The organism is Leisingera sp. SA32 (assembly GCF_056033425.1).
The window spans coordinates 113,609-169,891 of record NZ_JBVYHB010000004.1 but is presented as its reverse complement, the minus strand read 5'-3'; the positions used below and the strand labels follow the sequence as shown (position 1 = coordinate 169,891).

General features: G+C 62.4%; 51 protein-coding genes and 2 tRNA genes (2 of these 53 only partly in view). 24 read left to right on the top strand and 29 right to left on the bottom strand.

Going from position 1 to position 56,283, the window contains the following annotated elements:
- The 6 genes from ccmE to AC0IPL_RS08120 form a co-directional block, all read left to right on the top strand.
- Window positions 1-433: the 3' portion of a cytochrome c maturation protein CcmE gene (gene ccmE, locus AC0IPL_RS08145; RefSeq protein ID WP_474273454.1), read on the top strand. It extends 11 nt beyond the left edge of the window; the window shows 433 of its 444 coding nt (coding positions 12-444); its start codon lies beyond the left edge, outside the window; it ends in the stop codon at window positions 431-433.
- Between the two features lie 107 nt (window positions 434-540).
- Complete coding sequence (locus AC0IPL_RS08140) at window positions 541-1,152, top strand: holin-associated N-acetylmuramidase (protein WP_474273453.1); 612 nt, start codon at window positions 541-543, stop codon at window positions 1,150-1,152.
- On the top strand, window positions 1,143-1,727 hold the full coding sequence (locus AC0IPL_RS08135; protein WP_474273451.1) for a holin family protein: 585 nt from the start codon (window positions 1,143-1,145) through the stop codon (window positions 1,725-1,727). The genes AC0IPL_RS08140 and AC0IPL_RS08135 overlap by 10 nt, the downstream gene beginning before the upstream one ends.
- Window positions 1,728-1,820: 93 nt before the next feature.
- A complete protein-coding gene (locus AC0IPL_RS08130) occupies window positions 1,821-3,785 on the top strand; it encodes a heme lyase CcmF/NrfE family subunit (protein WP_474273449.1) in 1,965 nt (654 codons plus the stop codon).
- Window positions 3,782-4,261 (top strand): cytochrome c-type biogenesis protein, encoded by a 480-nt coding sequence (locus AC0IPL_RS08125; protein ID WP_474273448.1) that lies wholly within the window; start codon window positions 3,782-3,784, stop codon window positions 4,259-4,261. The genes AC0IPL_RS08130 and AC0IPL_RS08125 overlap by 4 nt, the downstream gene beginning before the upstream one ends.
- Window positions 4,262-4,365: 104 nt before the next feature.
- Window positions 4,366-5,142 (top strand): enoyl-CoA hydratase-related protein, encoded by a 777-nt coding sequence (locus AC0IPL_RS08120; protein WP_474273447.1) that lies wholly within the window; start codon window positions 4,366-4,368, stop codon window positions 5,140-5,142.
- Window positions 5,143-5,182: 40 nt separating this feature from the next.
- Here AC0IPL_RS08120 and AC0IPL_RS08115 read toward each other — a convergent pair whose 3' ends face one another.
- The 3 genes from AC0IPL_RS08115 to gltX form a co-directional block, all read right to left on the bottom strand.
- Window positions 5,183-6,049 carry a calcium-binding protein gene (locus AC0IPL_RS08115; RefSeq protein WP_474273445.1) on the bottom strand — a complete coding sequence of 289 codons (867 nt, stop codon included), beginning with the start codon at window positions 6,047-6,049 and terminating at the stop codon, window positions 5,183-5,185.
- Window positions 6,050-6,305: 256 nt separating this feature from the next.
- Window positions 6,306-7,601 carry a citrate synthase gene (gltA, locus tag AC0IPL_RS08110; protein ID WP_474273444.1) on the bottom strand — a complete coding sequence of 432 codons (1,296 nt, stop codon included), beginning with the start codon at window positions 7,599-7,601 and terminating at the stop codon, window positions 6,306-6,308.
- Window positions 7,602-7,729: 128 nt separating this feature from the next.
- Entirely contained in the window at window positions 7,730-9,130 is a 1,401-nt protein-coding gene (gltX, locus tag AC0IPL_RS08105) for a glutamate--tRNA ligase (protein WP_474273443.1), read from the bottom strand.
- 79 nt (window positions 9,131-9,209) lie between these two features.
- Between gltX and AC0IPL_RS08100 the strand changes: the two genes are divergently transcribed.
- The gene (locus AC0IPL_RS08100; RefSeq protein ID WP_474273441.1) at window positions 9,210-11,279 is read left to right on the top strand and encodes a ComEC/Rec2 family competence protein; all 2,070 of its coding nucleotides are present in this window, start codon (window positions 9,210-9,212) and stop codon (window positions 11,277-11,279) included.
- A 77-nt stretch (window positions 11,280-11,356) separates the two neighbouring features.
- Here AC0IPL_RS08100 and lexA read toward each other — a convergent pair whose 3' ends face one another.
- From lexA to AC0IPL_RS08065, 7 genes are read right to left on the bottom strand one after another with little or no spacing between them, the layout of a single operon-like run.
- Entirely contained in the window at window positions 11,357-12,073 is a 717-nt protein-coding gene (gene lexA, locus AC0IPL_RS08095; RefSeq protein ID WP_474273440.1) for a transcriptional repressor LexA, read from the bottom strand.
- 40 nt (window positions 12,074-12,113) lie between these two features.
- Complete coding sequence (locus tag AC0IPL_RS08090; RefSeq protein WP_474273438.1) at window positions 12,114-13,394, bottom strand: molybdopterin molybdotransferase MoeA; 1,281 nt, start codon at window positions 13,392-13,394, stop codon at window positions 12,114-12,116.
- Window positions 13,395-13,865: a cyclic pyranopterin monophosphate synthase MoaC gene (moaC, locus tag AC0IPL_RS08085; protein WP_474273436.1), complete on the bottom strand. Its 471-nt coding sequence runs from the start codon at window positions 13,863-13,865 to the stop codon at window positions 13,395-13,397.
- A gap of 16 nt (window positions 13,866-13,881) precedes the next feature.
- Entirely contained in the window at window positions 13,882-14,694 is an 813-nt protein-coding gene (gene trpC / locus AC0IPL_RS08080; RefSeq protein ID WP_474273434.1) for an indole-3-glycerol phosphate synthase TrpC, read from the bottom strand.
- Window positions 14,691-15,362: a uracil-DNA glycosylase gene (locus AC0IPL_RS08075; protein WP_474273432.1), complete on the bottom strand. Its 672-nt coding sequence runs from the start codon at window positions 15,360-15,362 to the stop codon at window positions 14,691-14,693. The genes trpC and AC0IPL_RS08075 overlap by 4 nt, the downstream gene beginning before the upstream one ends.
- Window positions 15,359-16,378 carry an anthranilate phosphoribosyltransferase gene (gene trpD, locus AC0IPL_RS08070; RefSeq protein ID WP_474273430.1) on the bottom strand — a complete coding sequence of 340 codons (1,020 nt, stop codon included), beginning with the start codon at window positions 16,376-16,378 and terminating at the stop codon, window positions 15,359-15,361. Before trpD ends, AC0IPL_RS08075 begins: the two co-directional genes overlap by 4 nt.
- On the bottom strand, window positions 16,375-16,956 hold the full coding sequence (locus AC0IPL_RS08065) for an anthranilate synthase component II (RefSeq protein WP_474273428.1): 582 nt from the start codon (window positions 16,954-16,956) through the stop codon (window positions 16,375-16,377). Before AC0IPL_RS08065 ends, trpD begins: the two co-directional genes overlap by 4 nt.
- Before the next feature lie 193 nt (window positions 16,957-17,149).
- On the opposite strand from AC0IPL_RS08065, the gene AC0IPL_RS08060 reads away from it, so the two are divergent.
- On the top strand, window positions 17,150-18,877 hold the full coding sequence (locus AC0IPL_RS08060; RefSeq protein ID WP_474273426.1) for a divergent polysaccharide deacetylase family protein: 1,728 nt from the start codon (window positions 17,150-17,152) through the stop codon (window positions 18,875-18,877).
- Between the two features lie 110 nt (window positions 18,878-18,987).
- Here AC0IPL_RS08060 and trpE read toward each other — a convergent pair whose 3' ends face one another.
- The 5 genes from trpE to fabI form a co-directional block, all read right to left on the bottom strand.
- Window positions 18,988-20,499 (bottom strand): anthranilate synthase component I, encoded by a 1,512-nt coding sequence (gene trpE / locus AC0IPL_RS08055; protein ID WP_474273424.1) that lies wholly within the window; start codon window positions 20,497-20,499, stop codon window positions 18,988-18,990.
- A 15-nt stretch (window positions 20,500-20,514) separates the two neighbouring features.
- Window positions 20,515-22,356, bottom strand: a complete 1,842-nt coding sequence (locus AC0IPL_RS08050; RefSeq protein WP_474273422.1) for a peptidyl-prolyl cis-trans isomerase — start codon at window positions 22,354-22,356, stop codon at window positions 20,515-20,517.
- A 118-nt stretch (window positions 22,357-22,474) separates the two neighbouring features.
- On the bottom strand, window positions 22,475-23,650 hold the full coding sequence (locus tag AC0IPL_RS08045) for an aminotransferase (RefSeq protein WP_474273419.1): 1,176 nt from the start codon (window positions 23,648-23,650) through the stop codon (window positions 22,475-22,477).
- A gap of 237 nt (window positions 23,651-23,887) precedes the next feature.
- On the bottom strand, window positions 23,888-24,391 hold the full coding sequence (gene gpt / locus AC0IPL_RS08040; protein WP_474273417.1) for a xanthine phosphoribosyltransferase: 504 nt from the start codon (window positions 24,389-24,391) through the stop codon (window positions 23,888-23,890).
- Window positions 24,392-24,473: 82 nt separating this feature from the next.
- Window positions 24,474-25,277 (bottom strand): enoyl-ACP reductase FabI, encoded by an 804-nt coding sequence (fabI, locus tag AC0IPL_RS08035; protein WP_474273416.1) that lies wholly within the window; start codon window positions 25,275-25,277, stop codon window positions 24,474-24,476.
- 135 nt (window positions 25,278-25,412) lie between these two features.
- Here fabI and pdxH point away from each other — a divergent pair, with 135 nt between their 5' ends.
- The 5 genes from pdxH (at window position 25,413) to AC0IPL_RS08010 (ending at window position 31,654) form a co-directional block, all read left to right on the top strand.
- Window positions 25,413-26,018, top strand: a complete 606-nt coding sequence (gene pdxH, locus AC0IPL_RS08030; RefSeq protein WP_474273415.1) for a pyridoxamine 5'-phosphate oxidase — start codon at window positions 25,413-25,415, stop codon at window positions 26,016-26,018.
- A 131-nt stretch (window positions 26,019-26,149) separates the two neighbouring features.
- On the top strand, window positions 26,150-26,689 hold the full coding sequence (locus AC0IPL_RS08025; protein WP_474273414.1) for a cold-shock protein: 540 nt from the start codon (window positions 26,150-26,152) through the stop codon (window positions 26,687-26,689).
- 4 nt (window positions 26,690-26,693) lie between these two features.
- The gene (locus AC0IPL_RS08020) at window positions 26,694-27,173 is read left to right on the top strand and encodes a DUF192 domain-containing protein (protein WP_474273413.1); all 480 of its coding nucleotides are present in this window, start codon (window positions 26,694-26,696) and stop codon (window positions 27,171-27,173) included.
- Between the two features lie 43 nt (window positions 27,174-27,216).
- Window positions 27,217-27,293 (top strand) — tRNA-Pro (locus AC0IPL_RS08015).
- Between the two features lie 722 nt (window positions 27,294-28,015).
- Window positions 28,016-31,654: a vitamin B12-dependent ribonucleotide reductase gene (locus AC0IPL_RS08010; protein WP_474273411.1), complete on the top strand. Its 3,639-nt coding sequence runs from the start codon at window positions 28,016-28,018 to the stop codon at window positions 31,652-31,654.
- Window positions 31,655-31,891: 237 nt separating this feature from the next.
- Here AC0IPL_RS08010 and AC0IPL_RS08005 read toward each other — a convergent pair whose 3' ends face one another.
- Both AC0IPL_RS08005 and rocF read right to left on the bottom strand, forming a co-directional pair.
- Window positions 31,892-32,938 carry an ornithine cyclodeaminase gene (locus AC0IPL_RS08005; protein ID WP_474273409.1) on the bottom strand — a complete coding sequence of 349 codons (1,047 nt, stop codon included), beginning with the start codon at window positions 32,936-32,938 and terminating at the stop codon, window positions 31,892-31,894.
- Between the two features lie 17 nt (window positions 32,939-32,955).
- Complete coding sequence (gene rocF, locus AC0IPL_RS08000) at window positions 32,956-33,882, bottom strand: arginase (RefSeq protein WP_474273408.1); 927 nt, start codon at window positions 33,880-33,882, stop codon at window positions 32,956-32,958.
- A 114-nt stretch (window positions 33,883-33,996) separates the two neighbouring features.
- Here rocF and AC0IPL_RS07995 point away from each other — a divergent pair, with 114 nt between their 5' ends.
- Window positions 33,997-34,422: an Lrp/AsnC family transcriptional regulator gene (locus AC0IPL_RS07995; protein ID WP_222453086.1), complete on the top strand. Its 426-nt coding sequence runs from the start codon at window positions 33,997-33,999 to the stop codon at window positions 34,420-34,422.
- 52 nt (window positions 34,423-34,474) lie between these two features.
- Here AC0IPL_RS07995 and AC0IPL_RS07990 read toward each other — a convergent pair whose 3' ends face one another.
- Window positions 34,475-34,942: a disulfide bond formation protein B gene (locus tag AC0IPL_RS07990; protein WP_474273406.1), complete on the bottom strand. Its 468-nt coding sequence runs from the start codon at window positions 34,940-34,942 to the stop codon at window positions 34,475-34,477.
- A 2-nt stretch (window positions 34,943-34,944) separates the two neighbouring features.
- Window positions 34,945-35,523, bottom strand: a complete 579-nt coding sequence (locus AC0IPL_RS07985) for a YqaA family protein (RefSeq protein WP_474273405.1) — start codon at window positions 35,521-35,523, stop codon at window positions 34,945-34,947.
- 165 nt (window positions 35,524-35,688) lie between these two features.
- Here AC0IPL_RS07985 and AC0IPL_RS07980 point away from each other — a divergent pair.
- Window positions 35,689-35,774: transfer RNA gene (locus tag AC0IPL_RS07980), tRNA-Leu, on the top strand.
- A gap of 79 nt (window positions 35,775-35,853) precedes the next feature.
- On the opposite strand, the gene AC0IPL_RS07975 is transcribed toward AC0IPL_RS07980, so the two are convergent.
- From AC0IPL_RS07975 to AC0IPL_RS07965, 3 genes are all read right to left on the bottom strand, one after another.
- On the bottom strand, window positions 35,854-36,519 hold the full coding sequence (locus tag AC0IPL_RS07975; RefSeq protein WP_474273403.1) for a class II aldolase/adducin family protein: 666 nt from the start codon (window positions 36,517-36,519) through the stop codon (window positions 35,854-35,856).
- A complete protein-coding gene (gene mtnA / locus AC0IPL_RS07970; RefSeq protein ID WP_474273402.1) occupies window positions 36,516-37,640 on the bottom strand; it encodes an S-methyl-5-thioribose-1-phosphate isomerase in 1,125 nt (374 codons plus the stop codon). Before mtnA ends, AC0IPL_RS07975 begins: the two co-directional genes overlap by 4 nt.
- Before the next feature lie 409 nt (window positions 37,641-38,049).
- The gene (locus tag AC0IPL_RS07965; protein WP_474273400.1) at window positions 38,050-38,262 is read right to left on the bottom strand and encodes a hypothetical protein; all 213 of its coding nucleotides are present in this window, start codon (window positions 38,260-38,262) and stop codon (window positions 38,050-38,052) included.
- Between the two features lie 497 nt (window positions 38,263-38,759).
- Between AC0IPL_RS07965 and AC0IPL_RS07960 the strand changes: the two genes are divergently transcribed.
- The 3 genes from AC0IPL_RS07960 (at window position 38,760) to AC0IPL_RS07950 (ending at window position 42,865) form a co-directional block, all read left to right on the top strand.
- Window positions 38,760-39,725, top strand: a complete 966-nt coding sequence (locus AC0IPL_RS07960; RefSeq protein WP_474273398.1) for a TAXI family TRAP transporter solute-binding subunit — start codon at window positions 38,760-38,762, stop codon at window positions 39,723-39,725.
- Between the two features lie 102 nt (window positions 39,726-39,827).
- Window positions 39,828-42,437, top strand: a complete 2,610-nt coding sequence (locus AC0IPL_RS07955; protein WP_474273397.1) for a TRAP transporter permease — start codon at window positions 39,828-39,830, stop codon at window positions 42,435-42,437.
- Window positions 42,434-42,865, top strand: a complete 432-nt coding sequence (locus tag AC0IPL_RS07950) for a universal stress protein (RefSeq protein ID WP_474273395.1) — start codon at window positions 42,434-42,436, stop codon at window positions 42,863-42,865. Before AC0IPL_RS07955 ends, AC0IPL_RS07950 begins: the two co-directional genes overlap by 4 nt.
- A gap of 42 nt (window positions 42,866-42,907) precedes the next feature.
- Here AC0IPL_RS07950 and AC0IPL_RS07945 read toward each other — a convergent pair whose 3' ends face one another.
- Genes AC0IPL_RS07945 through AC0IPL_RS07935 form a run of 3 tightly spaced genes read right to left on the bottom strand, consistent with a single transcriptional unit; the run spans window position 42,908 to window position 47,011 of the window.
- Window positions 42,908-43,963, bottom strand: a complete 1,056-nt coding sequence (locus AC0IPL_RS07945; protein WP_474273393.1) for a lipocalin-like domain-containing protein — start codon at window positions 43,961-43,963, stop codon at window positions 42,908-42,910.
- Window positions 43,953-46,301 carry an FtsX-like permease family protein gene (locus tag AC0IPL_RS07940; RefSeq protein WP_474273391.1) on the bottom strand — a complete coding sequence of 783 codons (2,349 nt, stop codon included), beginning with the start codon at window positions 46,299-46,301 and terminating at the stop codon, window positions 43,953-43,955. Before AC0IPL_RS07940 ends, AC0IPL_RS07945 begins: the two co-directional genes overlap by 11 nt.
- Window positions 46,302-46,354: 53 nt before the next feature.
- Window positions 46,355-47,011 (bottom strand): ABC transporter ATP-binding protein, encoded by a 657-nt coding sequence (locus AC0IPL_RS07935; protein WP_474273389.1) that lies wholly within the window; start codon window positions 47,009-47,011, stop codon window positions 46,355-46,357.
- Between the two features lie 176 nt (window positions 47,012-47,187).
- Here AC0IPL_RS07935 and AC0IPL_RS07930 point away from each other — a divergent pair, with 176 nt between their 5' ends.
- Window positions 47,188-47,637, top strand: coding sequence for an ion channel (locus tag AC0IPL_RS07930; protein ID WP_474273388.1), 450 nt, complete (start codon window positions 47,188-47,190; stop codon window positions 47,635-47,637).
- Here AC0IPL_RS07930 and cls read toward each other — a convergent pair.
- A complete protein-coding gene (gene cls, locus AC0IPL_RS07925) occupies window positions 47,634-49,046 on the bottom strand; it encodes a cardiolipin synthase (RefSeq protein WP_474273386.1) in 1,413 nt (470 codons plus the stop codon). The genes AC0IPL_RS07930 and cls overlap by 4 nt on opposite strands.
- 146 nt (window positions 49,047-49,192) lie before the next feature.
- Between cls and AC0IPL_RS07920 the strand changes: the two genes are divergently transcribed.
- Complete coding sequence (locus AC0IPL_RS07920; RefSeq protein WP_474273384.1) at window positions 49,193-50,065, top strand: YihY/virulence factor BrkB family protein; 873 nt, start codon at window positions 49,193-49,195, stop codon at window positions 50,063-50,065.
- 120 nt (window positions 50,066-50,185) lie between these two features.
- On the top strand, window positions 50,186-50,374 hold the full coding sequence (locus AC0IPL_RS07915; RefSeq protein ID WP_474273382.1) for a hypothetical protein: 189 nt from the start codon (window positions 50,186-50,188) through the stop codon (window positions 50,372-50,374).
- Window position 50,375: 1 nt separating this feature from the next.
- Here AC0IPL_RS07915 and AC0IPL_RS07910 read toward each other — a convergent pair whose 3' ends face one another.
- Together AC0IPL_RS07910 and AC0IPL_RS07905 are read right to left on the bottom strand one after the other, a co-directional pair.
- Window positions 50,376-51,092, bottom strand: coding sequence for an RlmE family RNA methyltransferase (locus tag AC0IPL_RS07910; RefSeq protein WP_474273381.1), 717 nt, complete (start codon window positions 51,090-51,092; stop codon window positions 50,376-50,378).
- 73 nt (window positions 51,093-51,165) lie between these two features.
- The gene (locus AC0IPL_RS07905; protein WP_474273379.1) at window positions 51,166-52,278 is read right to left on the bottom strand and encodes a Ppx/GppA phosphatase family protein; all 1,113 of its coding nucleotides are present in this window, start codon (window positions 52,276-52,278) and stop codon (window positions 51,166-51,168) included.
- A 284-nt stretch (window positions 52,279-52,562) separates the two neighbouring features.
- Between AC0IPL_RS07905 and AC0IPL_RS07900 the strand changes: the two genes are divergently transcribed.
- The 3 genes from AC0IPL_RS07900 to AC0IPL_RS07890 are packed head-to-tail and all read left to right on the top strand — an operon-like array spanning window position 52,563 to window position 54,883.
- Window positions 52,563-52,859 (top strand): virulence factor, encoded by a 297-nt coding sequence (locus AC0IPL_RS07900; protein ID WP_474273377.1) that lies wholly within the window; start codon window positions 52,563-52,565, stop codon window positions 52,857-52,859.
- 26 nt (window positions 52,860-52,885) lie between these two features.
- Entirely contained in the window at window positions 52,886-53,812 is a 927-nt protein-coding gene (locus AC0IPL_RS07895; RefSeq protein WP_474273830.1) for a methylenetetrahydrofolate reductase, read from the top strand.
- Between the two features lie 9 nt (window positions 53,813-53,821).
- A complete protein-coding gene (locus AC0IPL_RS07890) occupies window positions 53,822-54,883 on the top strand; it encodes a dihydropteroate synthase (protein ID WP_474273376.1) in 1,062 nt (353 codons plus the stop codon).
- A gap of 1,016 nt (window positions 54,884-55,899) precedes the next feature.
- Here AC0IPL_RS07890 and AC0IPL_RS07885 read toward each other — a convergent pair.
- Window positions 55,900-56,283, bottom strand: the 3' portion of a protein-coding gene (locus tag AC0IPL_RS07885; protein ID WP_474273374.1) for an Lrp/AsnC family transcriptional regulator. It continues 96 nt past the right edge of the window; 384 of the gene's 480 nt are visible here — the last part of the coding sequence; its start codon lies off the right edge, out of view — the gene reads right to left on this strand; it ends in the stop codon at window positions 55,900-55,902.

Below are 56,283 nucleotides of genomic sequence, written 5' to 3'. Positions count from 1 at the left end.
GAAGAAACAGCGCCGTATCCAGGTCGTCGCCCTTTCGGCGGTGGCCTTGATCGTCGCTACCGCCCTGATCGGCTATGCGATGCGCGACGGGATCAACTATTTCCGCTCGCCCAGCCAGGTGGCCGAAGCGCCGCCGGAGCCGGGCGAGGTGTTCCGCATCGGCGGGCTGGTTGCCGAGGGCTCGCTTGTGCGCGGCCAGGGCGAAACGGTGCGTTTTGCAGTGACCGATGGCGGCGCCACGGTGGAGGTGGCCTATACCGGTGTGCTGCCAGATCTGTTCGAGGAGAACCAGGGCATGGTCGGCACCGGTCGCTACGTTAATGGCGTCTTTGAAGCCTCCGAAATTCTTGCAAAACATGACGAGACCTACATGCCAAAAGAGGTCGTGGACGCGCTGAAGGAACAGGGCGTCTACCAAGCGCCCGAAAGCTGACCCACAGGTACGGAGCCAGACGTGTTGCGCCTGGGGCGTACGGTGGTCTCAGCGGGTCTTAGGTCTTTCATGGCAGTGTTATCGCGCCCAAATTATGGTGAGGTGCGATGCAGACTGTTCAGGAAATCGCCGCTGAGATCGTGGCGCGAGAAGGCGGCTTTGTAAATGATCCCGACGACCCCGGCGGGGCCACCAACCACGGGGTGACCATCGGAACCCTCCGTCGGCTGGGGCTGGACAAGACGGGCGATGGTCGGGTGGATGTGGCGGATGTCCAAGCGCTCACCCCGGCCGACGCCGAGCGGATCTTTATCCGGCATTATTTCGAGGCACCGCGGATCGGCACGCTGCCAGCTGTCGTGCAGGCGTCGGTTTTTGACATGTATGTGAACGCGGGCAGCAATGCGGTGCGCATTTTGCAGCAGTTGTTGCGGCAGATGGGTTACGCCGTGACTGTCGATGGCGCCATCGGACCGCAGACCGCAGGCGCCGCACGACAGGCGGCAGAGGTTGATGCGCTGGCGCTGCGCGATGCCTATGGGGTGGCACGGCGCAACTATTACTTCCGGCTTGCGGACCGACGCCCGGCCAGCCGCAAGTACGCCCGCACCCGTGCAGGGGGCAAGGGCGGCTGGATCCGCCGGGCCGAGTCATTTCTGTCGCCGAAGTATCACCTGAGCCTTGAGGCATTTCAGCAAAGGACCGCAGCATGGGCCTGATCACCGACATTCTGGCACTGGTCTTCGGCAGCCGCCGCAACGTCCTGCGCGAGACCGCAGAGGTGTTTCGCGAGAACGCCGAAGGCAGCGCGCGGCGTGCACATGCCGTGCAGATCGCGGCGCTGTCGCAGTTGGGCGCAGAGTTCGGACGCCCCGCCGTCGGGCGTTTTGACCGCTTCATGGACGGGGTGAACCGGCTGCCGCGACCGATGCTGGCGCTGGGAACGCTGGGGCTGCTGGTGTCGGCTTTGGTGGATCCGGTCTGGTTCGCCACCCGCATGCAGGGCCTGGCCCTGGTGCCGGAGCCTCTGTGGTGGCTCCTGGGAGCGGTGGTCTCTTTCTATTTTGGCGCGCGCCATCAGGTGAAAACCCAGGCGTTCCAGCAGGGGCTGGCGGCCAGCATGGCGCGGGTGCCGCAGGCAGTCGAGAACATTGCCACGCTCAATCGCCTGCGCGCGGACGGCCCAGGCAGCCCCGGCAGGGCTGCCACCCACCATGATGCGGCCGACAGGCTGGCGGCGGTAAAGGCAGAGGAAAACCCGGCGCTTGAGGCCTGGAAAGCGCGGCGCGGCTGATCACATTTGCGCGGCTGCGGCGGCGTGGCGCGGCGATTGGCATTGGCGCGAGGGACGCAGCAGCGTATAGCAGTCCGGCGGATAGGAGACCCCATGATTACCGAGCTTGGCCACTTTGCATTGATCCTCGCCTTCATGATTGCCATCGTGCAGATGGTGGTACCGCTGATTGGCGCTCAGAAACGCTGGCCCGGCTGGATGGCCGTGGCGGAACCGGCGGCGCAGGCGCAGTTTCTGTTTACCGCTTTCGCCTTCGGCGCGTTGATGTGGGGCTTCGTGACCTCCGATTTTTCGATCAAGCTGGTGGCGCTCAACAGCCATTCGGCAAAACCGATGCTGTACAAGATCTCGGGCACCTGGGGCAATCATGAGGGCTCCATGCTGTTGTGGGTGCTGATCGTGGCGCTGTTTGGCGCGCTGGCGTCGGTCTTTGGTGGTGGGCTGCCGCCGACGCTCAAGGCGCGGGTGCTGGCGGTGCAGGCGGCCATCGGTGTGGCCTTCTTTGCCTTTATCCTGTTCACCTCGAACCCGTTTCTGAGGCTGCTGGTGCCGCCCTTTGACGGGCAGGATCTGAACCCGCTGTTGCAGGACCCCGGTCTCGCCTTTCACCCACCGTTTCTGTACCTCGGCTATGTCGGGCTCAGCATGGCGTTCTCCTTTGCGGTGGCCGCGCTGATCGAGGGGCGCGTGGATGCGGCCTGGGGGCGCTGGGTGCGGCCCTGGACGCTGGCGGCCTGGATTTTCCTGACCATCGGCATCGCACTGGGGTCTTGGTGGGCCTATTACGAGCTGGGCTGGGGCGGCTTCTGGTTCTGGGACCCGGTGGAAAACGCGTCCTTCATGCCCTGGCTGCTGGCGGCGGCCCTGCTGCATTCAGCCATTGTGGTGGAAAAGCGCGAGGCGCTGAAAAGCTGGACCATCCTGCTGGCGATCCTGGCCTTCGGCTTCTCGCTGATCGGCACCTTCATCGTGCGCTCCGGCATCATCACCAGCGTGCACGCCTTTGCCAATGATCCCGAACGCGGGGTTTTTATCCTGATGATCCTGGCGTTCTTCACCGGCGGCGCACTGACGCTGTTTGCCGCCCGCGCACAGGCGATGGAAGCCAAGGGCGTCTTTGGCGTGCTGAGCCGCGAAAGCGCGCTGGTTGCCAACAACATCCTGCTGGCGGTCAGCTGTTTCGTGGTGTTCTTTGGCACTATCTGGCCGATCGTGGCGGAGATGCTGTTTGACCGCAAACTCAGCGTGGGCCCGCCGTTCTTCAATTCGGCCTTCATCCCCTTCATGGTGGTTCTGGGACTGCTGCTGCCGGTGGGTGCCATGTTGCCATGGAAACGGGGCAGGGTGGTTCGCGCGGCGTGGCAGCTGCGGTTTGTGTTTGTTTTGGCGGTGTCGCTGGGGGTGCTGGCCTGGGCGATGCAGACCGGGCGCAGTGCGCTGGGACCGGTCGGGCTGTTCCTGGGGGCCTGGGTGGTCTTTGGGGCGCTGACGGACCTGTGGATGCGCAGCGGAAAGAGCGCGCGTTTGCAGCGTATGCTGCGCCTGCCGCGGGCCGACTGGGGCAAGGCCGTGGCGCATGGCGGGCTGGGTATCACCATCTTTGCCATTGCGGGTTTGACCGCCTGGGAGCAGGAAGACATTCGTGTCGCCTATCTGGGCGAGCCGTTCACGGTTGGCGCTTATGAGCTGGTGCTGAAGGATGTCGGCCGCGAACAGGGGCCGAACTACTATAGCACCAAGGGCCGGGTGGAAATCACCCGGGGCGGCCGCCAAGAGGCCGTGCTGTTCCCGGAAAAGCGTGACTATCCCGTGGCTCAAATGCCCACCACCGAGGCGGCGATCGACTACCGGGTCACGCGCGATCTTTATGTGGTGCTGGGCGACCGGCAGGATGATGGCGGCTGGACCATGCGGACCTATATCAAACCCCTGGCCAACTGGATCTGGGCGGGCGCCATCCTGATGGCGCTTGGCGGGTTGCTGAGCTTGAGCGATCGCCGGTTCCGCGTCGCCGCTGGCGCGCGCAAGACACCGACTACGGGGGTCGCGGCAGAATGATCCTGCATCGGCTGAAAACCCTGGCGCTGGTCGTCCCTGCGCTGCTGTGCCTGCTGGCGGCACCAACTCTGGCTGTGGAGCCCGACGAGGTGCTGGACGATCCGGTTCTGGAGCAGCGCGCGCGGCATCTGTCCGAAGGGCTGCGCTGTCTTGTTTGCCGCAACGAGAGTATCGACGAGTCCAACGCCGAACTCGCCCGCGATCTGCGCCTTCTGGTGCGCGAGCGGCTGGTGGCTGGAGACAGTGACACCGAGGCGCTGGACTTCATCGTCGACCGTTATGGCGAATACGTCCTGCTGCGCCCGGCGATCAGCGGCGCCAACTGGTTGCTGTGGGCGGCGGGGCCGCTGATGCTGTTGGCGGCGCTGCTCATCGGTGTGGTTTACGTGCGTGGACGCGCACGGGCACCAAAGCAGAGCGAACAGACCCTGAGCACCGAGGAACAGGAACGGCTGCGCAAAATCCTGGAGGAGTGACGCCGGGTTGGGCTTTCGTGCTCAGAGGCTTTGCGCCACCATGGTGCGAACGAGGCGGAGCGTATCGCTCCCGCTCACAGGACTGCAACAGATGAGGCGCGCCGATGGACTATAAGGAAATCCTGTTTTCACTGGAGGACGGGCTGGCGGTTGTCACCCTGAACCGCGAGGCGCGCAAGAACGCGCTGACCAGCCGGATGCGGCTTGAGATCACCCACGCCATGCAACAGGCCGCGGCTGAGGCCCGTGCGGTGGTGCTGACCGGCGCAGGCGATGCCTTCTGTTCGGGCCAGGATCTGAGTGATGCGGGCAACGGCGGACAGCTGGATCTGGAGCGCACGCTGCGCGACGAATACCTGCCGATGCTGCAAGCGATCTATGATTGCCCTGTGCCTGTGGTCGCAGCGGTGAACGGTGCCGCGGCCGGGGCAGGGGCCAACCTGGCGCTGGCGGCGGATGTGGTCATCGCCTGCGAGAGCGCATTTTTCATGCAGGCGTTTTCCAAGATAGGTCTGATCCCGGATGCGGGTGGAACCTGGTTTCTGCCGCGCCAGATCGGTCTGGCCAAGGCGATGGGCGCGGCGCTGTTCGCCGAGCGCATCACGGCGCGCGACGCCAGCGACATGGGCATGATCTGGGAAGCGGTGCCGGACGCCGATTTCGCCGCCCACTGGCGCGCGCGGGCCGAATACCTGGCCAGCGGGCCGAGCAAGGCCTTTGCCGCCACCAAGACAGCGCTGCGCGACAGCTATGGCCACACGCTGGACGAACAGTTGCAGCAGGAGGCTCATTTGCAGGGCATTTGCGGCAAGAGCCGCGACTTCCTGGAAGGGGTCACCGCCTTCATGGAAAAGCGCCCCGCGAAATTCGAGGGGCGCTGAGGGTTGACCAATCAGAGCCGGGGTCGAGACCCCGGCTTATTCACAGTGTCAGCAGCGGCGACTCTGTCCGATCGAAAATCGAAATATCGCTGACTGTCAAACTGTTGCCGGCCCCCGGCACTCGGGCAATCAGCGAATTGTTTGCAAAGACGAGCGCAGATCCCTCGCCGTTACCGGAGCCATCTTCGATCCGCATGACCGACAGCTGCGGCATGGGCCCCTCGCCGTCATGGGAGTAGACGATCACATCCTCACCTTGGGTGAAGTCAGTCAGAATCACCGGGTCGTCACTGGCATCCATCCAGTCGCCGAGCGCCAGCGTATCGGCCCCCTCGCCCAGGGTGACAGTGTCGCCGTCGCCCGCGATCACCACGTCATCGCCATAGCCGGCGTGGACGCTGTCCGCATCATCATCGGTATCCCCGTCATCGACGTGCAGCAGTGCCTGCAGGTCTTCATCGGTCAGGTCCGGATCGCCACCTGCGGCCAGTTCGTCAGCGATGTCGCGGGCCATTTGCCCGATTTCCTCGCCGTCCAGCGCGCTGGTCGCGACGATCGTATCATTGCCGGTGTCGCCCCAAATGGTGTCGGCGCCTTCGTGGTCGAGGATGGCATCATTGCCGCTGCCACCGCGCATGAAGTCGTCGCCAGTGCCGCCGGTCACGAAGTCGTCGCCCTCTTGGCCGAACATGCGGTCGTCACCGCCGCGGCCTTCGATCAGGTCGTCGCCTTCGCCGGCAAAGATGACATCGTCCTCTTCGCTGCCGATCAGCGTGTCCGAGGCCTCGCTGGGTTCCAATTCGGTTTCATCGGCGACAGCGCCACTGGTCTCGTCGTCATCATCGTCGAAAATTGCCATTCCGAGACCGACAGCAAGGCCTAGCGTCAGCAGGATTAATAGTTCCATCAAAGAGTTCCTTCAAACAATCCGATCCGGCTACAACCCGGACACCCCCGTCCGAGGCGGATCATGCAGGAGATGGCGCAACCCGTCGCGGCCCGCAGAAATACGTAATGCTCTCAATATTTTGTGTCAAATTTTAGACGGTATTATCCCCTGTCTAAGAACAGTCCGGTGAATTTCACAGGCTTTGTCCCAGGGGCTCGAAACGGAAAACGCCCCGCAATCTGCGGGGCGTTGAAACAGTTTGAACAGTGCAGGCTCAGCGTTTTTCGATATCGATGTAGTCGCGCTCGGTCTCGCCAAGGTAAAGCTGGCGCGGACGGCCGATCTTGTTCTGCGGATCCGCAATCATTTCCTTCCACTGGGAAATCCAGCCGATGGTGCGCGACAGCGCAAAGATCGGGGTGAACATCGAGGTCGGGAAGCCCATCGCCTCGAGGATGATGCCGGAGTAGAAGTCGACGTTCGGGAACAGCTTCTTCTCGATGAAGTAGGGGTCGTTCAGCGCGGTACGCTCGAGTTCCTTGGCGACTTGCAGCAGCGGGTTGTCCTCGACGCCCAGGAGTTCCAGAACCTCATCCGCGGACTGTTTCAGCACCTTGGCGCGCGGATCGGTGTTCTTGTACACGCGGTGACCAAAGCCCATCAGGCGGAACGGATCGTTCTTGTCCTTGGCGCGTTCAATGAATTCGGGGATCCGGTCAACGGTGCCGATTTCCTTGAGCATCTCCAGGCAGGCCTGGTTGGCGCCACCATGGGCAGGTCCCCACAGGCAGGCAATGCCGGCTGCGATACAGGCGAAGGGGTTGGCACCCGAGGAAGATGCCAGACGCACGGTGGAGGTGGAGGCGTTCTGCTCATGGTCGGCGTGCAGCGTGAAGATCCGGTCCATCGCACGGCTGAGGATCGGGTTCACGTTGTAATCCTCGGCCGGGACCGAGAAGCACATGTGCAGGAAGTTCGCCGCGTAATCCAGATCATTGCGCGGATAGACGAACGGCTGGCCAATCGAATACTTGTAGGCCATTGCTGCGATGGTCGGCAGTTTAGCGATCAGACGGATCGCCGCAACTTCGCGCTGCCACGGGTCGGAGATGTCGGTGGAGTCGTGGTAGAACGCGGACATCGCGCCGACAACACCAACCAGGGTTGCCATCGGGTGTGCGTCGCGACGGAACCCGCGGAAGAAGTTGTGCATCTGCTCGTGCACCATGGTGTGACGGGTCACACGGGTCTCGAAATCTTCCAGCTGGGTCGCGGTCGGCAGTTCACCATAGAGCAGCAGGTAGCAGACCTCGAGGTAATGGGATTTCCCCGCCAGCTGGTCGATCGGATAGCCACGGTGCAGCAGAATGCCTTCGTCGCCATCGATATAGGTGATGGTGCTGTCGCAGCTCGCGGTCGAGGTGAAGCCCGGATCATAGGTGAACACGCCTGCATGTGCATAGAGCTTGCGGATGTCGAGGACATCGGGCCCGGCCGTTGGCGAGAAAATGGGCAGCTCGTAGGTTTGACCATTGAGGCTGAGCGTGGCTGATTTCTTGGTCTCGGTCATAGATGTCCCTTCCTGTTGCAGGCACGAAAACCGCCGAAAGCGGCGGATCCATGCAGGGCAGCGCCTGCGCGGTGTCGCGCAGGAGTTGTCGTATCAATAGAAGGCTTACCCGAGTATGAAGACCGGGGTCAGCCCGTCGCGTCAGCGAGCCGGGCGAGGGTTTCCTCACGGCCCAGAATCAGCATCATGTCGAACACCGAAGGCGTTACCGCCCGGCCCGCCAGTACCGCCCGCAAAGGGGCTGCCAGCTTGCCGAACTTGGTATCATGGGCTTCTGCAAATGCGTTCAGAAGCGCCTCCAGATCGTCACGGACCCAGCTAGCATTTTGCAACTGCGGCGTCAATTCTTCCAGTATACCATCGGATACAGAAGCAAGGGCTTTTTCCGCCTTAGCGTCGCGCTCCAACGGCCGCGATGCCAGGACAAAATGCGCCTTTTCAAGAAGTTCAGGAAAGGTGCGCGCCCGATCCTTGAGGCAATACATCGCCGTTTCAAGGCCTTGTGACTGTGCGTCAGTCAAGGCAGGTTCCCCGGCGGCTGCCAGATAGGCGCTAATTTCGTGCCGCAGTGCAGCATCACCGCTGATGGCAATGTGTTGCCCGCACAGGTTTTCCAGCTTCTTGGTGTCGAACCGGGCCGGGCTTTTGCCAATACCGTTGAAGTCGAACCATTCGCGGGCCTGGTCGTCGGTAAAGAACTCGTCGTCGCCATGGCTCCAGCCCAGGCGGGCCAGATAGTTGCGCATCCCCGCCGCCGGGTAGCCCATGGCCTGGTATTCCTGTGCGCCGAGGGCGCCATGGCGTTTGCTCAGCTTCTTGCCGTCCGGTCCGTGGATCAGCGGGATATGGGCCCAGACCGGGACCTCCCAACCCATCGCCTGATAGATCATCATCTGTCGGGCGGCATTGTTCAGATGGTCATCACCGCGGATCACATGGGTGACGCCCATGTCGTGATCGTCGACCACAACCGCCAGCATGTAGACCGGTGTGCCGTCAGAACGCAGCAGCACCATGTCGTCGAGCTGGTCGTTGCGGATGGTGACGTCGCCCTGGACCTCATCCTTGATGACGGTGACACCGTCCTGCGGGGCCTTGATGCGCACCACATAGGGGGCATCGGGGTGGTCTGCGGCGTCTGCATCGCGCCAGGGTGAGCGGTAAAGGGTGGATTTGCCCTCAGCCTTCGCCTGTTCGCGGAACGCGGCAATTTCGTCCTGGGTGGCAAAACACTTGTAGGCCTTGCCTTCGGCCAGCAACTGCTGTGCCACCTCTGCATGGCGCTCGGCGCGCTCGAATTGGCTGATGACCTCGCCGTCGTGATCCAGGCCCAGCCAGTCCATGCCTTGCAGGATCGCCTCGGTTGCCTCCGGCGTGGAGCGTTCCCGGTCCGTGTCTTCGATGCGCAACAGGAACTTGCCGCCGCGGCCACGGGCATAAAGCCAGTTGAACAGCGCAGTGCGCGCGCCACCGATATGCAGAAAGCCGGTGGGAGACGGGGCGAAACGGGTGACAACCGGTTTGGTCATGAGCGGGATTTACCTTTTGGAAACCATCTGAGGCGTAGAGTTGCCGCCTGTCTACCGGGCCAGAAGGCGGGGGGCAAGCATGCGGCCGATTGCGGTTCTCTCAGACCAGCTGCACGCGCAGCGAGGTCATCTGTTTCCCTGGTGTCCGGTTTTCCTCGGCGCCGGGATCGGTTTGTATTTCTCATTATTGCATGAGCCGGGCTCTGGCCTTCTTTGGGCCCTGGCCCTGTTGGCGTTGCTGCTGGCGGCGGCCGCATCCTGCGGCCGGGCGCTGGCCTTCGTTTTCTGGGCACCCGCGCTGTTTGCCGCAGGCCTGTGTCTTGCCGCTGCGCGCGCGCATCTGGTGGCAGCCCCGGTGCTGGAGTTTCGCTATTACGGGCCGGTCGAGGGCAGGGTCCTTGCGGTGGACCGCTCCCCGACGGACGCTATTCGGCTGACGCTCGGCGAAGTGCGTTTGGCAGAGGTGGCGCCAGAGCGGACCCCGGCGCGGGTGCGCATTTCGCTCAAGGGCGACAGCGCGGTGCCCGAACCCGGTGCGCGGGTGATGACAACCGCGCATCTGTTGCCGCCGCAGGGACCAAGTGAACCGGGCGGTTTCGACTTCCGCCGCCACGCCTGGTTTCTGCAGTTGGGGGCGCTCGGGTATAGCCGCGTGCCAGTTCTGCTGGTGGCGCCGCCGCCGCGGGGTCTGTCGGTCGCCCGCCTGCGGCGAGGGTTGTCGCAGGAGCTGCAACAGCGCAATGGCGGCAAGACAGGCGGCTTTGCCGCTGCAATCAGCGTTGGCGACCGCAGCGCGGTGGACCGCCAAAGCCTGAATGCGCTTCGGCACAGCAACTTGGCGCATCTTCTGGCGATTTCCGGGCTGCACATGGGCTTGCTCACTGGGTTCATTTTTGCCGCCATGCGGCTGCTGTTGTGCCTGTTGCCCTGGGTCGGCGTCCGCTGGCCGGTCAAGAAACTGGCGGCGCTGGCGGCGCTGACAGCCGGAGCCCTGTATCTGTCGGTTTCGGGGGGGAATGTCGCGACGGAGCGCGCCTTTGTCATGGTGGCGGTGATGTTCGGGGCGGTGTTGCTGAACCGGCGTGCGATCACCCTGCGTGCGGTGGCGCTGGCCGCCGTGATCGTGCTGCTGCGCCGGCCCGAAAGCCTGATGAGCCCCGGTTTCCAGATGAGTTTCGCGGCCACGGCGGCCCTGGTTGCGGCCTTCGACTTGTTGCGACAGGCGCACGTGCCGCTGGGACCGCGCCGGCTGCGACCCGTCGTGGCGCTGCTGATTTCCTCCGCGGTCGCGGGGGCGGCAACAGCGCCCTTTGCTGCGGCACATTTCAACATGGTGCCGCATTATGGACTGCTGGCAAACCTGCTGGCGGTGCCGGTGATGGGCACGGTGGTGGTGCCCGCGGCGGTGTTGGCGCTGTGTCTGGCCCCGATCGGCCTGGAAGGTCTTGGCCTGACGCTAATGAGATGGGGGCTGGAGTGGATCCTTCTGATAGCCGAACGGGTTTCGGCCTTGGAGGGGGCGGTGTCCCATGTTGCCGTTCCAGCGGGCTGGGTGTTGCCGGTGTTTGCGGCGGGGATGCTGACGGCGATGATCTGGCAGGGGCGGCTGCGGGCCCTGGGTGTGATCCCCGCGTTGCTGGCGCTGTTGTTCTGGAACGCGGACGGTCGGCCGGTCCTGCTGATTGCGGATGGTGGCGGGCTGGTGGGGGCGATGTCCGCCGAGGGCCGCGCCCTGTCTCGGGCAAAAGGACAGGCCTTTACCGCCGGCATCTGGCTGGAGAACGATGGTGACCCTGCCCCCCAGACGCAGGCGGCGGCGCGTTGGGCGGACCTGGCCGCGGGACTGCCCAGTTGGCAGCACGCAGGCCTTCGCGTTCGACACGCACCCGGAAAACGAAAGTTATCCGCCGTCACCGAATGCGTTGACGGGGATATCGTCGTGACCACAGTCCAGGCAGATCCGGGCGTTGCGGTCGGCTGCTTGCTGCTGGGCCCTGAAGTGTTGCGTCAGACTGGCAGCATCGCCCTGGACGCAGCCGGACACTTGATGACAGCCCGCAGCCAGTCGGGTGACCGCCTGTGGACGAGGTGGCAGCCCGAAGGGACAGAGGTGCAACGTCTGCGACAGCTTTTTCAAGCCACACGATAGCGATCAACGCTCAACCTGGACACGCGGCAAACGCCACCGACCGGGTTATGTGGCAACTGAGAGTTGTGACCGGGACCTCAGTAGGTGCGGATGAGCCCCACCAGAAGCCCTTGTACCCGCACCTGATCCTCAGGATAGCGGCGGGTTTCATAGGCCGGGTTTGCGGCCTCCAGCGCAATGACGCCACCCTCGCGGATGTAGCGTTTCAACGTCGCTTCGTGACCTTCGACCAGGGCGACGACGATGTCGCCATCGTCGGCGGCCTCAGTCTCGCGGATGACCACGATGTCGCCATTGTTGATCCCGGCTTCGATCATCGAATCGCCTTTGACCTCCAGCGCGAAATGCTGGCCGTTGGGGGAGATCATGCCACCGGGCACGGTGATTTGGTGTGAGACCTGGCTGATCGCCTCAATCGGTACGCCGGCGGCGATGCGCCCCATGACCGGCAGGTCCACCGCAGCGCGGTGGCCGGATTGCGACCGGGTCTGAGCAGAGGCTTTCCCGCCGTCGACCACGGAGGGCGCAAAGCTCTTCGGCTCGGTACCGCTTGCGTTGCCTTCGGCGTTGCCGCCCAGGCTGTCCGGCAGGCGCAGGATCTCGATGGCGCGGGCACGGTGGGCCAATCGGCGGATAAAGCCCCGTTCCTCCAACGCGGTAATCAACCGATGAATGCCGGATTTCGAGCGCAGATCCAACGCCACCTTCATCTCGTCAAAACTGGGCGGAACACCGTCCCGCTGGAGCCGTTTGTGAATGAATTCCAGCAAATCAAGCTGCTTCTTCGTGAGCATCGCCGCTCCCTCCGCGCCGTGAGCATTGTTTTGCTTTGTTCTAGTCATGTTCCCGTTTTGTGTCAACAGGTCTCCCGCAGGTTGCTGAGCAGAGTGGCGCGATGACACGTGTGCACCCCCATCCACGCAAGACCGCGACGCATTCACAGAGGAAGGTAAGGTACTGCACTTTTTCTCCTGCCTGCCGAGGGCCGTCTTGGGGTGCACGCACCAGCAGCGCATTGGCGTCGGCTAGAACCGACAGCAGCGAACTGTCCTGGTTCTCAAAGGCGCGCAGGTGCCCCTTATCCACGTGTGCGCGCATGTAATGTTCCCGTGGACCATTGGCAGGCAAGGGGTGGGCCAGGGTTGCCTGCTGAAGCGGCGGCTGCGCGGTGGGCAGGCCCAGCATGGCGCGGATCATCGGGGCCAGGAACACCTCACCGCAAACCATGGCGGAGACCGGATTTCCGGGCAGGCCGACCATGGCCGCCCCTGACATCCGCCCGGCCATCAGGGGTTTGCCCGGACGCATCGCGACCTTGTAGAATGACCGTTCCAGTCCCAGCTCAGCGGCAACCGACGCCACCAGATCGTGATCGCCCACGGAGGCGCCGCCGATGGTGACCAGCAAGTCGGCACCCTCGGCCAGCTCAAACGCAGTGCGCAAGGCGTTTTGAGTGTCGCGCGCGATCGGAAGGATGCGGGCTTGGGCGCCAAGGCTTTCGAGCATCGCCTTCAGCCCAAACGTGTTGGAAACGATGATCTGATCCGAGCCGGGGGTGTCGCCTGGCATCACCAGCTCATCCCCGGTGGAAATCAGCGCCACCTGTGGGCGCCGGGTGACGGGCACCAAGGGGATATTCATTGCGGCCAGCAGGGCAACGTCGGCGGGCGTCAGAAGTCGCGGTGCGGCCAAGGTCCGGCCTGCGGGAAAATCGCCGCCGCGAGGACGGATGTGGCTGCTGTCGCCGGGAACGCCGGTGACGGTGATAAGATCGCCACTGCGGCTCACATCCTCTTGGATGATAACGAAACTTGCCCCTTCCGGGACCGGGGCGCCAGTGAAGATGCGCACCGCCTGACCTGGGCCGACCCGACCGCCGAAACCGTGGCCCGCGGCAGCCTCGCCGATCACCTTGAACATGGCGTGTGGCTCAACCTCGGCGGCGTTGACCGCATAGCCGTCCATGGCAGACGCGGCAAAGGGAGGCTGGTCGCGGTGCGACTGGACATCCTGGGCCAGCACCCGCCCGGCCGCCTCGGCCAGCGGCACGGTCTCGGTCTCCAGCTGCTGAACCAGCGCAAGAAGTTGCGCACGCGCCTCGCTCACGGGGATCATTTATGCCTCGTACTTTCCTGACTTTCCGCCATCTTTAAGCGTCACCCGGATGCCGCCGATTTGCATGGCCTTGTCCACCGCCTTGGCCATGTCATAGACCGTCAGCGCCGCGGTGGAGACCGCCGTCAGCGCCTCCATCTCGACCCCGGTCTGGCCCGTGGTCTTGACCGTGGCGGCGATCCGTACGCCCGGAAGATCCGGGTCCAGCGTCAGGTCGACCGCGACCTTGGTCACCGGCAAAGGGTGGCAGAGAGGGATCAGATCCGGCGTCTTCTTGGCCCCCATGATGCCTGCCAGCCGGGCCACGGACAGCACGTCGCCTTTCTTGGCGCGGCCCTCGCTGACGATGTCGAAGGTTGCCCGTGCCATGGTGACATGGCCCTCGGCGGTGGCGATGCGAGCGGTCACATCCTTGTCGGAGACATCCACCATATGGGCGTCGCCCTGGGCGTCGAAGTGGGTGAGAGCCATCTGGTAGGTCCTTGATTTACATTGCGTTTGGGGTCAGAGGATTGTCCAGAAGCTTGCGCGTGGCAGTCGCCACGTCGTCTTGGCGCATCAGGCTTTCGCCGATCAGGAAGCTGCGCGCGCCATAGCGGGCCATGTCGGCCAGATCCTGCGGTGTGGACAGCCCGCTTTCGCAGACGATGGTGCGGTCCGGCGGCACCAGACGCGACAGGGTGCGCGTGGTGTCGAGCGTGGTCTCAAAGGTCTTGAGATTGCGGTTGTTGATGCCCATCAGCGGCGATTTCAGCAGGCAGGCGCGCTCCAGCTCCTTCTCGTCGTGGACCTCAAGCAGCACGTCCATGTCCCACTCAAAGGCGCATTGTTCCAGTTCCTGTGCTTGCGCGTCCGAGACCGAGGCAAGAATGATCAGAATGCAGTCAGCGCCGAGCGCGCGCGCTTCGACCACCTGATAGGGGTCGTACATGAAATCCTTGCGCAGCGCGGGCAGCGCGCAGGCCGCGCGAGCCTCTGTCAGAAAGGCCTTGGCGCCCTGAAAACTGGGGCTGTCGGTCAGCACCGACAAACAGGTGGCGCCGCCTGCCTCATAGGCCTGCGCCAATTCGGCAGGGTTGAAGTCGGGGCGGATCAAGCCCTTGGAAGGGCTGGCTTTCTTGATCTCGGCGATCAGCCCGTACCCGGTTCGGTTGGCACGCATCAGGCTGCGGGCAAACCCGCGGACCGGCGTGGCATCGCGGGCTTCGGCCTCCACCGCCTCCAGCGGTTTGGCGGATTTGTCAGCGGCCACTTCCTCGAGCTTGTAGGCCTTGATCTTGTCGAGCACATTATCGGTCATGCCGGTGCCTCCGTTCCTGCGTTCCAGTCTATGGTATCTTCGCCACGGGCCGCGAGCCAAGTGTTTACCTGCGAAAAGGGCCGGGAGCCAAAAAAGCCGCGTCGTGCCGACAACGGCGAGGGATGCGCCGATCTCAGGATCAGGTGATCGCCCGGATTGATATGTTTTTCAAGCTTTTGCGCTGTATTTCCCCAAAGGATATAGGCGGTGGGCCGCACGGAGGTCTGGGCCAGGACCTGGTGCACCAGATGATGCCAGCCCAGGTGCTTGTGGCCATTGGCCGCGCCCGCGGGTACAGTCAGGGCCGTGTTGAGCAACAAGACACCCTGCTGCGCCCAGCCGCGCAGGTCGCCATTGGTGCGTGTGAAGCCAAGATCGTCGCGTAGTTCTTTGTAAATATTCAACAATGATCGTGGCAACGGATGCACGTCAGGTTCCACCGAGAAGGCCAGCCCATGGGCGTGACCCGGTGTCGGATAGGGGTCCTGGCCAAGGACTACCACGCGCGTGGCCTCAGGCGGGGTTAGGGAAAGGGCTGCAAAGCGTTGGGGCGCGGGCGGCAAGACTGTGCGCGTTTCCCTCTGCAAGGCGGCGCAGATGCGCGGCCAGTGATCGGCGAAAAACGGCAGCTTGGCCCAGTTGCCCAGCCCGGACGGCAGCGCGGTCATGCGGCTGAGGTGATCCGGGCCAGCGCCTCAACCTTGGTCCGCGCCGCACCACTGTCGATCGACTCGGCGGCCCGTGCCACGCCTTCCTTCAGATCCGCAGCATGGCCAGCAACGATCAAGGCCGCCGCCGCATTCAGCAGCACCGCGTCGCGGTAGGCCGAGGGCGCGCCGGCGAGCAGGGCGCGGAAGGCTTCAGCGTTTTCCTCAGGGGTGCCGCCGACGATGGCCTCGAACGGGTGAACCGGCAGGCCAGCCTGTTCAGGATGCACTTCCAAGTCGTTGATACCCTGGTTTTCTTCAAGAGACGAAACCCAGCTGACACCGGTGATCGTCAACTCATCCGTGCCGTCGGAACCATGCACCAGCCAGGCGCGCTCCGCCCCAAGGGTTTTGAGCGTTTCCGCCATCGGGCGGATCAGATCGCGGCTGAAAGCGCCGGTCAACTGACGCTTGACGCCCGCGGGGTTGGTCAAGGGCCCAATGATGTTGAATATGGTGCGGGTGCCAAGTTCCGACCGGGTGGGCATGACATGCGCCACCGCCGGGTGGTGCATGGGCGCCATCATAAAGCCGATGCCCGCCTCGTTTATCGCCTTTTCAACCACTTGCGGGCCAACCATCACGTTGATGCCCATCTGGGATTGCAGATCCGCAGTGCCCGATTTCGAACTGAGATTGCGGTTTCCGTGTTTGGCGACGACCACGCCTGCGCCCGCGGTGACAAACGCCGTGGCCGTGGAGATGTTCAGCGTGTTCTTGCCATCGCCACCGGTTCCGACGATGTCGATCGCACCGGCGGGGGCCTTCACCGGGTTGCATTTGGCGCGCATCACGGCGGCGGCGGCGGCGTATTCGTCGACGCTTTCGCCGCGGGTGCGCATGGCCATCAGCAGCCCGCCGATCTGGCTTGGCGTGGCCTCGCCCTCGAACAGGAGGGTAAAGGCTTCCTCCGCCTCTGCGCGGGTCAGGGCGCGTTCGGCAGCGGCGCCGATCAACGGTTTCAACTGGTCGCTCATGCCGGCACCTTCATCACATCGAGGAAGTTCTGGAGCAGCGCATGGCCGTGTTCAGAGGCGATGGATTCCGGGTGAAACTGTACGCCGTGGATCGGAAGCTCGCGATGCTGAAGCCCCATGATCGTCCCGTCCTCCAGCTCCGCCGTGATTTCCAGGCACTCGGGCAGCGTCTCGCGCTCCACCACCAGGGAATGATAGCGCGTCGCATCAAATGGTGATGGCAAGCCTTTGAAAAGACCGACATCCTTATGCCGCATTGCGCCCATCTTGCCATGCACGATCTCGTGGCAACGCACCACTTTGCCGCCAAAAGCCTGGCCGATGGTCTGATGGCCAAGGCAGACGCCCAGCAGCGGCGTGCGGGTCTCGGCAGCGGCTTCGGTCAGGGCCAGGCAGATACCGGCCTGATTGGGGTCGCAGGGCCCAGGCGACAGCAGGATGCCGGAGGGTTTCATGGCCATGGCTTCCTGAACGTCGATGGCATCGTTGCGACGCACGTCCATTTCCGCCCCGAGTTCGCCGAGGTAGTGGACAAGGTTGTAGGTAAAGGAGTCGTAGTTGTCGATCAGCAGCAGCATCTTGGCGAGCTCTTTTAAGGGTGGCGGGCGGGGGCCGCGCCGCAGTATAGTCGTCGCAACATACATGTTCAGGGATAAGGCGCAGCGTCAAGGGCAGGAAAGGCGATTGACCGGGGCCGGGCCGCAACAGGCCCGCGGGTGAAATCGCCGCCGGACGTGGCACGGGCAATACGGATCGAGAGGCAGAACAGGCATGCGGGGATTTCTGGGCGGCGTGAGTGTCGGAGCGTTGCTGGCTGCGGGCGGGCTGATGATGTTGTCATTGTCGGTGCCGCTGCCAGAGCGACTGACCGCAGGCAAACCGGCAGCCGATACGGCAGAGACAGAGCCAGGCCCATCCCAGGTTGGCCAGGCTACCGACAAGGAGACCGCGGAGGGTGCGGTGCCCGAGACACCGGTCGCAAAGGAACGCGAGGCGGGGCAGGTGGCAGATGCGCCGCGTCCACCAGCACCGGATACCGGTGCCACGCCTTTGTTGCCCAATGGTGGAGACCAGACCGAGGATGCGCCCGTCGCTGGGCAGCCACGGGATGCGGATCTTGCCGAAGCCCTTCCGACCGGTCCGGAGACTTCTGCGTCACCGGATGATCTGAGCGCCCTTGCCGCGGCCGACACGGCGCCCGCGCAGCGGCCGCAGGTGGCTGCGGATCCGGCCACCGGGGATCCGTCCGCACCAAAGATTGGCGTCGCCCCAGGGCTGGACGCGCCCTCTGAGGCGCAGCCGCCGCAGCCGAAGCTGCAAAAACCGGGTGCCCCTTTAGCACCTGACGCGGAAGCGGCAGTCGTGGCCGCGACGGATCCGGCCCCGGCACCCGCAACCCGCGAAACGGACGGGATTACACTGCAGGGCGAAGCCGACGCAGAGACGGATGAGACGCCCGCCCTGGCTTTGGACCTTCCGCAGGCTGAACGACCGGACACAGGCCGGGCCGAGGTGCGTCAACCCGACAGCGGCACCGCGGCCACCGGCCCGTCCGGGCAGGCGGTGGTGCAAGCACCTGATATCGGGATGCCTCCGCGGGCCACGACCTTGCCGGTGATCGGTGCCACGCCGACACTACCTGACGCAACCGGCACGGGCGCTAAAACCGACGACGAGGGTCGGCCTGATGATGCGCCGGTCACCCAGGCGGATAGCGCGCAGCCGGACGCCAGCGCCAGCCTGTCGCCGCAGATCGGTACCCCGGTGGTGCCGCTGACGGACCGGGACGATCTGGCGCAGGACAGCGCGGCGGCAGCGACATTCCCGTTCGCCGCTTACGCCGAGCCGTTTGCCAACCCGTCGGGACAGCCGCTGATGTCCATCGTTCTGATTGACGATACCGGCGCTGTCGGCGCGGAGGCGCTGGCCGATTTTCCCTATCCCTTGAGCTTTGCCATCGACCCGGACGATCCGGACGCCACAACAAAAATGGCGGCGCGCCGGGCGGCCGGATTCGAGGTTCTGATGCTGGCGGATCTGCCGCGCGATGCGGCTCCGCAAGATGCGGAAACCGCGCTGGAGGTCTGGCGCCGCCAGCTGCCCGAAGCCGTGGCGATCCTGGAGGGCGTTGAGACCGGCGTTCAGGGCAACCGGGCGCTGGCCGACCAGGTGGCGGCGGTGGCGGCCTCGGCCGGCTATGGGCTGGTGACGCAGAACAGCGGGCTGAACACGGTGCAGAAACTGGCCCTGCGCGACGGGGTGCCGGCCGGTGTTGTGTTCCGCGACTTTGACGGTGCGGGGCAAGATCCACGGGCAATCCGGCGGTTCCTGGATCAGGCGGCGTTCCGGGCAGGGCAGGAAGGGGCGGTCATCATGCTGGGGCGGCTGCGCCCGGACACGATTTCGGCACTGCTGATCTGGGGCTTGCAGGACCGGGCCAGCCGCGTGGCGCTCGCGCCGGTCTCGGCCAGCCTGGAGGCCAAACTGCCGCCAAAGTAAAACGACGCCCCGTCGCCAAAGTGAAACGGCGCCCCAAGGGGCGCCGTACCTTCGGCAGTCGAGTATTTTGGACCAGAAAGAAACAGTGAGCAACGCGCCCCTGTGCGCCGTCAGCGATTGCCGTTGGCGGTAAAGCGGGCGGCGTCGGCGGCGGCGCGGCGGATGGCGTTGGATTTGTGGACGGTCTCCATATACTCTGCCTCCGGGTCGCTGTCGTAGACAACGCCGCCGCCGGCCTGGATATAGAGGTTCTGATCCTTGACGATGGCTGTGCGCAGGGCAATGCACATGTCCATGTCGCCGCCGGCCGAGAAATAGCCGACGCCGCCGCCGTAGATCCCGCGTTTCTCCGGCTCCAGCTCGTCGATGATTTCCATCGCGCGCACCTTGGGCGCACCGGAGACGGTCCCTGCGGGCATGCCGGCAAAGAAGGCATCCAGCGCGTCCTTGTCCTCGGCCAGCTCTCCCACGACGTTGGAGACGATGTGCATGACGTGGCTGTAGCGTTCGATGATGAATTTCTCGGTCGGGCGCACGGTGCCGATTTTCGACACCCGACCGGTGTCGTTGCGCCCCAAGTCCAGCAGCATCAAATGTTCGGCCAGTTCCTTCTTGTCAGCCAGAAGATCGGCTTCCAACGCCCTGTCTTCCTCTGGCGTGGCACCGCGGGGGCGGGTGCCGGCGATGGGGCGGATCGTGACCTCCTGTCCAAAAACGCGGACCAGGATTTCCGGCGAGGCGCCGACCACCTGGAAGCCACCGAAGTTGAAGTAGAACATGAAGGGTGAGGGATTGGTGCGCCGGAGCGAGCGGTAGAGCGCAAAGGGCGGCTGGCGGAACTCTTGGGTCCAGCGCTGTGCGGGCACCACCTGGAAGATGTCGCCTGCGCGGATGTAGTCCTTGGCCTTTTCCACGGCGGCCATGTAGCCGTCCTTGGTGAAGTTGGACTGGGGCGGTGCGACTTCATCAGCGTCGCCGAGATCGCGGCTTTCGGCGGGCATGGCGCGTTCCAGATCGCGCACCGCGTCCATCACCCGTTCCGCCGCCTGGGCATAGGCGGCACGGGCAGTCTGCCCATCGCTGACCCAGACCGGTGAGACGACGGTCACCTCGCCCTTGACACCGTCGAGCACGGCAATGACCGAGGGGCGCAGCATCAGCGCATCCGGCAGGCCCAGCGGATCAGGGTTCACGTCCGGCAGGTGTTCGACCAGCCGGATCATGTCATAGCCGAGATAGCCGAACAGGCCGGCCGCCGCCTGCGGCAGATCATCGGGCAGCGCGATCCGGCTTTCGGCGATCAGCGCCCGGAGGTTGTCCAGCGGGTTGCCGTCCTGTGGCGAGAAAGCCTCTGCGTCAAAGCGGGCTGAGCGGTTCAACGAGGATTGCTCGCCATGGCACCGCCAGACCAGGTCCGGCTTCATGCCGATGATGGAATAGCGTCCGCGCACCTCGCCGCCGGTCACCGATTCCAGCATGAACGCATCTTTTTGTGCGCCGGTCAGCTTGAGCATCAGCGACACCGGCGTGTCGAGGTCGGCAGCCAGGCGGGTGTAGACGACCTGGTTCTCGCCGGCCTCATAGGCCTTGGCAAATGTGTCGAAATCCGGGGTCAGAGCCATGAAGTTGCGCCTATGTTACTGGAAATTGGCCTGCGCTGCATTCAGCGCCTGCTGGTCAATGCGGGGTTCTGCGCGGGTCTGCACATCCTGCATATAGGCTTGGAACAGCGCCTGTCCCAGCGACTGGTTCAGCTGGGCCTGCAGGGCCTGGGACAGCAGCTGCATGTCGTCGTTTTCGGCCGGCGGCAGGGTGCTGTTGAGGCGCACCACCACGGCGGAAGCCGCGTCCTGCACCAGGCGGAACTCGCCCGGTTCCATCTCAAACACCTGCGGCAGCAGATCGGCGGGCACCGTTTCGAGATAAGCGGTGCGGGTCAGGCCATTTTCGGTCGTGACATCGGCGCCTTCGGCGAAGCTTCCCGTACTTTCAGCTGCCGCCAGCACGGCTTCGCCCTGGTCGCGCAGTGCCGCGGCCACGCGGTCGGCCTGCCAGGCGGCCAGGACCTTGTCGCGGGCGTCGGCGAAGGGTTCGGGCCGCTCCGGCAGAACCTCGTCGAGGCGCAGGGCGAAGAGGCTGCCATCCTCAAGAAAGTCCACTTCGGGGAAATCTTCTTCGGTGACCTTGGCCGCCGCAGCGCGGAACGCCTGATAGGCGGCGATGCCATCGCTGTCCTCGCCGGTCCAGTGAATCTGGGCCAGCTCCAACCCGTTTTCGGTTGCCAGCTCCTCCAGCGTGGCGCCGCCGGCCAGCAGATCGTCGATGTCTTCCGATTGCGCTTCGACCAGGCGACGCGCGCGGTCTGAGGCCAGCTCTTCGCGCAGTTCAGGCTCAGCCTGCTCAAACGGGGTGATCTGTGCTTCGAGACGGCCATTCACGCGGTAGAGCGCCGGGCCGAGATCCGACGGAAGCGGTCCGACGATATCGCCCACCTCAGCTGCAAAAACCTCCTCGCCAGCCGCGCCAAGATCCCCCATCGACACGTCGCCCAGATCGATATCCTGAAGGGTCAGACCACGGCCATCGACCAGGCTTTCAAAGGTGGCACCACCGGTTTCAAGCTGTGCCTTGGCACTGGCGGCGCGGTCTCCATTGGTGAACACCAGACGTTCGACCAGGCGGCGTTCCGGTTGCTGGTACTGGTCGGCGCGGTCGCGGAACAGTTGTTGCAGGTTTTCGGCCGGGATCTCGATTTCGTCCAGCAGCATGTCGGGGCGCAGCGCCGCATAGGTGATGAGTTTGGTTTCCGGCAGCATGAACTGATCCTGATGCGCGTCATAATAGGCCTTCAGCGTTTCGTCCGAAGGCACCTCGGCGGTCAGCGCGATGTCATCGGCAGTCAGCTGCACGTAGGAGAAGCTGCGGCGCGCGCCGATGTAATCTGTCAGCGTATTGGTCAGAGTGGCGGGCATTTCCGCACCCGCCAATACCGCGCCCTGGATCAGGGTGCGCGCGGCTTCGCGGCGCAGGTCGGCCTCAAATTCCTTTTCGGTCAGCCCGGCGTTGTTGAGCGCAAAACTGTAAGCCTCGCGGTCGAATTTCCCGTCGACGCCCTGAAAGGCACTGATCGCGGACAGTTCCTCGATCAGGTTTTCGTCACCGATCGACAGCCCCAGTTCCGCGGCTTCATGGTCCAGCGCGGCAATCGAAATCAGCCGCCCCAGCACCATGCGGTCGATGCCAAAGGCGCTGAGCTGACCCGCGGTCACCGGTTGGCCGGTCTGCGATTGCAGCGACTGCTGCTCGCGGCGCAGCTCACGCACGTAATCAGCGATGCGGACCTCCTGATCGCCGACAAGGGCAACCGAGGAGGCCGAGCTGGTGAAGTTCACCGCGCCAAAGCCGGCAAGGCCGACGATCAGCATCCCCATCAGGATCCAGACAAATGTTTTTGATAGGTTTTTCATGCCTGCGGCCATGATGCCCTCTTTCGTGAAGTGTCCCGCGGGGTCCGGCCCCGGCGGGAATAAATGCCGTTGACTGAATACGCGGCTGCCCGCAGCGGGGCAAGGTGATTGCGGCGCGACCGACGCGGGATCAGGGATTAAACGCCGCCAGCCGCGCGAACAGCGCTTCGATGCCGCGGCCATCGACATTGGCAAAGGCAATGCGGAACTGACGCGCACCGGACGGATCATTCTCTGGCATGAACATCGAGCCCGGCAGCATCAGCACCGAAGCCTCGGTGACCAGCTGCTTCGCGATTTCCTCGGCGGGTTGCGCGAAGGGGTGTTCGACATAGGCGAAATAGGCGCCGCAGCCCAGGAGTTTCCAGCCCCGCGCGGCAAGGGCGGGAAAGCCTGCCTCGATCGCGGCACGGCGCGCGAGGATTTCGCGCCGTTCGCCCGCCAACCAGGCGGAGAGGTTTTCAATGCCCCACAGCGCGCCGATCTGTCCCAGCTGCGCCGGGCAGATGGTGACCGTATCGAGGAACTTCTCCATTTCGAACATTCTGGCGGGGGCGGTGGCGATGGCACCGACCCGGTGGCCGGTCAACCGGTACGCCTTGGAGAAGGAGTAGAGGTGGATCAGTGTGGCGTCCCAGCCAGGCAAACGGAACAGATCATGCGGTGCGCCGTCGCGGCTGTCAAAGTCGCGGTAGGTTTCATCCAGGATCAGCGCGAGGCCGCGGGCGCGGGCGAGGTCAAAGAAATCGCGCAGCAAATCGGCGGGGTACTCGGCGCCGGTGGGATTGTTGGGCGTGACCAGCACGATGGCGCGGGTGCGCGGGGTAATCAGTGCCTCAACCGCCGCAACCGAGGGCAGCATGCCTGCGCCGACCTGCAAAGGTTGCGCGGTCACACCGGCCATATCCAGCCACATCTTGTGATTGAAATACCAGGGTACGGGGATGATGACGTCGTCGCCTTCGCCACAAAGCGCGGCAATGGCCGCGGCAAAGGCCTGGTTGCAGCCTGAGGTGATGGCGACCTGCTCGGCAGAGATCTCGGCCTGATAGTGACCGCTGATCTGCGTGGCCAGGGCATGGCGCAGATCTGGGTTGCCCAGAACCGGGCCATAAAGATGCGCCGCGGTGTCCTGCAACACCGCGTCGGCCATCGCCCGACGCAGCCCGTCGGGCGGGGCTTCGGCGGGGGCAGCCTGGCTGACGTTGAGCAGCGGTCGTTCCGGCGGAAACGCCACCCCGGCCAGCCAGCGGCGCGATTCGACGATGGGCGAGACAAAAGTGGCCTGGGTGCGGGGGGTGGTCATCCTGTGTCCTGTCGGCGGGGGCGTTGCAAGAGTGTTGGCGCTATCGCTGCAGGTCTTGTCTGGCACGGACCCTTGTGCAGCTCAAGCGGTAATGGCGAGGGCTGGCGCTCGCGCGCGGGCGACCCTGGCATCAAGCGCCACCAAGGGAGGCGGGCGCAGACAGCTGCCCGAAACGATACGGGGACGCGGCCACACAGGCGCATCCCCGTTCAAAGACAGCTTGGCCGGGTCGGGTGCTCAATCCTTGCCGCGGTAAGGTTCGACATATTGCAGCGCCATATCCCAGGGGAAAAAGATCCATGTGTCCTGGCTGACCTCTGTGATGAAGGTGTCAACCATCGGTCTCCCCTTCGGCTTGGCATAGACGGTGGCGAAATGAGCCTTGGGGTACATTTTGCGCACCAGGTCCAGCGTCTTGCCGCTGTCGACCAGATCGTCGATGATCAATACGCCTTCGCCATCGCCCATCAGGGTCGCGTCCGGGGCCTTCAGTACCTCCGCCTCGCCCTGGGCCTGGTGGTGGTAGGATTTCACCGAGATCGTGTCGACGGTGCGGATGTCCAGCTCTCGGCTGACGATCATCGCGGGGGCCATGCCACCGCGGGTGATCGCAACCACGGCGCGCCACGGGGCGCCGTTCGGCCCCTGGCCGTCCAGGCGCCAGGCCAGCGCGCGGCTGTCGCGGTGGATCTGATCCCAGCTGATGTGAAAGCCTTTTTCATGCGGCAGACGGTCAGTCATGTTGTTTTGCTCCCCGCGAGATCGCGCCAGCTTGTCCAGATCCGAGCCGCGCCCGGATCCGGTCTTATACGGTAGAATAGTGTTACTTGGTGATGTCCGGCGCGTCCACGGCCTTCATGCCGACGACATGATAGCCCGCGTCGACGTGCAGGTTCTCACCGGTTACGCCGGAGCTGAGGTCGGACAACAGATACAGCGCCGATTTGCCGACATCATCGGTGGTCACATTGCGGCGCAGCGGCGAGTTGTATTCGTTCCACTTCATGATGTAGCGGAAATCGCCAATACCGGATGCGGCCAGCGTCTTGATCGGGCCTGCGGAAATCGCATTGACGCGGATCCCGTCCTTGCCCAGGTCCTCGGCCAGGTATTTGACGGATGCCTCCAGTGCGGCCTTGGCCACACCCATCACATTATAGTGCGGCATCACCTGTTCGGCGCCGTAGTAGGTGAGCGTGAGCAGCGAGCCGCCAGCTTCCATCATTTTCTCGGCGCGGTTGGCGACGGCGGTGAAGGAATAGACCGAAATGTCCATGGTCATCTGGAAATTGCTGCGGCTGGTATCGACATAGCGGCCGCGCAATTCGTTCTTGTCGGAAAATCCGATGGCGTGCACGACAAAATCCAGCTTGCCCCATTTCTCTTCCAGCGCGGCAAACAGCGCATCAATGGAGGCCTCGTCAGAAACATCGCAAGGCAGGACGATGTCGCTGCCCAGCTGCTCGGCCAGGGGACCGACCCGTTTTTTCAGCGCCTCGCCCTGATAGGAAAACGCCAGTTCCGCGCCGGCCTCGGCGCAGGATTTGGCGATGCCCCAGGCAATCGATTTGTCGTTGGCCAGGCCCATGATGAGGCCGCGTTTACCGGCCATCAGTTGACTAGACATGCAGGGTACTCCGCCTGTGTTCTATTGAATTAGGCGGTGTTTAGTATGCCGGGCGGGCCGCATCAAGGGTTCACGGCCTTGCCGGGGGCCGAGAAGCTGCTTAGGTTGCGGGCAAAATTGCAGCTGAGGTGCCCGATGTCTGACCGATCCGGAATATTTGCAGGGGAAGATCCCTTTGCCATCGCGCGCGCCTGGCTGACCGAGGCCGAGAGCAGCGAACCCAACGATCCCAATGCGATAGCCTTGGCTACAGTGGACGGCAGCGGGCTGCCCAACAGCCGTATGGTCCTGCTGAAAGAGATCGAAAACGACGCCTTTGTCTTCTATACCAATTACGACAGCGCCAAGGCGCAGGAATTGGACCAGGCGGGCAAGGCGGCTTTTGTGATGCACTGGAAATCGCTGCGCCGCCAGATCCGGGTGCGTGGCCTAATCGGCCGCGAGGACGGCGCGCAGGCAGATGAGTATTACCGCTCCCGCTCGCTCAAAAGCCGTCTGGGCGCCTGGGCGTCGCGTCAGTCACAGCCATTGGAGAGCCGGGCTGCACTGCTTGCGGAGGTGGCCAAGGTCACGGCGCAAAAAGGACCGAACCCACCCCGTCCGCCATTCTGGGGAGGTTACCGCCTGGTGCCGCTGGAGATCGAATTCTGGGCTGATGGCGCCTTTCGGCTGCATGACCGTTTTCGCTGGTGGCGCAGCACGCCGACGCAAACCTGGGACATCACCCGCCTGAACCCGTGATCGCGTGAACGAGTGTTGACCGTGGGTCAATAGCGAATTCGTGACAATTTCGAGACTTTTTAACTTGAACTCCAATGTCAGAATCGCGCATCTGGTCGTCGTCAAAATAAAAAAATATGTGGGAACATTAAGTGGCAGAAGATCTCAGCAGCTTGCAGCAGGTACAAGGGCTGGTGAAATGGTTCGACCCGGCCAAGGGCTATGGTTTTGTGGTTTCCGACGAGAGCGGCCCGGACATTCTGCTCCATGTAAATGTTTTGCGCAATTTCGGCCAAAGTTCGGTTGCCGATGGCGCCCGCATTGAGGTGGTCACCCATCAGACCGGTCGCGGCGTGCAGGCGGTGGAGGTGGTGTCGATCCAGCCACCCGAGCGCCCTGATACACCGGTTCTGAGCGATTTCGCCGATCTGGACATGAGCAGCCTGCGCGACGAGCCGTTGGAGCCCGCGCGGGTCAAGTGGTTCGACAAGGGCAAGGGCTTCGGCTTTGCCAACGTGTTTGGGCGCGACGAGGATGTCTTCCTGCATGTCGAGGTGCTTCGGCAATCCGGGCTTGCGGATCTGCAACCGGGTGAAGCGCTGGCGATGCGTGTCATCGACGGCAAGCGCGGTCGCATGGCCGTTGAGGTGTTGGCCTGGGAAGCGGCGGTAACCGCCGAAACAGAGGTCTGACCGGATGAGCTGGCGGCCTGCTTTGCGAAGCTTGGCCGCCATCGGTTTCCTGTGCGCCACAGCCGCGCAGGCCGCGCCAAACTGCCGGGCCGACAAGGTCGAGCTGCGCGGCGACTGGGGGCAGGCGGCCTTTCACATCGAGATCGCCGATACCGAAGCCACCCGCGCGCGCGGTTTGATGTTTCGCGAAAGCCTGCCGCGCGGAGCGGGCATGTTGTTTGTCTATGACCGGCCCCAGACTGCTGCCTTTTGGATGAAGAACACCCTGATCCCGCTGGATCTGATCTTTCTCGACGAACACGGCCGCGTCACCCGGGTACATGAACACGCGGTGCCGGGCGATCTGACACCGATTCAGGGCGGCGATCAGGTCTTTGCGGTGCTGGAGATCAATGCCGGATTGGCCCGGCGCTATGGCATCGAACCCGGCAGCCAGATGCGTCATCAAATTTTTTCGCGTAGTGACGCAGTTTGGCCCTGTTAGGGCTTTTCAATCCCGTTCAGCAGTTATAGGAAGACGCACGGTCCGGGGCGTGGCGCAGTCTGGTAGCGCACCTGTTTTGGGTACAGGGGGTCGTGAGTTCGAATCTCGCCGCCCCGACCACTTCTTCATAAAATCCCAAATCGATTGTTCGCGGCATGTCAGCCGCGCACAAATCGATTCTGGCGCAGTTGCCGGTGCTGTATCGGGCGATGTCGCGCGGTTAACGGTTTGTTAACTTGCTGTTAATCTGTTGTTTACCACTTGCTGCGCATCGGCGTCAGCCGCTGCGGTTGGCGGCGGGGCGAACGCCTACGTGTCGTTAAAAGAGGCGGTCGATAGAATAAATTTTCGGTTTCCCCCTGAGGTTGTTCGCGCGCAAGATTTGTAAGTCTGCGGCTCCGAAGATTGAGTGGCGAAAACCGGCCACGTCCGGGCAAGTTGTTTGCCGGATGCGAGAATTCAAGATACAGCCAACGAGCCGGTGATCTCGTGCAGGCAACGGGGGCTGTGGATGAATCGTTGGCCTCTGGGCACCCCCGTGAAGCCGCAGATAGGGTCAACAGCAAAGATGCTTTCCAAGACGTAAATTTTGCGTTGACCCTTTATGGTGTAATACGTCAAATTGTGTTCACCGGTTGCGCTGGCACTAGATCTGGTGGGGTTCAGGGCCGCAGCAACAACGCTGAAAACAGCAGACAGCCCAGTTTGAATGGCCTGCGAGGGTTCTGAACGCATCACTGTGTGGTGGCTGGTTTGACTCTGCCTTTGGGCGGCCGGTGATGGTTGGTGCTGGGGGCACCGCGACACATGACTGAACGCGTGCTTGAAACAAGGGGCAGAGCATGAAGATCGAACGCAAATTCACCAAACCCGGACAGGATGCATATGCGGATCTTGGCTTTGTTTCCGCGACATCGGAAATCCGGAACCCTGACGGCACCATCGTCTTTCGTCTCGACAATATCGAGATCCCCGATAGCTGGAGCCAGGTTGCCAGCGACGTCATCGCCCAGAAGTATTTCCGCAAGGCAGGGGTTCCCTCCAAGCTGAAGAAGCTGCGCGAAAAGGGGGTGCCGGAATTCCTGTGGCGCTCCGTCCCGGCTGAGGGCGCGACCTTCGGCGGCGAGACCTCCTCGAAGCAGGTGTTCGACCGGCTGGCAGGTGCCTGGACCTATTGGGGCTGGAAGGGCGGCTATTTCACCAGCGAGGACGACGCCCGTGCCTATTATGACGAGATGCGCTACATGCTGGCGACGCAGCGCTCCGCCCCCAATTCGCCGCAGTGGTTCAACACTGGCCTGCATTGGGCCTATGGCATCGACGGCCCGGCCCAGGGGCACCACTATGTCGACTACAAGACCGGTAAGCTGACCAAGTCGGACAGCGCCTATGAACATCCGCAGCCGCATGCCTGCTTTATCCAGTCGGTTTCGGACGATCTGGTCAAGGATGGCGGCATCATGGACCTGTGGGTGCGTGAGGCGCGGCTGTTCAAATACGGCTCCGGCACCGGCACCAACTTTAGCCACCTGCGCGCCGAGGGCGAGCCGCTGTCAGGTGGCGGGCGGTCCTCCGGGCTGATGGGGTTCCTGAAAATCGGCGACCGTGCCGCCGGCGCGATCAAGTCCGGTGGCACCACCCGGCGCGCGGCCAAGATGGTCATCGTCGACGCCGACCATCCCGATATCGAGCAATTCATCGAATGGAAGGTTCTGGAAGAGCAAAAGGTCGCTTCCATCGTCGCGGGCTCCAAGATGCATGAAAAGATGCTGAACGGCATCTTTGAAGCGATCCGCAGCTGGGACGGCACCGAGGCGGACGCCTATGATCCGGCGGTGAACGACGGGCTGAAGAAAGCGATCCGTGAAGCCAAGAAGGTGGCGATCCCGGAAACCTATATCAAGCGGGTGCTGGATTACGCCAAGCAGGGCCACACCTCGATCGAGTTCCCCACCTATGACACCGACTGGGATTCCGAGGCTTACAGCTCCGTGTCCGGGCAGAACTCCAACAACTCGATCCGAGTCACCAACGCCTTTTTACACGCCGTCGAAAAGGACGCCGACTGGGCATTGATAAACCGCACCGACGGCGATGTGGCCAAGGTGGTGAAGGCTCGCGATCTGTGGGAGAAAGTGGGCCATGCGGCCTGGGCCTGCGCCGATCCGGGCATCCAGTTCCACGACACCGTGAACGAGTGGCACACGTGCCCGGAAGACGGTGAGATTCGCGGTTCAAACCCTTGTTCCGAATACATGTTCCTGGATGATACCGCCTGCAACCTGGCATCGCTGAACCTGCTGAGCTTCCTCAAGGATGGGCAGTTTCAGGCGGATGACTTCATGCACGCCTGCCGGTTGTGGACGCTGACGCTGGAAATCTCGGTGATGATGGCGCAGTTCCCGTCCAAGGAAATCGCCCAGCGGTCCTATGACTTCCGCACTCTGGGGCTGGGCTATGCCAATATCGGCGGTCTGCTGATGAACATCGGCTACAGCTACGACTCCGACGAGGGCCGCGCATTGTGCGGTGCGCTGACCGCGCTGATGACCGGTGTATCCTACGCCACCTCAGCTGAGATCGCGTCGGAACTGGGGGCCTTTCCGGGTTATGCGAAAAACGCGGACCACATGCTGCGGGTGATCCGCAATCACCGCAATGCTGCAAAGGGCAACGTCGACGGTTACGAGGGGCTGTCGGTCAAGCCGGTGCCGCTGGACATCGCCAATTGCCCCGATGTGCTGCTGACCGATCTGGCCGCCAGCGCCTGGGACGAGGCGTTGGAACTGGGCAAAAAGCACGGCTATCGCAATGCCCAGACCACCGTCATCGCACCAACCGGCACCATCGGCCTCGTGATGGACTGCGACACCACCGGCATCGAGCCTGATTTTGCGCTGGTCAAGTTCAAGAAGCTCGCAGGCGGCGGGTATTTCAAGATCATCAACCGCTCCGTGCCTTCGGCGCTGGAAGGGCTGGGTTACAGCTCTGCCCAAATCCAGGAAATCGTGTCCTACGCGGTTGGGCACGGCTCCATCGGCAATGCGCCGGGTATCAATCACACGTCTCTGGCCGGCCATGGGTTTGGCCCCAATGAGCTGGCCAAGGTCGATGCGGCGCTGGAATCGGCCTTTGACATCCGCTTTGTGTTCAACCAGTGGACCCTGGGCGAGGATTTCTGCACCGGTGTTCTGGGCATCCCCGCGCCCAAGCTGAACGATCCGACCTTTGACCTGCTGCGCCACCTGGGCTTCAGCAAGGCGGACATTGACGCGGCCAACGACCACGTATGCGGCACCATGACCCTGGAAGGCGCACCGCACCTGAAGGAAGAGCATTACGCAATCTTTGACTGCGCGAATCCGTGCGGCAAGAAAGGCAAGCGTTTCCTGAGTGTTGACAGCCATATCTACATGATGGCAGCGGCGCAGAGCTTCATCTCGGGCGCGATTTCCAAGACCATCAACATGCCGAACTCGGCCACCATCGAGGACTGCCAGAAAGCCTATGAGCTGAGCTGGAGCCTCGGGATCAAGGCGAACGCGCTGTATCGCGACGGCTCCAAGCTGAGCCAGCCGCTGGCGGCCGCGCTGGTCGAGGATGACGATGACGCGGCGGAGGTGCTGGAGAGCGGCGCGCCGCAGGAAAAAGCTGCGGTACTGGCCGAAAAGATCGTCGAGAAGGTGGTCATCAAGGAGGTGCTGAAGTCTCACCGCACCAAGATGCCGCATCGGCGGAAGGGCTATACGCAGAAAGCCGTGGTCGGCGGCCACAAGGTGTATCTGCGGACTGGCGAGTACGAGGATGGCAATCTTGGCGAGATTTTCATCGACATGCACAAGGAAGGTGCGGGTTTCCGCGCCATGATGAACAATTTCGCCATCGCGGTATCGGTCGGTCTGCAATACGGTGTGCCGCTGGAGGAGTTCGTCGATGCCTTCACCTTCACCAAGTTCGAGCCCGCTGGCATGGTGCAGGGCAATGACTCGATCAAGAACGCCACATCGATCCTCGACTACGTGTTCCGCGAGTTGGCGGTGTCGTATCTGGACCGCACCGATCTGGCGCATGTGAAGCCGGAAGGGGCCACATTTGATGATCTGGGGCGTGGCGAGGAAGAAGGCGTGTCCAACCTGACCGAGCTGAGCGAAAACGCGGCCACCCGATCGCTGGAGGTGCTGAAGCAGATTTCCTCCACCGGCTATCTGCGCAAGCGCCTGCCGCAGGAACTGGTGGTGCTGCAAGGCGGACAGACGGACGCACAGGCCCTCGGCATCGACCCGGTCTCGGCGCTGCAATCGCTGGTGCCAGAAGTGGCCGAGTCGACAACGCCGGGCGGCACCGGCATGGACGCCCGAACCAAGGCAAAAATGCAAGGCTACGAGGGCGAGGCCTGCGGCGAATGCGGCAATTACACATTGGTGCGCAACGGCACCTGCATGAAGTGCAACACCTGCGGTGGGACCTCGGGATGTAGCTAAGTGATGACCTCTGCGGCGCGGGATTTGAACGCCATCGCCGCAGAGGAACTGGGAAGCCTGTTTCTCAGGTTTCCATATTGATCCGGGACCGGTGCGCCGGTTCTGAACGCTGAGATGGTCCAGGCAAAAAACACGCGGGCAGTCAACGATTGAACCTGATCAGTGCAACTGGCCCCCACTGCGAGCAGTGGGGGCCATTTCTTTTTACAGCAAAGAGTTGCGGGGCGAAGCTGACGGTTAATTCTTGGCCCGCTGCAACATGCCGAACAGGTCGCGTGGGTCATCGGGGTCAGCCAGCATGTCGAGCTCGATGAAGTAATCGGTCCCTTTGATGCGGTCGCGGATGTAACGCAGCGCCGAGAAGTCTTCGATTGCAAAGCCGACGCTGTCGAACAAAGTGATCTGACGGTCGCCGTTGCGCCCCGGTTTCTTGCCGGCGATGACCTCCCACAGTTCGGTGATTGCGAAGTCCTCTGGCATCTGCTGGATCTCGCCCTCGACACGGGTCTGCGGCGGGTATTCCACAAAAACGTCAGAGCGCGACAGGATGCCCGCCGCAAGTTCGGTTTTGCCGGGGCAATCACCGCCGATGGCGTTAATATGCACGCCGCTGCCGACCATGTTGTCGGTCAGGATGGTGGCATATTGCTTGTCTGCGGTGCAGGTCGTCAGGATCTGTGCGCCTTGAATTGCGTCCTCAGGGGTCTCGCAGGTCACCACCTCGATCCCCAGCCCTTGGAGATTGCGCGCGCATTTCTCGGTTGCCGCCGCGTCCTTGTCATAAAGGCGCACGGATTTCAGCCCGATGATCGCCTTCATCGCCAGGGTCTGGAACTCCGACTGGGCGCCATTGCCGATCATGGCCATCGTGGTGGACCCTTTGGGCGCCAGATACTTGGCCGCCATTGCTGAGGTCGCAGCGGTGCGCAGAGCCGTGAGCATGGTCATTTCGGTCAGCAGCACAGGGTAGCCGGTGTAGACATCCGCCAGCAGGCCAAAGGCGGTGACGGTCTGCAAACCTTCGGAAGTGTTTTTGGGGTGACCATTCACGTATTTGAACCCATAGGCCTCTCCGTCAGAGGTGGGCATCAGTTCGATCACGCCGACGTCGGAATGGCTGGCGACGCGGGGCGTCTTGTCGAACAGCTCCCAGCGTTTGAAATCATCCTCGACATAGTCTGCCAGATCACGCAGCACCTGCTCGATGCCGACGTGATGAATAAGCCGCATCATATTGTCGACGCTTACAAAAGGCACCAGCGCCTTGTCCGAAGGTTGGGTCATTTCATTATCCTTTCAGATCACTGGTAGCTGCGGGTCGGGCGGTCGAAGACCCGGCGGCCAAGAGCGGAGGCGCAAAGCTCCACCATCAGATGCGCGGTCCGACCGCGTTCATCGAGGAAGGGGTTCAGCTCAACCAGATCGAGCGAGGTCATCAGACCGGAGTCATGCAGGATCTCACAGACCAGATGCGCCTCGCGGACTGTGGCGCCGCCCGGCACGGTGGTGCCGACGGCCGGCGCAACGGATGGGTCGAGGAAGTCGACATCCAACGAAACGTGCAGCATGCCGTTGGCAGTGGCGACGTGCTCGAGAAAGCGGTTTAATGGGCCTGCGATGCCGTTTTCATCAATGTCGCGCATATCGTGGGTTCGGATCGAGCTGCCTTGCAAGGCCAGCCGTTCCTGAGCATCGACAGACCGCAAGCCAATCATGCAAACGTTGTCTTGGGGCACCGGGTTGGGAACGTCAGGAAAACCGTCGAAGCCTTTGCGCCCAGTGAAATATCCAACTGGCGTGCCATGCAGGTTGCCGCTGTCGGTGGTGTGCGGCGTGTGGAAGTCCGTATGGGCATCCAGCCACAGCACGAACTGCGGCCGGTTTTGCCGCGCGGCGTGGTTGGCTACCCCCACGACAGAGCCCAGCGCCAGCGAGTGATCGCCCCCCAGAAACACCGGCAGACCACGGTCCATCGCGTCCTCGGCCACCTGGGCCAGCTTGGAGGTCCAGCCAATCGTTTCATGCGGCGCGTGCAGCAGGCCGTCGCTGTCATCCGCGGGGAACGGATCCGGCGCGAGGTTTCCAAGGTCTTCCACAGTATGTCCAAGGCCTTGCAGGGCGGTGCTGAGCCCAGCCGTGCGATAGGCGTCCGGCCCCATCAGGCAGCCGGTCCTGCGCTTGCCGCTGTCCACCGGGGCGCCAATTAGGATACAATGTTGCGTTGTCACTCTTCGGGCCTTTCAAGAAAATCAGCTGTCCCTTAAAAACACTTCCGAAACGCGATGGAATCCAGCGAACATTTTGTTCATATTGAGAGGTGGTTGATCGAATTGAGGGTTGAAATGGACAAAACGGATGAGAGGCTCGTTTCTGCGCTGCGGCACAATGCGCGGGCGTCCCTGTCGGATCTGGCGCTGGAGCTGAACCTGTCGCGCACCACGGTTCGGGCGCGGATCGAGCGGTTGCAGGCACGGGGCGACATCCTGGGGTTCACCGTGGTGATGAAAGAGGACGTGTTGCGCGATCCGGTGCGTGGGCTGATGCTGATCGGCATCGAGGGCCGAGGCACCAGCCGCATTACCCGCCAGCTTCAGGGGTTGCCGGAGGTGCGGGCGATCCACACCACCAACGGTCGCTGGGATCTTATAGTGGAACTGGGCACAGAAACGCTGGAGACGCTGGATACCGCGCTTGCCAAAATCCGTACCTTCGAAGGCGTGGTAAGCAGTGAGACCAACCTGCTGCTCGCGACCAAGAAGGACACCTGAAATACCGTTGTCTGCCAGTCTACTGGCGGCTGCTGCTTACCTTTCCGCCAGGTTAACGCTGTTTGCGTGCGTGATTGGCCGCTGCGATCCAGACCAAGGCCAGTGCCAGCGAGGCAATGGCGTTCCAGCTTGCCATCGACAGGCTGAACATCTGCCAGGGCACCTCGTCGCATCGTACCAGCGGAGCGGCCATGATTTGGTCCATCAACTGATCCGGAGACAGGTTTCCCACTGGGCCGGAGGTGCAGGTGCTGGGGCCTTCCCACCAATCGCGCTCAACGCCGCTATGGTAGACTCCGATTACGGCGGTGCTCAGCGCCGCCAAAGCGCCGAGATAGGGCAGCGCCGAACCGGAAATGAACAGCGCCACAAGACCGATGGCGACGGCCGCGGCATGAGGATAGCGTTGCAAGTAACACAGATCACAGGGGGGCATCTGGCCGATGTACTGGAACCTCAAGGCGCCAAGAAGCATTGCGGCGGAACCGCCTGCGGCGATTGTGATCAGAATACGGTGCATGGTCAGACAAACCTTATCATCAGAAAACCACCGAACAGGAGCGCCACGAATACGGTAAAGACCAGCCCCAGGCGCCGCTCGATGAAGTTGCGGATCGGCGCGCCGAACTGCCAAAGCAGCCCGGCGACCAGGAAAAACCGTAAGGATCGCGCGAGGATAGAGGTGGCAATGAACGTGCCGATAGGCATCCCGGTCCAGCCCGACATGATGGTGATCACTTTGTAGGGGAATGGCGTGATGCCGGCGGCCAGCACCGCCCAAAAGCCAAAGTCGTTGAAATGGCTGTTGAAGTCTTCCATCGCGGCGCCCTTGCCCATGGCCTCCAGCACCGGCTGGCCGATGCTGTCGTAAAAGAGAGCGCCGATCACATATCCGAGCATCCCGCCGGCGACCGAGGCCACCAGCGCCACCAGCGCCACAAGCCAGGCGCGCGAGGGCCGGGCGAGGATCATCGGAATCATCAACACGTCGGGCGGGATCGGGAAGACGGAGCTTTCGACAAAGGCCACTGCCGCGAGCCACCACAACGCCTTTGGGTGATCGGCCAGGGCCATGGTGCGGTCGTACAGCGGTTTCAGCATCTCGTTTGCCCTGCGTTCTCAACCTGTTTGCACAGAGGGGGTGGCACGCGGGCTCCATTCCGTCAACCTTTGCTTAAGGTGAAAAGTTCGTGATAGAATTTTCGCTATCGAGACGGTGTTTTGCCTCTGGACCTCGGCCTCGGCCTTGGCTAGGAACAGGGCGTGGCCCAAGTGGCGGAATGGTAGACGCAGGGGATTCAAAATCCCCCGATGGCGACATCGTGTGGGTTCGAGTCCCACCTTGGGCACCACATTGCTGCATTATTGCAAAGCTGAGACGGTTGCCCGCGGGGCGATCGCTTTGGGTGTCACCCCTGCAATCCTGCAAGCTTAGCGGCTGTCCTTCAGACCGTAGTCGGCGAAGGCCGCGATCACGTCATCCATGTCGTCCTGGCTCAGAATGTGCGGCTTTCCCAACATCAAGCTGGTCGCGTAACCCTTTGCCAAGGTCTCCAGTTCCACCATCCGCCACAGGGCGCGCGGCAGGCTTTCGCCGGTGCAGACAGCGCCGTGGTTGGCCATCAGACACGCAGAGCGCTCCTGCAAGGCTGCAAGGATATTGTCCGACAGCTGGCGACTGCCGAACAGCGCATAATCGGCCACGGGCACATCAGAGCCGCCAAAGGCCGCGATCATGTAATGGCAGGCGGGAATGCTTTGTCGATTCATGGCCAGCGCGCTGCAATGCACCGGGTGGGCGTGGACCACGGCGTTGACCGCTGGTTTGGCCTGCAGGATCGCCAGGTGGAATGGCCATTCGGTCGACGGCTTCCTTTGCCCTGCGGGTGGCGCGCTGCCATCCAGCGGTATCTGCACCAACATGTCCGGTTTCATCTGCTCGTAGGCCACGCCCGAGGGCGTGATCAGCATCTGATCCCCCGCCCGCACCGAGATATTGCCGGAGCTGCCTTGGTTGATGCCCTCTGCGTTCATTTGCAGACAGGCATCGATAACCGCCTGCCGCAGCGTGGAGCTGTCTTGGTAGGGCGGTTTCATTGCCCGTCCTCCGTTCGTTCGGACGCGCTGTGGGCCAGATCCGGGAACAAGCCCGCCAGCCCGTCTTCCGAGGCTTCGCAGATGCCGCGTTCGGTGATCAGTCCGCTCACCAGCCTGTTGGGGGTTACGTCAAAAGCCGGATTCCCGGCGGGAGAGCCGTCGGGGGTGACTTGCACAACACTGATTTTGCCGTTGTCGGTCTTGCCTTGCACATGGGTGATTTCCTGCGCGCTGCGTTCCTCGATCGGGATTTCGGCAACGCCGTCGCACACGGTCCAGTCGATGGTGGGTGAGGGCAGGGCGACATAAAAGGGCACGCCATTGTCGCGGGCGGCCAGCGCCTTGAGGTAGGTGCCGATCTTGTTGCAGACATCGCCCTGACGTGTGGTGCGGTCGGTGCCGGTGATGACCAGGTCGACCTGACCGTGCTGCATCAGGTGGCCGCCGGCGTTGTCGGTGATGTAGCTATGGCTGATGCCATGACTTCCCAGCTCCCAGGCGGTCAGCGCGCCCTGGTTTCGGGGGCGGGTTTCGTCGACCCAAACGTGAATTGGAATGCCCGCATCATGGGCCTGATACATCGGACTGGTGGCGGTGCCCCAGTCCACGGTGGCAATCCAGCCGGCATTGCAGTGGGTGAGCAGGCGCACCGGCTCGCCGTCAGGCTTCTGCGCAGCGATCTGGCGGATCAGCTCCAGCCCGTGCTGACCAATGCGACGATTGATTTCAACGTCCTCGTCGGCGATGGCATGGGCCAGCGCCAGCGCTGCGTCCGCACGCAGGCCGGGCGACAGCGGCCGCAGGTGGGCACGACACCGATCCAGCGCCCAGCGCAGGTTGATCGCGGTGGGGCGAGTTTCGTTCAGGAATGTCCAGGCGTGGTCCATGTTTGAATCCGACGGATCCTGTCGCATGGCCAGGGCCATTCCGTAGGCTGCTGTGGCACCGATCAACGGTGCGCCGCGAACCCGCATCTCAACGATGGCATCCGCGAACGCCTGCAGGGTCTCAACCGGCTGGATGCGAAAGTCATGCGGCAGCCAGCGCTGGTCGATGATCTCCAGCACGTCCCGCTGCGGGTTCCACCACAAGGAGCGGTAAGGGGTGCCGTTCACTTTCATCGCAGAGGTCCTTCCTCGTTGCGGCCCGCAACGGGCCTTGGTGTTGGGGTTCTTTCCGAAATTGCCACCGCGATCAAGGGGCAGGCTTCCCCGCGCTGCAATCCACGCCGATTTCTGCCCGCACCCCCAAGGTGCTTGCCGCAAGGGGGCAGCCGCGAGCTCAATCCCAAGCTCCGATTTGGAACCATAGCAAGGGTGAAGCGGCGCGGACCTTGCCTTGAATTATACACTCTGATTGTCATGACAGTGCTGACCGACATGCTGCCGAAAACGCGATTTGGAATGTCGAATTCTTTATGGCATCACGCGCAAATATCCGAGGCCACAGCGTTTCCATTTTACCCGGCGCGCCAAGCTCGGGCGGGACATGCTGCCCAGATCCATGACCAGTGCGAAAGACTGCGTTGGATCAGTTTTGACGCGCCCGCAGGCCGCGGTCATGCGCGGCGGCGAGGATCAGCTCCCACTTGCGTGGGGTGCAGCGAAACTCCGGCTCCACATCGCACGTCAGCGGCGCGCAGAAATCGGCGGGCAGCCTGCGCGCCTCAGCCGACACACAGCGTTCCAACGCCCAAAACCCCGCCAATGACGGATTGTTTCCGATAACCTGGCTCAACCGCATGTCAGCCCGCTTCCCTTTTTTCGCGCCCCTTGGACCAAAGCGCCGGGGTCATTTTTGCACATCTTATAGGAGAGTTTTGCGCCCATTGTCACCACCCGGTTTTGCACAGGTGCATAAATTTCCCCAAAAGGCAGTTCGCAAAGGTTTGCGTGCACGCGCACAGGGGCGGCTTTCCTGGCCGCGGGCAGAATCGCAAATCTACGATTTGCTCTTGCAATGGAAACCGTTTCGTGTCGACCGAGCAGCGGCGCGGCCGAAATAGGGGGAAAGTTCCCTAAGTCGCGTCAAACCGGGGAAAAAAACAAAAGTAAGGGGTGCGTCAATAGATAGCACCCTTGACTTGGACAGGTGGCAGTGAAACCTTTTGCACGTGCAGTTCGATCTGCACGCGCCCTGCCTGTCGGATCCTGTTTTGCGGATCCCGTCCCGGATGGCATAGCCCCCGGCGACGTCTGTGCAGGGCCGCCAATCATAAGACAAGTGGGAGAGACTTGATCATGAAACACACCAAGCTGACCATCGGTGCCTTGGTGACCGCCGCCTTCATGGCGCCGGCCGCATCTGCGCAGGAATACATCACCATCGGCACCGGCGGCGTGACCGGTGTTTATTACCCCACCGGCGGTGCCATCTGCCGTCTGGTGAACAAGGGCCGCAAGGAACACGGCTTTAAATGTGCGGTCGAATCTACTGGTGGTTCGGTCTACAACATCAACACAATCCGCGAAGGTGAGCTGCAGTTCGGCGTGGCCCAGTCCGACTGGCAGTACCACGCCTACAACGGCAGCTCCAAGTTCGAGGAACAGGGCGCCTTTGAAGGTCTGCGTGCGGTGTTCTCCGTTCACCCCGAACCCTTTACCGTTGTTGCCCGTGCCGATGCCGGCATCACCACCTTTGACGATCTCAAAGGCAAGCGCGTGAACATCGGCAACCCTGGCTCTGGCCAGCGCGGCACCATGGAAGTGTTGATGGAAGCCAAGGGCTGGGGCATGGAAGATTTCGCCCTGGCAACCGAGCTGAAGGCAGCGGAACAGTCCGCAGCCCTGTGCGACAACCAGATCGACGCGATGATCTACACCGTCGGACACCCGTCGGGCTCCATCCAGGAAGCCACCACTGCCTGTGACTCGGTGCTGGTGACAGTGGACGGCGAGGCGGTCGAAAAGCTGGTGTCCGACAACTCGTTCTATCGGACTGCCACCATTCCCGGCGGCATGTACCGTGGCACCGACAATGACACCACGACCTTTGGTGTGGGCGCGACTTTTGTGACTTCTGCTGACGTCTCCGACGACGCTGTTTATGCGGTTGTCAGCTCGGTGTTCGAAAACTTCGAGGCGTTCCAGAAACTGCACCCGGCCTTCGCCAACCTGAAGCCGGAAGAAATGATCAAGGATGGTCTGTCGGCTCCGCTGCATCCTGGCGCGGCCAAATACTACAAGGAAAAAGGCTGGATCGAGTAAATCCAGCCAGCAACGGAACGGGGCGTCTCTGCGCCCCGTTTTTTGCCCCCAGCGGGGAAATAGAGGCCACGCCAAGGGCGGCGGCCCAAAGGGAGATTATCCATGACATCCGATGCTCAGGGAAATCGACCGCTCAGCGAAGAAGAGCTCCAGGAACTGGTCGCGTCCTCTGACGCAGGTGCCCGCAATCCCGCTGGGACTGTCGGCCTGTTCCTCGCCATCGTCGCGGTCATCTGGTCGGTTTTCCAAGTCGTTCTCGCCTCACCGGTTTCCAATCTGCTGCTGCCGGGCAGCGTGGTGAACAATTCCCGGCAAATCCATTTGGCCTTTGCCATATTCCTGGCTTACGCCGCCTATCCCGCCTTCAAGTCCAGCCCACGCGGGCACATTCCGATCCAGGATTGGATCTTTGCCATCGCAGGTGCCACCATCGCGCTCTATGGCTATATATTCTATGAAAAAATCGTTGATTCCGGCGGGCTTGCCGACGACATGGACAAGTGGTTTGCCCTGGCCGGGCTGATCCTGCTGTTTGAAGCCGCGCGTCGCGCGCTGGGGCCGGCAATGGCGATCATTGCCACGATCTTTTTGGCCTATGTGTTCTTTGGCTCCTCCGAATGGGTGCCCGAGGTCATCCGCTGGAAGGGCGCCAGCCTGAAGAAGGCGATGAGCCATATGTGGATCACTTCCGAGGGCGTGTTTGGCATTGCGCTGGGGGTCTCGACCAAGTTCGTGTTCCTGTTCGTTCTGTTCGGCGCGCTGCTGGATAAGGCGGGTGCAGGCAACTATTTCATCAAGATGGCGTTTGGCGCGCTTGGCCACCTGCGCGGTGGCCCGGCCAAGGCCGCCGTTGTCGGCTCTGCCGCAACCGGCCTGATCTCCGGCTCGTCGATTGCCAATGTGGTCACCACCGGCACGTTCACCATTCCGCTGATGAAGCGGGTGGGCTTCACCTCGGAACAGGCCGGCTCAGTCGAGGTTGCGTCCTCGGTCAATGGGCAGATCATGCCGCCGGTGATGGGTGCTGCTGCCTTCCTGATGGTGGAATATGTCGGCATCTCTTATGTCGAGGTGATCACCCATGCCTTCCTGCCGGCCGCGATTTCCTATATCGCACTGGTCTATATCGTGCATCTGGAAGCGGTGAAGCGGAATATGCCGACGCTGGGCAACCGGGTGGTGTCCATGGGGCGCACGATTGGCGGCATGGCGTTGTTCTTTGCTGGCTTTGCAGGGCTTTGCTATGGCGTTCAATTCCCGGTCCAGTGGATTGTCGCTGCGATGCCTGGCGCGTCCGGTCTGACCCTCTCGGCACTGCTGTTGCTGGCCTATATGGGCCTGCTGTGGCTGGCTGCGGGCGTTGATGACTTGGTGCCAGATGACCCGAACTCCGAGGAGGTCGAACTGCCCGTCGTGGCAGAAATCTACAAGGCGGGTCTGCATTACCTTCTGCCGATCATCGTGCTGGTCTATTTCCTGATGATCGAACAGAAATCTCCGGGGCTGTCTGCGTTCTGGGCAACCGCGCTGCTGTTCGTGATCCTGCTGACGCAAAAGCCGCTCAAAGCTGTGTTCCGTGGCCAGAGCAACATGGCAAATGCCTTCATGGAAGGCGTCCATGACCTGTGGAACGGGCTGATCGACGGGGCGCGCAACATGATCGGCATCGCGCTGGCCACAGCCACCGCAGGCGTCATCGTGGGCACCGTGACGCTGACCGGCGTCGGGCAAGTGATGTCGGAACTGGTGGAGTTCGTCTCGGGCGGCAATCTGATCCTGATGCTGGTGATGGTGGGCATTCTGTCGCTGGTGTTGGGGATGGGGCTGCCGACCACCGCCAACTACATTGTCGTCAGCTCGCTGATGGCGGGTGTGGTGGTGGAACTGGGCGCGCAGTCCGGGCTGATCGTGCCGCTGATCGCGGTACACCTGTTCGTGTTCTACTTCGGCATAATGGCTGATGTGACACCGCCGGTGGGGCTCGCCAGTTTTGCCGCCGCAGCCGTGTCGGGCGGCGATGCGATCCGCACCGGCTTCACCGCCTTCTTCTACTCCTTGCGCACCGTGGCACTGCCGTTTGTGTTTATCTTTAACACCGACCTGCTGCTGATCGATGTGGGCTGGGTTCAGGGGATCCTGGTGGCCATATCCGCAACGATTGCGATCCTGGTCTTCACCGCCGGCACCATGGGCTACTTCGTCAGCCGCAACCGGATCTATGAAAGCATCCTGCTGATCTTTGCGGCCTTTGCGCTGTTCCGGCCGGATTTCTTCATGGACCGGGCGATGCCTCCCTATGCCAACGTGCCGCCGACGCAGTTGGTGCAGGCACTGGATGCGGCAGAGGCTGGGGCAGAGTTTCGTATCACGGTGGAGGGCCCGGATTTCGACACTGGCGAAACCAAGACCACCACCCTGCAGCTGACGGCCGATGGCAATGACGGCCAGCAGGTGCTGGACGCCTATGGTCTGCTGCTGCTGGAGGAAGACGGCAATATGAAGCTGGATGAGCCGATGTTTGGCACCCCGGCCGCGCCTAGTTTGGAGAGCTTTGATTTCTATGCCGATGAACCGGTGCAGATTCAGACGATCCAGGCCCCGGCCAGCCAGCTGCCAAAGGAGCTGATCTTCATTCCGGCCCTGCTGCTGATCGCGCTGGTCGCGCTGCTGCAGCGTGGTCGTGGCCGCGAACAGGAAGGAGTGCCGGCATGAACAAACCCGTTCTGTGCGCCTTGGAGCTGAGCGATCTGGGGACGGACGAAAAAGTCCTGACCCAGGCCGCGCGGCTGGCTGAGATGGAGGGCGTCGAGCTCGATGTTCTCAACGTGCTGCCGGACTTCGGCGAAAGTTGGGTGTCGGGCTTCTTTGAGGAGCACCACCATGAAAATGCCGTCAAGGACACCACCCGTCGGCTGAGTGAGCTGTGCGACAAGGTCTTGGGGGCTGAGCGCAACGCCAAGGTCCGCCATCTGGTGGCGACCGGCACCGCCTATCAGGAAATCCTGCACGTGGCCGAAAAGGCCGACAGCGGCCTGATCGTGATTGGCGCGCATAAACCGGACCTGAAGGATTACCTATTGGGTCCCAACGCCGCGCGTGTGGTCCGGCATTCGGATTGCTCGGTTTTTGTGGTGCGTTGAAGCCGTGGCAGATGAAACGAACAGGGGCGCCTTCGGGCGCCCTTATTCATAACCGGTCATCTCAAGGTAGCCCTGGCCGCTATGGCTGCCGCTGACGGAGACCGGCCCCTCCCAATAAGGGAAGCTGGTGCCCATCCAACTGTGCGGATTAAGCGCTTGAACCTCCACAGAAAGCTCATGTTCCTCAAGGGTCAGCTGCCAGCGTATGGGGACAGTGCGCCCGGCGACGCGCGTGGAGGCCAGCGGCACCGCCTGAAAAGCGCCGGGCGCCAGGGCGGTGGCGCTTCCATTGGCCGATATCCAGGTGCCTGAGGTGTAGTCCCCACTGTCACCGCGCAGCACGAATCCCATCAACCTGTCGCCGCTGTCAAAGTTGAGCGAAAACCAATCCCAACCGCGCTGATCTTCGGCCAGCGGCTGGCTGGACCATTCCCGGTCGAGCCAGCCTTGGCCAGTGACCTGCACCGTGCCACCGGGCAGGGCAAGGGTGCCGCTGACCCGGTAGTGCGGTTGCGAATAGTAATAGCTCGCCTGTCCGCTGGCCGATTTCACCGAATAGCCCCGGTCGCCGTGTAGCACCAGTGGGCCTTCCGCCATCAGTTCCAGATCATAAGAGAAATCAGATGTTTGCGCCGCAAGGCTGAGGTTTTCGATTCCTTTGGAAGTTGCTGCCATCTGCCAATCGTCGATCCAGGCGGCAAAGGGCTGTGTCCTTACCCTCGCCTGGCCGATGCCCCCGCGGGCGACCCGCTCGGAAAACAGATGCTGGTCGCGGGATGTGACAGCGGCATGGCCCAACCAGATCTGTGGGCTCTGCCATCCAGCGGCCTCACCCGGTGCCAGGGCGGTGCGGAACAAGGTCCATTGAATGCCGTAGGGGGTGCCGTCTGCATCCTGAAGATTGGCGGTTAAATACCACCATTCGATACGAAAATCCGGATGTGCCCCATGGTCCGCCGGAAACCTGAGCGTGTGGTCTGGCCGTGGTACGGCAAATTCTTCAGCGCGGCTGCCAAGGCCCGCGAACCCTTGTGCCAGAGTGATCGGCGCGGTGGCCAGAAGGCAGAGCACAGCGGCACATAAGCGACTAACGTTCATTGGCAAACACTTTCAGAAGTTCCGCGGGATCCAGCCGACTCAGCCGCCAGGCGGGCAGGGCAGCGGCCAGCGCAGCGGCCAGCATCGCCAGCAGGAACAGTCTTCCCCAATCAGCTGGAAACAGGTGCATCGGCAGCTTCCAGCCAAAGGCTGCGACGTTGATTACCGCCAGCAACGCCCAGGCCAGAACCAGCCCTAGTGGCAGCGCCAGTATTGCCGTCAACGCCGCCAGAAGCAGGCTGCGCAGCAATTCGGTGGCAGCCAACTGCCGCCGTGTCAGACCCATGGCCCAAACCGGGGCCAGTTGCGGCAGACGCTGGTTCCACAATGTCAGCAGGCTGCTGAACATGGCAAATCCCGCAACGCCAAGGGTGAGCACGTTCAAGGCACCTGTAATAACAAACGTCCGCTCGAATACCGCCAGAGAGCGCGCCTTGATGGTCTGTTGGTCCGTTATGCCGTTTGGCGGCAGGTCAAAGGTTTGCCTGATGGCCCGCGCGATCTCGGGCAGCTCCTGCGGTGTCAGGCGCAGCCCAAACTGACGGTTCGGGATCTCGGGTATCTGGGCCAGCAATGCCGACAGTGAGACCATTGCCTGGGCATTTGGGTTGCCGAAGTCCGAATAGATACCGACAATCTCAACCTGCCAACCTGGGTGAAGGGTCAGTGGCATTCCGGGGCGCAAGCCGTGCCGCCGCGCCATCTGTTCGTTGATCATGGCAGCGCCGCCGCGCGCCAACTGGTCCCAGGCTCCGGGGGTGGTCTCGATCAGCGGCCAGTGGTCCCGATAGGTTGCATCGTCCACCACCCCGTAGACCCGCAGCGGCAGCCCGGAAAACCGCAAATCCGCGCGGCGGACGGGCAAGGCGGTAATCCCGCGTTGATCGAGCCACCGCTGGAGATCCGCGCCTTCCGCATCGGTTCGCACGGTCACGTAGAGTTCGGATGCCAGCCGCTGGTCCAGCCAGCCGACAAAGGTGAGGCGAAAGCTGGAAACCATTGTAGATACGCCGATATTTGCCGCCAATGCTAGAAACAGCGCCATTAACGCCAGTGACATTCCGGGCAGCTGCGCACGGGTGTCGGCCCACAGCCAGCCTGCAAAAGCACCGCGTGATTGACGTGTTGCCAGCCCCAACATCGCAGAGACAGCCTGCGGAAGCAGCAAGGCCGCCCCCAGCATGATTGCGCTGAGGAATGCAAACCCAGCCAGAAGACTATCAAACAATGGCAATATCATCATTCCGACACCGATGAGAAACACACCACTGCCGGCCATCAGCCGAAAGGAACGCCGGATACGCTGGCCGCGAGAGTGGGAGGCCGGAGACGAGAGCAAAGGCATGCGCCACAGGTCAATCAACGCCTGTGCGCCAGCCAAGAATGTGCCGGCCAATGCCATGGCCACGCCTGATAGGATCCACGACGGGCGCAGTGTCAGCCCGCCGTCGATCCCGGCGCCGTAAAGCCCCGACAGGGTGGCGCTGACATCCGGCATGAGCAGGGCCGCCACCAGGTAGCCCCCCGCGAGACCCAGCGCGGCAGAAAAAAGTGCGATCACCGTTAGCTCGCAGGCCACCAGCGCAACGAGCAGCCGCAGCGGCACGCCCAGTCCGCGCAGGGTGCGGATCGTGGCGCGACGCTGTTCGAGGCTGAGCGCTATGCCGCCCTGGACGATGAACAGACCCACCGTGAAGGACAACAGCCCGAACGCGGTGAGGTTAAGGTGAAAACTCTCTGTAAGCCGCGCGGTATCGCCGACGCCGCGCGGCGTGTCGAGCCTGAGATCAGACGCCAGGCGGGCCAGAGGCTCCAGCCCCGGTCGCTGGTCGGGAAGCAACAAAAGATAGCTGATCTGTTGTGGTTGCTTGAGTAGGCGGCTGGTCAAACTGATGTCGGCAACCACCTGATCTGGTGGCAGATCCGCCACGGGGCTCACTGGAATGTGCTGCTGCTGTGCGGTCAGCGCGTCCGCTGTTTCGGGATGCGCAAAGAACCGGCCGGGCGGGCGCAAGGCGTCGATCTGGGGTGCGCCATTTGCGGAACCGAGTGCCACCGAAAGCGGGTGATCAAGAAGATTCACCCCTATAATATCAAAGTTCTGGCCGCCAAAGTTCAGAGTTCCGGTCTGAACCGGTGTCACCTTCCATCCCGCCCTGCGCAGGCGAGTATATTGTGCAAGCGATATGTCACCGTCCACAACGGTGAGGCGCGTTCCGGTGCCTTGTGAGACTTGGTCCTGCGCCTGTTGATAGCTCGCGCGCGCCTCGGCGTTGATCGCCTGAACAGCCGACCAAAGCCCGGTGGCCAGCGCCAGGCCGACGATGAGGGTCGTCAATTGCAGGGGATGCCGCCACCAGTGCGAAAGCAACCCCAAAAAGGCCGCCCGGATCATTGGACGAGGCCGTGTTGCAGATGGAGCCGCCGGTCCAGCATCGCGGCGATAGTTGTCGAATGGGTGACAAGAAACAGCGCCGCGCCACTGTCACGCACCAGTTCCAGCATCAGCTCCATGACCGCCGCGCTGGCGGCCTCATCCAGATTCCCGGTGGGTTCATCCGCCAGCAACAAGGCCGGTCGCAAGGCGAGCGCGCGAGCGATCGCAACGCGCTGTTGCTGGCCGCCGGACAGCTGATCAGGATAGCGGTTCTTCAGTCCCTCCAGACCCAACCGCGACAGAACGTCTTGGCCCCAACAGGGATCCCAGCGGTTTCCCAGCCGGGCATGCAGCGCCACATTCTGTTTTACGTCGAGTGAGGGTATCAAGTTAAACTGCTGAAAAACAAGGGAGACACTGGTTCTTCGCAACGCGGCGCGGCGCGTGTCAGACAGACCGGAGAGCGCCGTTCCCGCCACCTCGATTTCGCCGCTGTCAAAGAGATCAAGCGCGCCGGCCAGATGCAGCAGTGTGCTCTTTCCGGACCCGCTGTCGCCTGTCAGCGCCAACGTGTCCCCCGCGGCAAGATCCAGCGATACCCCCCGCAGCACGGCACTGTCCGCGCCTTGGCCCGGATAGGACTTGGTCACGTTTCGGATCGACAAAACCATGGTCCTAAGGCCTCCGGTGAAGCGGTTCGCGTCCTCTGTTCGCACTGAATACGGTTGCCGCGAGGGTGTCCAGTATGCAGGGCAGCTGCCTATTGTCGCGCCAGGACCGTTGCACAGGGATTTGGAAGTTTCTAGGTTGGCCTCATAGTGACAGGTGAAAAAGGCAGGCGAACCCGATGACCTTGTGGACACAACTGATGTGGGGGTCGGTTTTTCTCAGCATATGCCTGATCCTCCAGATTGCCATGCTGGTCTGGTGCGGCGCTATATTGAAACGGCTTCTCTTGCTGTGGGCCAAACCCTTTCGGGCGTGGCAGTTGGGGCTGGTCCTGATGTTCACGATTTTTACCATTCTGGCCAGCCACACCGCCCAGGTCTGGATCTGGTCGATTGCCACCTATCAGACCGGTACCCTGCCGGACTGGAACACGGCGGTCTATTTCATGCTGGTGACCTATACCACCGTTGGCTACGGTGATGTCGTGCTTGACCCCATGATGCGGATCTGCGCGGCGCTTGCCTCTGTCAATGGGGTGCTGTCTTTCGGGGTCAGCACTGCCTTTCTCGTGACCGCAATGGGCAGGTTGTTTTTCGATGAAAAACAACACTCTGGGCCTGTCGACTAAAGTACCGGTGCAAATAGTCTTGCCACTGGCGCCAGCAACCTCACAAGTGGTTTTTGCTGTCCCAGCGGTTCCAGTTGATCGCTGGCCTGGTCAAAGTCGTGTTGCAGCATGTCGGCGACCTCCGCAGCGGAGCCGGGATCAAAAAACAGCGCGGTCGTCTCAAAGTTCAAGCGGAACGACCGGTTGTCGAGGTTGCAAGTGCCAATGCCACACAAAGTGTTGTCTATGACAAAGCACTTCTGGTGCATGAAGCCACCCTGGTAGCTGTAAATCTTCACTCCCGCCGCTTGCAGCTCGTCAAAGAACGCAAAGCTCGCCAGCCAGGGCAGGTAGTGATCCACCGTTTTCGGCAGCAATATACGTACGTCGACACCGCGCAGGCTGGCGTGTTGCAAGGCTGCACAGACCTCCTGGTCGGGAACGAAATAGGGCGACGCCAGCCAGACCCGTTCCTGCGCGGCCGTGATGGCAGAGAAATACAGCATCGACCCGTTGCCGACGGCATGACCGGGGCCGGTTGCTGCGATCAACGCCGGTCGGTCCTCTGTGCCGGGGTGAGGGTGCCATTGCAGGTGGTCTAAGATCGGCTCCTGCGTCTGCCAGTGCCAGTCTTCTGCATATGACAATTGCAGTTGCAGCACCACGGGTCCTGTCATCCTTACATGCGTGTCCCGCCACCGGCCGAGACTGCGGCTGCGGCCCAGATACTCGTCCCCCACATTGTAGCCGCCGGTAAACCCGATGCGGCCGTCGACAATCACTGTCTTTCGGTGGTTGCGAAAGTTGACCCGCATCCGCGTCCAGGGGCGGGGGTAGCGACCCGGCGCGACCAGATGGATGCCAGCCTGTTCCAGCCCTTGCAGATAGGCATGTGGCAGTTGCCGACTGCCGATCTTGTCAACCATCAGCCATATCTGGACCCCCCGCGCGGCGGCCGCGATCAGCCGCTCCTTCAGCTGCTGCCCCACGTCATCGGCGCGCAGGATGTAATACTGCACCAGGATATATTCTTCAGCTTCGTCAATGGCTTCGAATATGCTTTTGAACGTGGACTGGCCATCGCGCAAAAGCCGCATGCCATTGCCGCTGCAAATCCTGAAGCCTGCGATCGCCTCAAAGGGTGCTGGATTGATGGCCAGCGTTAGCGGCGGCCCGGCCAGATCGCTGGTTTTGGTGCGCCTTGGCAGCAGGGCCCGTTCGGCGGCGCGACGGGTGCGCCAGTAACTGCGGAAACGGTGATCGCCAAAGATCATAAAGGCGGGCAGGGCAAGGAGCGGGGCGGTCAGCAGAAACACAACCCAGCCAATCGCCCCCTGCGGGGTGCGAGACGTACGCGCGGCCCTCATCGCAACGCAGGCGGCGACGATCCAAATGGCAGCCAGCGCAATGGTGACGAGTCCCAAGAACATTCATGTTTCCTTGCCATTCTTTTTGAGTGCATCCGAGACGTTAGCCGCATTTCCACCGCCAGAGGTCCCAGGTGCAAAATGTGAAATCTGCGGGTCGCCTTTGTCAATGGCTGGTAATTTTCCAGCGATTGTGGAAGCTTGAACCGATGATGATCCTGCCCCCCTTGCGTCGCTGGCCCGCCGCCATCCTGATGGCCCTGCGCCGGTTCAATCGGAAGAACGGCTGGGTGATGAGCAGCCACATCGCCATGTCCATGATGCTGGCGCTGTTTCCCTTCGTCCTGTTTTCGGTGGCACTGGCAGGCACTTTGGCTGGACTGTTCTCGCAAAGCCTGGAAATGAACCAGCTGACGGATCTGGTGTTCGGTGTCTGGCCGGAACCGGTGGCCGAGCCGATCCTCGCCGAACTGGAGGCGGTGCTGCGCACGTCAAACACCCAACTGGTCACCCTGGGCGGGTTGCTGGCGCTTTACTTTGCCTCGAACGGCGTCGACGCGGTGCGCGTCGCGCTGGTGCAGGCCTATCATGACACCGACACTCGCCCCTTTTGGAAAGCGCGCGGCCTGTGCATCTTTCTGGTCATCCTGGGCGGCGCCGGTATTATCCTGGCCGCGACTGTGGAACTTCTGGTCCCACTTTACATGCGTCACCTCGACCAGTTTGTGCCCTTTGCCTCGCTGCCCAAAAGCCTGGAGAGCGGGCTGAGCGGCCTGTTCGCGCTGTCCCTGCCTGTCGGCGCCGTGCTGTCGTTCCATCTGTTGTTGCCGGGGCGGATACACCGTTGGCAGCGGATCCTGCCGGGCGCGATGCTGACGCTGCTGTTGTGGCTGGCTGCGGGCAGCGGATTTGCAATATATGTCAGCAGCTTCGCGCAGTATTCGGCGACTTATGCCGGGCTGGCCGGCGCCATGGCGGCGATGATCTTCCTGTATCTGAACGCCGCGATTCTGATTATTGGCGCAGAATTCAACGGCGCCCTGATCGACCTTGCGGACGAGGCCAATCGGGCGCAGCCCTGAGCATTGCCGTTATCGTTTCCATTTTTGCAACAATAAGGCGCGACGGCCACAATTCGGCCCAGATTCAACCCCAATGCCTTTTTAAACCGGGAGCGACACAGACGACCAGAGGGCGCCCGCATGACATATCCCCAATTCCCACAGCAGTGCATCCGTCTGGTCGAAAAACTGCGCCAAGCCGTGATCCGCGCGCGCAAACGCGCGCCACTGCGGGTGTCCCGGCTGGCAGAAGGCGAGGGCGACGCGGCGCTGCTGTGGCGGACCCTGGCAATGCAGTCGCTGGACAGCCCGCGACGCTTTCGGTTCTGACCTAGCCGCGGAACCCGGTGGCAACCACAAATTTCTCAGAGCTGTCGGAGCGCGAGGAGGGCGGCTTCATGTTCATCACCTTGGTGAACTTCTGCTTCAGCAGTTTTTGCAGCTCACCTTCGGCGCCGCCGGCCAGAACCTTGGCAACAAAGGTGCCTCCGTCCTCCAGCACGTCAAAAGCAAAATAGGCGGCTGCCTCGCACAGAGAAATGATGCGCAAATGGTCGGTTTGCTTGTGGCCTGAACTGGCCGCTGCCATATCCGACATCACCACATCCGCCTTGCCGCCCAGCCATTCCTTGACCTGGTCGTCAGCGCCTTCGTCCATGAAATCCAGCTGGTGGAACTCAGCTCCTGCCAGCGGCTCAACCTCTTGCAAGTCGACGCCGATGATGCGCCCGACGGCCTTGCCAGGTTTCTCGCCCAATGCATTGATACGCTTGACCGCGACCTGCGCCCAGCCACCCGGCGCGCAGCCCAGATCAACGACGCGGGCGCCATTGACCAGAAAGCGGAAGCGGTCGTCCAGCTCCATGATCTTATAGGCGGCGCGGCCGCGATAGCCTTCGGCCTGCGCCCGTTTGACATAGGGATCGTTCAGCTGCCGCTGCAACCAACGGGTCGAGCTGAGCTTGCGCCCGCGGGCGCTCTTGACCTTGACCTTCAGATCGCGCTGACCGCGGCCGGAGGTGTTCTTGCCAGTTGGTGTCTTTGCCATGTCGCTGCTTCTTCCGGGCGCTGCCGGACCCTGAGAAATCCAAGTATCGTCACATAGGGCATTTCGCCCCGCTTTAGAAGGGGCCGTCTTCGAGAACCCCGTCGGCGCTCATCTGCGCATAAAGCAGCCCCTCGCGCAGACCGCGATCCGCCACCGACAGCCGGTCGGTGGGCCAGCAGCGCAAGAGCGCCTGCAAAATGGCCGACCCGGACATGATCAGCGCCTGCCGGTCCTCGCCAATGCGCGGATCCCGGCGGCGGCCCTGCGGGCCGAGTTCCAGATAGTTGCGGATCACCTTGTCGATCTGGTCGCTGGTCATCCGCAGCCCGTCCACCTTGGTGCGGTCATAGCGTTTCAGCCCCAAGTGAGAGGCGGCAACGGTGGTGACGGTGCCCGATGTGCCGACGATCTGAAAGCCGGCGCGCTTTTGCTCATCCTTGTAGGGGGCGAAATCGGCCAGGTTTTCTTCGAAGAACCAGCTCATCAGCGCAAATCGCGCGGCGTCATCCTCGACGTCGATGAACTGGTCGCGCAGGGTGGCGACCCCCAAGGGCACCGAGATCCAATCCACCACCTTTGCGGTGGGAAATGGGCTGGCGGCCGGGTTGAACCCGTGGTGCAGCCGCATGATCGCGGAGGGACGGTCGCGTCGCGGCACGGAGGAGATGTCGATCCAGACCAATTCTGTCGAGCCGCCGCCGATGTCGACCACCAACAGCTGCGTGGTGCGGGTCGAGACCAGAGGCGCGCAGGAAATCACCGCCAGCCGCGCCTCTTCCTCGGGCTGGATGATTTCCAGCGTCAGGCCGGTTTCGCGCTTGACCTGGCGAATGAAATCTCGCGCATTCTTGGCCCGGCGGCAGGCTTCGGTAGCGACCAGACGCATCCGTCTGACCCGGTTTCGTTTCAGTTTCTGCTGGCAGATCCGCAGCGCCTGGATGGTGCGCGCCATTGAGGACCGCGACAACCGTCCGGTCCGCTCCAGCCCGGCGCCCAATTGCACCGACTTGGAGAAACTGTCCACCACATGAAAACCGCTGCCCTTGGGCTGGGCGATCAGCATGCGGCAGCTATTTGTGCCCAGATCCAGCGCAGCATAAAGCGCGTCTGGATCGGGTCGGGCCGGTGCAGGGGTCTCGACCGCCTGGGGAAACGCGCCCGCACCTTTCGAGCGCCTGGGCGCCATGATTCACGCCCTCCGATTATCGTGTTAACTGTAACAATAGGTGCGCAGCCGCCGCGGCGCAAGCGCCTCTCCGCCGACGTCGGCAATTTCATCGGCCTGCCACACGCCTCATAATCCACATGAATATTATGGCGCATTGCCCCGGTGGCGTTCATTTGACCGCAAAGCTAGTGTCCGGGCCAGCAAAACGTCGCACAATCCCATCGGGTTGTCGAAAACCGACCAACCTGCGGCGCGTCCGCGCACTAGAACGAAGTCTATCCAGGCTCAGGAGGAACCCAGCCATGCCCGACGTCACCATCGTATACTGGCGTGATATTCCCGCGCAGGTCATCGTTGGCAAAGGCCGCCGCGGCGCCAAACGGCAGCTGGAGGAACGCTTTGAACAGGCCATTGACCGGGCCGCGATGAAGGTGAACGCCAAGGACGCAGACGCCTATCTGGCGGAATGGCGCAAGGCGGCACCCTATTCGGTTGACGGCGACCCGGCCGAGATTGCCGAGGCCGAAGCCTCCCGACTGGAGCAGGACTACGATCAGGACCGGCTGAAAATGCTGATCGCAAATGACGGATGGGCATGAGCCTGACACCATTATGGGAGGCCGCGATGGCTTTGCTGAACTTCAAGAAACGTGACGCCGGGGCAGCCCAGCCCGTAACACCCGCGGTCGAGGCCTTCCTGCAAGGCTATTCCATCGAGGTGATGCCGCGTACCGCCACCAAGGTTGACGATTTTCGCGATCTGCTGCCCGCCGGCACGCGCGTCTACATTGCCCATATCGACGGCACCCCGATCGAAGAAATGGTTGCCACCGCCGAGCGGCTGAACGCCGAAGGCTTCCCGGTGATGCCGCATTTTCCCGCCCGTATCATCCAGGATCAGGCCACTCTGGCCGACTGGATCGCGCGCTATCAGGGCGAGGCGGACGTCAAGCAAGCGTTGCTGCTGGCCGGCGGCGTTGCCAAACCGCACGGCGATTTCCACAGCTCGATGCAACTGCTGGAGACCGGGCTGTTCGACAAGGCGGGCTTCACCAATCTGCACGTCGCGGGCCACCCCGAAGGCAACAAGGACATCGACCCCGACGGATCCACCAAGAATGTCGCGGAAGCGCTTCTGTGGAAACAGAAATTCTCGGAACGCACCGACGCCAAGATGGCCCTGGCTACACAGTTCGCCTTTGAGGCCAAGCCGATCATCGAATGGGCCGACGCTGTCAAGGAAGCCGGAGTAGACATTCCGATCCACATCGGCATCGCCGGCCCCGCCAAATTGCAGACGCTGATCAAATTTGCCATTGCCTGTGGTGTTGGCCCGTCGCTGAAGGTATTGCAGAAGCGTGCGATGGATGTGTCGAAACTGTTGCTGCCCTATGAGCCGACAGACGTTGTTGCCGAACTGGCTGCCCACAAGGCGGCGAACCCGGATTTTAACATCACCAACGTCCATTTCTTCCCGCTAGGCGGCATCAAGACCAATGCCACCTGGGCCATCAACAACGGCGGTGCCTCGGCAAAGCCGGTCAATTCCTGAGGATCACCAATGACCCGTACAATAGTCGAATCAAAAACCAAAACCGCGGTCCTGGGCTTTGACGAGCCGTTCTGCGTCATTGGCGAGCGCATCAACCCCACCGGCCGCAAGAAATTGGCGGCGGAACTGGAAGCGGGCGACTTCTCGACCGTGGAGCAAGACGCGCTGGCGCAGGTGCTGGCCGGGGCCAACATCCTCGATATCAATGCGGGTGTGGTGTACAACTCCAACCCCAACCCGAATGAAACCGAGCCGCCGCTGATGACCAAGATCATCCAGCTGGTGCAGGGGTTGACCGACGTGCCCCTGTGCATCGACTCCTCTGTGCCGGCCGCGCTGGAGGCCGGTCTGGCTGCTGCCGAGGGGCGACCGCTGTTGAACTCTGTCACCGGCGAGGAAGAGAGGCTGGAAATCGTTCTGCCGCTGGTCAAGAAATACAACGTACCGGTGGTGGCAATCTCGAACGATGATACCGGCATCTCCGAAGACCCGGACGTGCGCTTTGCCGTTGCCAAGAAAATCGTCGAACGTGCCGCGGATTTCGGTATCCCGGCCCATGACATCGTGGTGGACCCGCTGGTGATGCCGATCGGCGCTATGGCGACCGCCGGTCAGCAGGTTTTTGCGCTGGTGCGCCGTCTGAGGGACGAATTGGGCGTCAACACCACCTGCGGTGCCTCCAACATCTCCTTTGGCCTGCCGAACCGGCACGGCATCAACAATGCCTTCCTGCCGATGGCAATGGCGGCTGGCATGACGTCTGCCATCATGAACCCGGTGGCGCTGCCGGTGACGCAAAAGAAGATCGCCGAGAAGAAAGCGGCAGTGGAGGCGGCCGGGATCGTGCTGCCGGACGGTATCGACGATGAAACCTTCGTGACCCTGTTTGGCATGGGCTCCACCAAGCCGCGTGCGGGTTCCGAAATGGAAGCGATCCGCGCCGCCAACCTGTTGACCAACAACGACCCGCACGGCGGCGAGTGGATCAAGAACAACAAAGCGCCCGCGGCTGCCGGAACCGAAGGCCGCGGTCGGGGGGGCCGCGCCGCCGGACGCCGCCGCCGCGCCTGAGCCAGGCAAGATCGACAACCAAAGGCCGGGCAATGTTGCTCGGCCTTTCTGTTGCTGGAGGCGGCCACAGTTCTGATGAAGTGCCAAGGGGGGGCAGCCTGCGCGTCTGAGCAGAGCAGCGATCGGTCGGCAACCGGATCGTCCCTACTGGCGTATCAGCTCGATCATGACCGCAAGAAGATGGTCTTGGTCAGCCCGACCAACCCGCTATCCGCAGATGGTGACAACGGATTTCGATAAGACATTCGTTGTGAAGCCAAGAGAGGCTCCCGCGTTCAAAGGGGCACAGATACCGGAGGAAGCCCTCAAAGCCCACCGTGATGCGTTCTGCACGAGCTTCCTCGACGAGCTCTTGCGACGATGGAAAGAACAGCCTCCCGACTACTTCGTGCGCTGGGGAAGCAGAGACGACGAAGATCGGCTTCGTCGTGAATTGGAGCCCCGAGCCAACGAAGTATTCGATGAGATGTTGGACTTCGCCAAGTAGACTTGAGGTTGTGATCCACTCCGGAGTTGCCGGCCGCAGCGCCGTCAAACCCGCCGCCTATTCTAAACGGATCCGTCGAACTTCGTCTGGCGGTATGGGCAGGAAGTCGACTTCGCAAGCGCCTCCGCGACCTGCGCCACAAGTTCGTGATCCAACGGTTCCGGGATGGTTAGCCGATCTACAAGGTGCAGGAATACATCGGTCACGGTTCGGTCGTCACGACCGAGCGTTACCACCTACGCTCCCTTTTCCAGCGGCAGCGAGACCGAGTGCGTTCGGATGGAGACAACGGGCTGAGGTAGTCTCCGCTCATGTCCCGAGGGGATGTGGAGGGGGCCCAACGCAAGCAGGGTCTCCTACAATCGGAGGGGCGTGATGATCGGCGGCGCGAATTCTACGTGGCCTTGCACTGAATGCGCTGTAGGTCCATAACGGCTTGCATGAGGGGCGGGGAGGTCGGCGAGCTTCGCCGCTTGCTGGTTCAATGAGCCCCATAAGCGGCGAGTGGACATACGCCGCAGCAGGCGCCTCAACTGAAGATTGCTGACGTTACCGGCAACTTGCTCGACGCTTTCATTTCCTTCAGCGACAGATTGGAGCGGATGCTGGTAACCCCGGGCAGCCGTCGCAACGTGCTGTCGACGAAGGCGCTGTAATCGTCGAGGTCCCGCGCCACCACGATCAGCAGGAAATCGTCCGCTCCGGTGGTGTTGTGGCAGGCAAGGATATTCGGCGTCGTCTCTACGATGCGCTGGAATTCAGCGGTAGCCGCCTGGTCGTGCTCGGAACAGCGTAACTGGACGAAGGCCATGACGCCGAGGCCCAGCTTCCGGCGATTCAGATTGGCCTGGTAGCCTTCTATGATGCCGCTTTCCTCGAGCCGTTTCAGCCTCCGCCAGCAGGGAGTTTCGCT

Coding starts and splice junctions, on each gene's coding strand:
- AC0IPL_RS07930 (WP_474273388.1), top strand. CDS start 47,188: ATGACCTTGTGGACACAACTGATGTGGGGGTCGGTTTTTCTCAGCATA.
- AC0IPL_RS08005 (WP_474273409.1), bottom strand. CDS start 32,938: ATGACCCAACCTTCGGACAAGGCGCTGGTGCCTTTTGTAAGCGTCGAC.
- AC0IPL_RS07935 (WP_474273389.1), bottom strand. CDS start 47,011: ATGGTTTTGTCGATCCGAAACGTGACCAAGTCCTATCCGGGCCAAGGC.
- AC0IPL_RS08120 (WP_474273447.1), top strand. CDS start 4,366: ATGGACTATAAGGAAATCCTGTTTTCACTGGAGGACGGGCTGGCGGTT.
- AC0IPL_RS08075 (WP_474273432.1), bottom strand. CDS start 15,362: ATGACCGCGCTGCCGTCCGGGCTGGGCAACTGGGCCAAGCTGCCGTTT.
- AC0IPL_RS08065 (WP_474273428.1), bottom strand. CDS start 16,956: ATGCTGCTGCTGATCGACAACTACGACTCCTTTACCTACAACCTTGTC.
- AC0IPL_RS07965 (WP_474273400.1), bottom strand. CDS start 38,262: ATGCGGTTGAGCCAGGTTATCGGAAACAATCCGTCATTGGCGGGGTTT.
- AC0IPL_RS08130 (WP_474273449.1), top strand. CDS start 1,821: ATGATTACCGAGCTTGGCCACTTTGCATTGATCCTCGCCTTCATGATT.
- gltX (WP_474273443.1), bottom strand. CDS start 9,130: ATGACCAAACCGGTTGTCACCCGTTTCGCCCCGTCTCCCACCGGCTTT.
- AC0IPL_RS07890 (WP_474273376.1), top strand. CDS start 53,822: ATGACCCGTACAATAGTCGAATCAAAAACCAAAACCGCGGTCCTGGGC.
- AC0IPL_RS08125 (WP_474273448.1), top strand. CDS start 3,782: ATGATCCTGCATCGGCTGAAAACCCTGGCGCTGGTCGTCCCTGCGCTG.
- AC0IPL_RS07920 (WP_474273384.1), top strand. CDS start 49,193: ATGATGATCCTGCCCCCCTTGCGTCGCTGGCCCGCCGCCATCCTGATG.
- gpt (WP_474273417.1), bottom strand. CDS start 24,391: ATGACTGACCGTCTGCCGCATGAAAAAGGCTTTCACATCAGCTGGGAT.
- AC0IPL_RS07960 (WP_474273398.1), top strand. CDS start 38,760: ATGAAACACACCAAGCTGACCATCGGTGCCTTGGTGACCGCCGCCTTC.
- gltA (WP_474273444.1), bottom strand. CDS start 7,601: ATGACCGAGACCAAGAAATCAGCCACGCTCAGCCTCAATGGTCAAACC.
- trpC (WP_474273434.1), bottom strand. CDS start 14,694: ATGACCGATAATGTGCTCGACAAGATCAAGGCCTACAAGCTCGAGGAA.
- AC0IPL_RS08020 (WP_474273413.1), top strand. CDS start 26,694: ATGAGCTGGCGGCCTGCTTTGCGAAGCTTGGCCGCCATCGGTTTCCTG.
- AC0IPL_RS07905 (WP_474273379.1), bottom strand. CDS start 52,278: ATGGCGCCCAGGCGCTCGAAAGGTGCGGGCGCGTTTCCCCAGGCGGTC.
- AC0IPL_RS07985 (WP_474273405.1), bottom strand. CDS start 35,523: ATGCTGAAACCGCTGTACGACCGCACCATGGCCCTGGCCGATCACCCA.
- AC0IPL_RS08090 (WP_474273438.1), bottom strand. CDS start 13,394: ATGATCCCCGTGAGCGAGGCGCGTGCGCAACTTCTTGCGCTGGTTCAG.
- AC0IPL_RS07945 (WP_474273393.1), bottom strand. CDS start 43,963: ATGAACGTTAGTCGCTTATGTGCCGCTGTGCTCTGCCTTCTGGCCACC.
- AC0IPL_RS07910 (WP_474273381.1), bottom strand. CDS start 51,092: ATGGCAAAGACACCAACTGGCAAGAACACCTCCGGCCGCGGTCAGCGC.
- AC0IPL_RS07915 (WP_474273382.1), top strand. CDS start 50,186: ATGACATATCCCCAATTCCCACAGCAGTGCATCCGTCTGGTCGAAAAA.
- trpE (WP_474273424.1), bottom strand. CDS start 20,499: ATGGCTCTGACCCCGGATTTCGACACATTTGCCAAGGCCTATGAGGCC.
- AC0IPL_RS08115 (WP_474273445.1), bottom strand. CDS start 6,049: ATGGAACTATTAATCCTGCTGACGCTAGGCCTTGCTGTCGGTCTCGGA.
- moaC (WP_474273436.1), bottom strand. CDS start 13,865: ATGGCTCTCACCCACTTCGACGCCCAGGGCGACGCCCATATGGTGGAT.
- AC0IPL_RS08135 (WP_474273451.1), top strand. CDS start 1,143: ATGGGCCTGATCACCGACATTCTGGCACTGGTCTTCGGCAGCCGCCGC.
- AC0IPL_RS07900 (WP_474273377.1), top strand. CDS start 52,563: ATGCCCGACGTCACCATCGTATACTGGCGTGATATTCCCGCGCAGGTC.
- AC0IPL_RS08010 (WP_474273411.1), top strand. CDS start 28,016: ATGAAGATCGAACGCAAATTCACCAAACCCGGACAGGATGCATATGCG.
- AC0IPL_RS07955 (WP_474273397.1), top strand. CDS start 39,828: ATGACATCCGATGCTCAGGGAAATCGACCGCTCAGCGAAGAAGAGCTC.
- AC0IPL_RS07950 (WP_474273395.1), top strand. CDS start 42,434: ATGAACAAACCCGTTCTGTGCGCCTTGGAGCTGAGCGATCTGGGGACG.
- lexA (WP_474273440.1), bottom strand. CDS start 12,073: ATGCTCACGAAGAAGCAGCTTGATTTGCTGGAATTCATTCACAAACGG.
- pdxH (WP_474273415.1), top strand. CDS start 25,413: ATGTCTGACCGATCCGGAATATTTGCAGGGGAAGATCCCTTTGCCATC.
- AC0IPL_RS07995 (WP_222453086.1), top strand. CDS start 33,997: ATGGACAAAACGGATGAGAGGCTCGTTTCTGCGCTGCGGCACAATGCG.
- fabI (WP_474273416.1), bottom strand. CDS start 25,277: ATGTCTAGTCAACTGATGGCCGGTAAACGCGGCCTCATCATGGGCCTG.
- AC0IPL_RS08045 (WP_474273419.1), bottom strand. CDS start 23,650: ATGACCACCCCCCGCACCCAGGCCACTTTTGTCTCGCCCATCGTCGAA.
- AC0IPL_RS08050 (WP_474273422.1), bottom strand. CDS start 22,356: ATGGCCGCAGGCATGAAAAACCTATCAAAAACATTTGTCTGGATCCTG.
- AC0IPL_RS07990 (WP_474273406.1), bottom strand. CDS start 34,942: ATGCACCGTATTCTGATCACAATCGCCGCAGGCGGTTCCGCCGCAATG.
- cls (WP_474273386.1), bottom strand. CDS start 49,046: ATGTTCTTGGGACTCGTCACCATTGCGCTGGCTGCCATTTGGATCGTC.
- trpD (WP_474273430.1), bottom strand. CDS start 16,378: ATGAGCGACCAGTTGAAACCGTTGATCGGCGCCGCTGCCGAACGCGCC.
- mtnA (WP_474273402.1), bottom strand. CDS start 37,640: ATGAAAGTGAACGGCACCCCTTACCGCTCCTTGTGGTGGAACCCGCAG.
- AC0IPL_RS08100 (WP_474273441.1), top strand. CDS start 9,210: ATGCGGCCGATTGCGGTTCTCTCAGACCAGCTGCACGCGCAGCGAGGT.
- AC0IPL_RS08060 (WP_474273426.1), top strand. CDS start 17,150: ATGCGGGGATTTCTGGGCGGCGTGAGTGTCGGAGCGTTGCTGGCTGCG.
- AC0IPL_RS08140 (WP_474273453.1), top strand. CDS start 541: ATGCAGACTGTTCAGGAAATCGCCGCTGAGATCGTGGCGCGAGAAGGC.
- AC0IPL_RS07895 (WP_474273830.1), top strand. CDS start 52,886: ATGGCTTTGCTGAACTTCAAGAAACGTGACGCCGGGGCAGCCCAGCCC.
- AC0IPL_RS07975 (WP_474273403.1), bottom strand. CDS start 36,519: ATGAAACCGCCCTACCAAGACAGCTCCACGCTGCGGCAGGCGGTTATC.